Origin of the sequence: Pseudomonas brassicacearum, from assembly GCF_003732265.1 — a bacterium.
In the GTDB taxonomy this organism is placed as follows: domain Bacteria; phylum Pseudomonadota; class Gammaproteobacteria; order Pseudomonadales; family Pseudomonadaceae; genus Aquipseudomonas; species Aquipseudomonas brassicacearum_D.
Genome location: NZ_MOBK01000005.1, coordinates 171,244 through 227,592, shown reverse-complemented (window position 1 = coordinate 227,592; position 56,349 = coordinate 171,244). Strand labels below are relative to the sequence as shown.

Here is a 56,349-nt window from a genome sequence, read left to right as displayed (position 1 = left end):
TCATAGGTGTGTTGATGTTGATCGCAGGTTGCCAGACAACCCACGAAGAGTTGATCTCCAAGGGTTATCCACCGGCATTCGCCGACGGCTTCGATGACGGTTGCAGCAGTGGCCGGCAAGCCGCCGGGGCAATGAGTGGCGAATTTCGCAAAAACGTCCCGCGCTATCTCAAGGACAAGCAGTACGCCGAAGGCTGGAGCGATGGCTTTCGTCAGTGCCAGGCCATGCTTGAAAACCAGGACCGCGAGGACTATCGCAGCCACCACTGGGATGACCGGGACAAAGCCTGGCAGCAACAGAAAGACCAGGACGCCGCCCGTGCCTATCACTCGCCATGAGTCGTTTGCAGACATCCACCGAAACTAAAAGCCTGCAACCATGGCCCAAACCCTATAACGGGAGAAGACCATGAGCCGGGCATTCGTCAACGAAGATAACGCCGCCGAGCAAGCCGATCAGCCGGTTGAACGGCAGGTCAGCACGCAACCCAACTACGTCACGCCGGCGGGGCTTGCGCAGTTGCAGGTAAAAGTCGCCGAGGTGCAAAACCTGATCAATGAACAGAGCGCCAAAGGTGATCTGGCCGACAAACAGCGCCAGGCCGACCTTGAGCGTGACTGGCGGTATTTCAATCAGCGCCTGCAAAGCGCTCAGCTGGTCGTGCCGGCCTCCTCGACCCACAAGGTACAGATTGGTGCCTGGGTGACCTTTGCCGATGAACAGGGCAACGAGCAGCGTGTGCAGTTGGTGGGTGAGGATCAGGCGGATGCGGCCAGCGGGTTGATCAATTGGGGCTCGCCGTTGGGGCGGGCGTTGCTGGGTGCGCAGGTGGGGGATGAGGTGGTGTGGAAGCGGCCGGTTGGGGATTTGGTGATTGAGGTTTTGCAGATAGATATTGAGTGACCATCAGGCCGCCTTCGCGAGCAAGCCCGCTCCCACATTGGGCTTGTGAACGCCACAGATCAAATGTGGGAGCGGGCTTGCTCGCGAAAGTCGCACCACGGTGTCACTGAATGCCCATAAAAAAACGGAGCCCCGAAGGCTCCGTTTTTCATGCAACCAACCCGATATCAGGCCAGTTTCTTGTGCCGTACACGATGCGGCTGGGTAGCCGCTTCGCCGAGGCGCTTGCGGCGGTCGGCTTCGTATTCGGTGTAGTTACCTTCGAAGAACACCGCTTGCGAGTCGTCTTCGTACGCCAGGATGTGGGTCGCGACGCGGTCAAGGAACCACCGATCGTGAGAGATCACAATGGCGGCGCCCGGGAAGTCCAGCAGGGCTTCTTCCAGGGAACGCAGGGTTTCAACGTCGAGGTCGTTGGACGGTTCGTCGAGCAGCAGGACGTTGCCGCCCTCCTTCAGGGTCAGGGCCAGGTGCAAGCGACCGCGCTCACCACCGGACAGGTCCTTGACGAACTTCTGCTGATCGCCGCCCTTGAAGTTGAAGCGACCGACGTAAGTACGCGACGGGATCTCGTAGTTGCCGATGCGGATCTGGTCGGAACCGTCGGAGATTTGCTGGAACACAGTCTTGCTGCCGTCCAGGTCTTCGCGGCTCTGATCGACGCACGCCAGTTGCACGGTTTCGCCGACTTCGATGCTGCCCGAATCCGGTTGTTCCTTGCCCATCAGCATGCGGAACAGGGTCGATTTACCGGCACCGTTACCGCCGATCACGCCAACGATGGCGCCTTTAGGCATGGAGAACGACAGGTTGTCGATCAACACGCGATCGCCATAACCCTTGGAGACGTTCTTGAATTCGATGACCTTGTCGCCCAGGCGTGGACCGGCCGGGATGTAGATCTCGTTGGTTTCGCTGCGCTTCTGGAATTCCTGCGATTGCATTTCTTCGAAGCGTTGCAGACGTGCCTTGGATTTCGACTGGCGGGCCTTGGCGCCTTTGCGCACCCACTCCAGTTCTTCCTTCATGGCTTTTTCGTGAGCCGATTGCTGCTTGGATTCAGCGGCCAGACGATCGGACTTGGCTTCAAGCCAACCCGAATAGTTGCCCTCGTACGGAATACCGGCGCCGCGGTCGAGTTCCAGAATCCAGCCGGCAACGTTGTCCAGGAAGTAACGGTCGTGCGTGATCGCTACCACGGTGCCCGGGAAGTCGTGCAGGAAGTGCTCCAGCCAGGCGACGGAATCGGCGTCCAGGTGGTTGGTTGGTTCGTCGAGCAGCAGCATGTCTGGGGCCGACAGCAACAAGCGGCACAGGGCCACACGACGCTTTTCACCACCGGACAGGAATTCGACCTTGGCATCCCACGCTGGCAGGCGCAGCGCATCGGCGGCGACTTCCAGTTGGCGATCCAGGTTATGACCGTCGCTGGCTTGCAGGATGGCTTCGAGCTTGGCCTGTTCTGCCGCCAGTTTGTCGAAGTCGGCATCTTCTTCAGCGTAAGCCGCGTAGACCTCGTCCAGGCGCGCCTGGGCGTTCTTGATCACGCTGACCGCTTCCTCGACCACTTCACGCACGGTCTTGGTCGGGTCCAGGATCGGTTCCTGTGGCAGGTAGCCGATGTTCAGCTCCGGCATCGGACGGGCTTCGCCCTCGAACTCGGTGTCAACGCCGGCCATGATTTTCAGCAGCGTGGACTTACCCGAACCGTTGAGGCCGAGTACGCCGATCTTGGCGCCAGGGAAGAACGACAGAGAAATGTTTTTCAGGATTTCCCGCTTCGGCGGAACAACTTTGCCCAGCCGATGCATGGTGAAGACGTATTGAGCCATGGAGAACCTTGGGTCAGTGACAGATGAATGATTGGAGCGCAGGCGAAGCCTGGCCAGACCGTGCGCGTCGTCCAGATGATAGCTATCAATCCGTGCGCGCTGAAAAAGTCTGATTTTAGGAGCTGGAACGCTCCCGCGTAACCGGCAAAGCTACCTGAATGACGGAAGGCAGTCCAGCCGACAGGGACTGGCACTTCGCCACAACTCAAGGCATGCTAGCCGCCCTTCGGGCGTCAGGCTTATAGTGCACGTCGCGCCAGTCCAGTCAAACCGCAGGATTCCAGTTTGCCTAATGCCACTCCGCCCGTTTCCGTGAGCGCCCCCAGTCCTGCGACCGGCTCGCCCCTGCGCGGAACCTTGAAAGGCGCACTGGCCACCCTCGTCCTGTTGCTGCTCGCGCTGCTGTTCTGGCAGTTGCTCGATCAACTCGGCGAAACCCAGAAACACCAGCGCCAATACACCATCGACTACACCGCCGACCTGGCCGCGCAAGTCAGCCTGAACATGGCGCTCAACGCCCAGATCGCTCTCAACCTGCTACCGATCGTCGAACAACCGCAAAGCGCCGACGAACAACAGGCGTTGCTGCGCAAACTGCAACAGTCATTGCCCGAGCTGCGCAGCCTGGCGTTGCTCAGCCCCTCCGGAAAAATCATCAGCGACAGCGCCGCCGACAGTCAGGACGCCGACTACCTGAGTGATCTGGTGCGGCGCAGTCACGCCCAGGCGCACTATTTCAGTAATGCCGATGACGGTTCCGTGGTGCATCTTCTATTGCATCAGGCCAGCGGCAGCACCCGAGGCTATTGGGCCCTGCGCCTGGCACCGACCTTTTTCTCGGCGTTGACCAAACAAAACGAAGCCGGCATCCGCCCGCTGTGGCTGGTGGAGAACCGGGTCAATCGCCAGATCATCAGCCGCGATGACGCGTTGCCCTCCAGCACACCGGCCGTGCTGACGCCGGATGAACTGGCCAGCAGTGTGCTGACCGTTCCCTTGAGCAGCAGCGACTGGCAACTGCGCGGATTGTTCGATCGGCAACGCGTGCTCGAAGACCTGCTGCCGGCCTTTATCGGCAAATGCCTGTTGGGCCTGGCACTCTCGTTGCTGCCTTTCATTGCGCTGCTGAACATGCGCCGGCGTCAACGCCAGGTGCACGAAGGCCGTCGACGCTATCAGGACATTTTTGAAGGCACCGGTGTTGCCCTCTGCGTGCTCGACGTTTCCGGGCTCAAGGGCGTTTTCGACAAAACGCACCTGCACAGCAACGAACAGCTACAGGCCTGGCTCGAGGCCCCGGAACAACGTCGGCAATTGCTTCGGGAGTTGCGCATCACCGAAGTCAACCAGGTTGCCCTGCAACTGCTTAACGTCAATTCCTGCGATCAAGCCTGGAACCTGCTGATCGATGGCAATCCGCTGGACGGCACGGCCATCGGCTATCAAGTGCTGGAGGCGGTGCTCAACCAGCAAAACCAGCTTGAGCTGGAAATCAAATTGCAGGGCGCCAATGAGCGCGATCAGCATTTGTGGCTGGTACTGCGCCTGCCCGCCGATCAGGACGACTATAAAGCGGTGATCCTGAGCATCACCGACATCACCAGCCGCAAGCTGATCGAGCTGTCGTTGCTGGAGCGTGAAGGGTTCTGGTCCGATGTGGTGCGCACCGTGCCGGATCACCTGTACGTGCAGGACGTGATCAGCCAGCGGATGATTTTCAGTAACCACCACTTGGGCCAGACCCTGGGTTACGACCGAACAGAACTGCATCAAATGGGTGAGTATTTCTGGGAAATCCTGCTACACCCCGAAGACGCCGATTTCTACCACCGTTCGCGCCAGACCCAGCGCCAGGCCGGTTACAGCCAATTGATGCAGTGCCAGCTGCGCTTCCGTCATCGCGACGGCAAATGGCGGCGGTTCGAGATTCGCGAACAGGCCCTGGCACGGGACAAGCACAATCAGGTCACACGCATCATTGGCGTGGCCAAGGACATCACTGATCAGATCGAAGCCAGCGAATCGTTGCGCGACAGCGAGCAGCGCTACCGGATGCTCGCCGAAAGCATCAGTGACGTGATTTTCTCCACCGACAGCAAGCTGTCGCTCAACTACGTCAGTCCCTCGGTGCAAGCCGTGCTGGGTTATGACGCGGAATGGATCTTCCAGAACGGCTGGCAATCGATCGTCGCCAACCCGCAACAATTGAGCGGCATCTTCACCCTGATGGACCGTGTCAGCAAAGCGCTGGATAAACCCGAGCAACTGGCGCTGCTACGCAGCCAGGTGCAGACCCAACTGTTCCTGTTCGATTGTCTGCGGGCCGACGGCCGCAAGATTCCCATCGAGCTGCGGCTGGTGCTGGTCTGGGACGAACATGGTGCGTTCGAAGGCGTACTCGGTGTCGGTCGCGACATCAGCCAGCAGCGCCGCGCCGAGAAAGATTTGCGCATGGCGGCAACGGTATTTGAGCACTCGACCTCGGCAATTCTGATCACCGACCCTGCCGGTTATATCGTTCAGGCCAACGAAGCATTCAGTCGCGTCAGCGGTTACGCCGTGGAACAGGTGCTCGACCAGTTGCCGAGCATGCTGACCGTCGACGAGCAGCAGGAAGCGCATCTGCGCTATGTGCTCAAGCAACTTCATCAGAACAACACCTGGGAAGGTGAAGTCTGGCTCAAGCGCCGCAACGGCGAACATTACCCCGCCTGGGTCGGCATCACGGCGGTCCTCGACGACGAAGGCGACCTGGCCAGCTATGTGTGCTTCTTCAGCGACATCAGCGAACGCAAGGCCAGTGAACAGCGGATTCACCGCCTCGCCTACTACGACGCCCTGACCCACCTGCCCAACCGCACGCTGTTCCAGGATCGCCTGCACACGGCGCTGCAATCGGCGGAACGACAGAAGTCGTGGGTGGTGCTGATGTTCCTCGACCTCGACCGTTTCAAACCGATCAACGACTCCCTCGGTCACGCTGCCGGCGACCGCATGCTCAAGGAAATGGCCACGCGCCTGCTCGGCTGCGTCGACGATGACGACACCGTGGCACGCATGGGCGGCGATGAGTTCACGTTGCTGCTGCAGCCGAAGGTCAACCGTGAAGTCGCCCTGAACCGGGCGATTCACGTGGCGGAACAGATTCTCGCCAGCCTGGTGAAACCGTTTGTGCTGGAAGGTCGCGAGTTCTTCGTCACGGCCAGTATCGGCATCGCCCTGAGCCCGCAGGACGGCAACGAACTCAGTCAGTTGATGAAGAACGCCGACACGGCGATGTACCACGCCAAGGAACGCGGCAAGAACAACTTCCAGTTTTATCAGGCGGACATGAACGCCAGCGCCCTGGAACGCCTGGAACTGGAAAGCGACTTGCGCCACGCCTTGGAACAGAACGAATTCGTGCTGTATTACCAACCGCAGTTCAGCGGCGATGGCAAACGCCTGACCGGTGCCGAAGCCTTGCTGCGCTGGCGTCATCCGCGACGCGGACTGGTGCCGCCGGGGGACTTCATTCCGGTGCTCGAAGAGCTCGGCCTGGTGGTGGATGTCGGCGACTGGGTGATCGGCGAAGCGTGCCGTCAGCTCAAGACCTGGCACCAGACCAAGGTGCGCGTGCCGAAGGTGTCGGTGAACATCTCGGCGCGGCAGTTCTCCGACGGCCAGTTGGGCACGCGGATCGCCAATATCCTCAAGGAAACCGGTCTGCCGCCGGCGTGCCTGGAGCTGGAACTGACCGAAAGTATCCTGATGCGCGAAGTCAGCGAGGCGATGCAGATGCTTGCCGGGTTGAAAAACCTCGGCCTGAGCATCGCGGTCGACGACTTCGGCACCGGTTATTCATCGCTCAACTACCTCAAGCAATTTCCGATCGACGTGCTGAAAATCGACCGCACGTTTGTCGATGGCCTGCCGTCCGGTGAACAGGATGCGCAAATTGCCCGGGCGATCATCGCCATGGCTCACAGCCTGAACCTGGCGGTAATCGCTGAGGGCGTGGAAACCCACGAACAACTCGACTTCCTGCGTGAGCATGGGTGCGATGAGGTTCAGGGGTATCTGTTCGGCCGGCCGATGCCGCCTGCCCGGTTTGAGGCGCAGTTCAGCAATGATGCGCTGTTCATGTTCGACTGAGATTTTGTGGTGCGGCGACCGGCCCCTTCGCGAGCAAGCCCGCTCCCACATTTAATCGCATTCTCCAGTGAGAACTCGGTTGAATGTGGGAGCGGGCTTGCTCGCGAAGGGGCCCTGACAGGCACCGCATATCTGGTCATGAAGCCCACTTGTCTGCGACATGATCTCCTTTCATATGCCATCTAAAAGCGGTTGGGTTAGAATGCCCCCCTTTTCTGCCCCCGATCCTTGAGGACCGCCATGTTCAGCCGTGATTTGACTATTGCCAAGTACGACGCCGATCTTTTTGCCGCCATGGAGCAAGAAGCTCAGCGCCAGGAAGAACACATCGAGCTGATCGCTTCGGAAAACTACACCAGCCCAGCGGTGATGGAAGCTCAAGGCTCGGTACTGACCAACAAGTACGCCGAAGGCTACCCGGGCAAGCGCTACTACGGTGGTTGCGAGTTCGTTGACATCGTCGAGCAGCTTGCAATTGATCGAGCCAAGGAACTGTTCGGCGCCGATTACGCCAACGTTCAGCCACACGCCGGTTCCCAAGCCAACAGCGCCGTTTACCTGGCCCTGCTGTCGGCTGGCGACACCATCCTGGGCATGAGCCTGGCACACGGTGGTCACCTGACCCACGGCGCCAGCGTTTCGTCCTCCGGCAAGCTGTACAACGCCATCCAGTACGGCATCGATGCCAACGGCCTGATCGACTACGACGAAGTCGAGCGTCTGGCGGTTGAGCACAAGCCGAAAATGATCGTGGCCGGTTTCTCTGCCTACTCGCAGATTCTGGACTTCCCGCGCTTTCGCGAGATCGCTGACAAAGTCGGCGCTTATCTCTTTGTTGATATGGCTCACGTTGCGGGGCTGGTCGCCGCTGGCGTCTACCCGAACCCGGTGCCATTCGCTGACGTCGTGACCACCACCACGCACAAGACCCTGCGCGGTCCACGTGGCGGCCTGATCCTGGCTCGCGCCAACGCCGACATCGAGAAGAAGCTGAACTCCGCGGTATTCCCGGGCGCCCAAGGCGGCCCGCTGGAGCACGTGATCGCCGCTAAAGCGATCTGCTTCAAGGAAGCCCTGCAGCCTGAGTTCAAGACCTACCAGCAACAAGTGGTGAAAAACGCCAAGGCCATGGCCGGCGTATTCATCGAGCGCGGTTTTGACGTGGTTTCCGGCGGTACCGAAAACCACCTGTTCCTGCTGTCGCTGATCAAGCAGGAAATCTCCGGTAAAGACGCCGACGCCGCTCTGGGCAAAGCGTTCATCACCGTGAACAAGAACTCCGTGCCAAACGACCCACGCTCCCCGTTCGTCACCTCCGGCCTGCGCTTTGGCACTCCGGCCGTGACCACTCGCGGCTTCAAGGAAGCAGAGTGCAAGGAACTGGCCGGCTGGATCTGCGACATCCTGGCTGACCTGAACAACGAAGCGGTGATCGACGCCGTTCGTGAGAAGGTCAAGGCCATCTGCAAGAAGTTGCCGGTATACGGCGCTTAATTGCACCGCTAGACCCGCAGCATGAAAACCGGCCAGCGATGGCCGGTTTTTTTTCGCCCGTGATTTTTTTCTACGGGCAGGGAATGTCCCTTTGGCGCATTTTTTGGACAGCCTGATGCCACTGACAGCGCTGGCAATTGCGCAGGTTGATGGATGGCTGGCGGGTTGTTGCGACTGACAGGTACATCAGGGGATTTGGGGGGGCCGTGGAGCGTAGGGATGAGGTGAAGGCGGTCGCCTTGCTGAGCCAGCATCTGGATCATTTGGAAGGGGCATTGCTGAGCTTAGGACCAACGCTCAGTCAGAATCGTGTTGCCGGTCAGGCCGCCTTCGCGAGCAAGCCCGCTCCCACAAGGGAATGCATTCCAAATGTGGGAGCGAGCCTGCTCGCGAAGAGGCCCTATCAGCCACCGAAAATATCAGGCCTGCGCCGCCACCCGCGCAAACCCCTCACGAATCTTCTCTTCCGGCAAATCATCGGCAATAAACACGATCACGCTTTCCCGCGCTTCGCCCTCCGCCCATTCCGTGTCCCAGTCGAATCCGTACAACTTCAGAACCCCCTGGAACACCATGCGTCGCGGCTCGCCGGCAATGTTCAACACGCCTTTGTAGCGCAGCAACTGCTTGCCATGGTCTTCCAGCAGTTCGTTCATGAACTCGCTGAGCTTGTCGATATCCAGCGGTTGGTCGGTACGCAGCACCAGGCTGGAGATACGGTCAATGGACGGTGCTTTGCTGACCGGACGCAAACTCACGCCACCGCCGAGGTCGGCATTCAGGTTAAAGCCGCGCACGTCGAGCAATTCGGCCAGGTCGATCTGGCCGTGATCGACCACGCGGATCGGTGCACGTCGGTTGATGCGGGTCAGGCGCTCACTCAGTGCGGTAAACGTCGGCTCGTCCACCAGATCGCGCTTGCTCAGCAGCAAGCGGTCGGCGAAACCGATTTGCGCCTGGGCAATGGTTTGGGTCAGGTGAGTCTCGGCGTGCGCGGCGTCCACCAGAGTGATGATGCCGTCGAGGATGTAGCGCTCGCGCAACTCTTCATCGATGAAGAAGGTTTGCGCCACCGGCGCCGGATCGGCAAGGCCGGTGCATTCGATCACCAGACGGTCGAAGGCGATGTCGCCGCTGTCCAGGCGTTCGAGCAACAGGTACAGCGCTTTGGTCAGGTCCGTGTGGATGGTGCAGCAGACGCAGCCGTTGGACAGGGTCATGACTTGGACCGGCTCGTCGCCCAACAGCTGGGTGTCGATACCGGCATCACTGAATTCGTTTTCGATCACGGCGATTTTCAGCCCGTGCTCGGCTTTGAGCAGGTGGCGCAACAGCGTGGTTTTGCCGGCGCCGAGGAAGCCGCTGAGGATTGTTACCGGGATGGGAGAGGACAAACGGTTTCTCCTGTTTTACAGAGTTAAAAAACAACACAAAACAAATGTGGGAGCGGGCTTGCTCGCGAAAGCGGTATGTCATTCAACATTGATGTCGACTGACACGGCCTCTTCGCGAGCAAGCCCGCTCCCACAGGGATTGCATCAACCTCGCTGTCGGATCAACAGCACTTCGGCCCACCCTTGCCACCGTAACGAGCTTCCTGGCGTTCGCGGAAGAACATCTCATAGCTCATCACCGGTTTGTCCGGGTGTTTGGTTTGCATATGCTCGACGTAGTTGTCGTAGTCGGGCATGCCGACCATCAGGCGCGCGGCCTGACCGAGGTATTTACCGAGGCGACTCAGGTCATTGAACATGTTTGCAATCCTCGATTACGCGTCTGGCAGGGCCTGGAATGGCGCTTCTTTATCCGTACGCTCTTTCGTACCCCAGGAGGCAATGCCGACCTTGAGTGCGTAGAACAGGATACTGAAGACCACGAACAGGAACAGCGCCGTCAGCGTTGCGTTGGTGTAGGCATTGAAGATCACGTGCTGCATCTGCGTAATGTCCTTGGCCGGGGCGAGGAGCTGACCGTTGGCCAGCGCATCGCTGTATTTCTTCGCCAGCGACAGGAAGCCGATCGCCGGGTTGGCGTCGAACAGTTTGATGAAGCCTGCGGTCACGGTGCAGATCAGCAGCCAGACCGCCGGCAGCATGGTCACCCAGATGTAGCGCTGGCGCTTCATTTTGATCAGCACAACCGTTGCCAACATCAGCGCGATACCGGCCAGCATCTGGTTGGAGATACCGAACAGCGGCCACAAGGTATTAATGCCGCCCAGAGGATCAATCACGCCCTGGTACAGCAACCAGCCCCACATCGCCACGCAACCCGCGGTGGCGATCAGGTTGGCGGTCCAGGATTCGGTCCGCTTCAGCGCCGGCACGAAGGAGCCGAGCAAATCCTGAAGCATGAAGCGACCGGCACGGGTACCGGCATCAACCGCCGTCAGGATGAACAGTGCTTCGAACAGGATCGCGAAGTGGTACCAGAACGCCATGGTGTTTTCACCCGGCAGGACACTGTGCAGGATCTGCGCGATACCCACCGCCAGGGTCGGCGCACCGCCGGCACGGGCCAGGATAGTGGTTTCGCCGATGTCATGGGCCACCGCTTGCAGGGCTTCCGGGGTAATCGCAAAACCCCAGCTGCTGACGGTTTGCGCGACCGCCACGATGTCACCACCGACGACAGCAGCCGGGCTGTTCATCGCAAAGTACACGCCCGGCTCGATCACCGAGGCGGCAACCATGGCCATGATGGCAACGAAGGATTCCATCAACATCGCGCCGTAACCGATGTAACGGGAATTGACTTCGTTATCCAGCAACTTCGGCGTGGTGCCGGAAGAGATCAACGCGTGGAAACCCGAGACCGCGCCGCAGGCAATGGTAATGAACAGGAACGGGAACAACCCGCCCTTCCACACCGGCCCGGTGCCGTCGATGAACTGGGTCAGCGCCGGCATTTTCAGCTCGGGCATGGTCACCAGAATGCCGATTGCCAAGGCGACGATGGTGCCGATTTTCAGGAACGTCGACAGGTAGTCACGCGGCGCCAGGATCAGCCACACCGGCAATACCGCGGCTACAAAACCGTAGCCGATCAGCATCCAGGTAATTTGAATCCCGGTGAAGCTGAACGCCTTGGCCCACACCGGATCAGCCGCAATCTGCCCACCGAGCCAGATCGAACCGAGCAGCAACGCCACGCCGACCACGGAGATTTCACCAATGCGACCCGGGCGGATGTAGCGCATGTAGATGCCCATGAACATCGCAATCGGGATGGTCGCCATCACCGTGAAAATGCCCCACGGACTTTCGGCCAGGGCTTTCACCACGATCAGCGCCAGCACCGCAAGGATGATGATCATGATCAGGAAGCAGCCAAACAGCGCGATGGTGCCGGGGATGCGGCCCATTTCTTCACGGACCATGTCGCCCAGGGACCGGCCATTGCGGCGGGTCGACATGAACAACACCATGAAGTCCTGAACGGCACCGGCCAGCACTACGCCAGCAATCAGCCACAATGTGCCGGGCAGATACCCCATCTGCGCCGCCAACACCGGCCCGACCAGCGGCCCCGCGCCAGCGATGGCCGCGAAGTGGTGCCCGAAGAGGATGTGCTTGTTGGTTGGAACGTAGTCCAGACCGTCATTATTGAGTACGGCGGGAGTAGCCCGTCGCGGGTCGAGTTGCATCACATTGTTCGCGATGAACAGACTGTAGTAGCGATACGCGACCAGATAAATGGCCACGGCAGCGACCACAATCCACAAGGCGTTGATCGCCTCACCACGGCGCAATGCCACCACACCCAGGGCGCACGCACCGACGATTGCCAGCAGCAGCCAGGGTAAATGGCGTAGCAGGCTATTATTATTTTTCATTTTATGATTCCAGCCAGAGTGGACAAGAAAGACAGCCACCCCGAGTTTAGCTCTCCTGACGGCAAAGGCCATACCCCGACATTGGTCTAGACACCCGCCTGCGCTGGCAGGCTTTAATAATGCGGGTCTATAGTCAGCGTACCTTTCCGAGGATTGCGCCATGAGCGAACACGCAGCCGACCGCCGCCGCTTCAAACGTATCGCGTTCGATGCCAAGACCGAGCTGAGCCAGGGGGAGTACATCTGGCCTGTGAAGTTGATTGATCTATCGCTCAAGGGGCTGTTGGTCGAGAAGCCCGAGCCGTGGCTGGGTAATCGGGAGCATCACTTTTGCGTCGATATTCGTCTGACGCCTGAAGTCGCGATCAAGATGGATGTGCTACTGACCCACGATGATCATGGCCAACTGGGCTTTGTCTGCAAACACATCAGCCTGGAATCGATTGAACGCCTGCGGCGGTTGATCGAACTCAACCTGGGTGACCCGCAAGTGCTGGAACGTGAGCTGGGCGCCCTGATCGAAGTCTGAACCCACCACAAACCCACTGTGGGAGCGAGCCTGCTCGCGAAAGCGGTATGCCTGTCGACTTAAATGTTGAATGTCAGACCGCATTCGCGAGCAGGCTCGCTCCCACAGGGATTGTGGATTATTCGAATAAAGCGTCGAGGGCCTGTTCCAGTCGGGTGACGGCAATAATCTGCAACCCCGGCGGTGCCTCTTTCGGCGCGTTGCCCTTGGGCACGATGGCGCGCTTGAAGCCGTGCTTGGCGGCTTCTTTGAGGCGTTCCTGGCCGCTAGGCACCGGGCGCACTTCGCCTGACAGGCCGACTTCGCCAAACACCAACAGATCATGGGGCAATGGCCGGTTGCGCAAACTGGACATGACGGCCGCCATCAATGCCAGGTCAGACGCGGTCTCCAACACCTTCACGCCACCGACCACGTTGAGAAACACGTCCTGATCATGGGTCGGAATGCCGCCGTGACGGTGCAGGACCGCCAGCAACATCGCCAGGCGATTCTGATCCAGCCCCAGCGTGACCCGGCGCGGGTTGGCCAAATGGCTGTCGTCCACCAAGGCCTGGACTTCCACCAGCATCGGCCGTGTCCCTTCCCACGTCGCCATGACCACACTGCCAGGGACTTCTTCCTGAGCGCGTGTGAGAAAAATCGCCGACGGGTTGGAGACTTCCTTCAGTCCCTTGTCCGTCATGCCGAACACACCCAATTCGTTGACCGCGCCGAAACGGTTTTTGACCGCACGCAGCAAACGCAAACGCCCATCGGATTCGCCTTCGAAATACAGCACGGTATCGACCATGTGCTCCAGCACACGGGGACCAGCCAGTGCGCCTTCCTTGGTCACGTGACCGACGAGAAAAATCGCGGTGCCACTCTGCTTGGCATAACGCACCAGCAACGCCGCACTCTCGCGCACCTGAGAGACACCGCCCGGTGCCGATTGCAGTTGTTCGGTGAAGATCGTCTGGATCGAGTCGATCACCATGACCTTGGGCTTTTCCACCCGGGCCGTGGCGATGATGGTTTCGATGCAGGTTTCGGTCATCACCCGCAGTTGGTCCTGCGGCAAGCCCAGCCGGCGGGCGCGCATGGCCACTTGTTGCTGCGATTCTTCGCCGGTGACGTACAGCGCCGGCATGCTCTTGGCGAGGTTGCACAAGGTTTGCAACAAGATGGTCGACTTACCGATGCCCGGGTCACCGCCGATCAGCACCACCGAACCGTCGACCAAGCCACCGCCCAGCACCCGATCGAGTTCACTGGAGGCTGTGGAAAAACGCGGGATTTCTTCGACACTGACTTCGGCCAGGGTCTTGATCTGGGCCTGCTGGCCGGTCCAGCCGGTGCGACCGCTGGGGGCGGCGGCGCCACCGCTTTCCACCATGGTTTCGGTCAGCGTGTTCCAGGCCCCGCACTCGCCGCACTGGCCGGCCCACTTGGGGAAGGTTGAGCCACACTCGGTGCAGCCGTACATGCGCTTGGCCTTGGCCATCTGAACTCCCGGCAAAAACCGCGATGATAGCTCAGCTGACGTCAATCAGCGCGGCGCGGCGGTACGGATTTCGCCGTTGGCCAGACGCGTGGCACTGTTGCCCAACGGATCTTCGGCCTCCAGGTCCGCGCCTTTGGCCTTGAGTGCGTCGAGCAGTTCGGCACGCTTGAACAATCCGGCGTACATCGCAGCCGTTTGCCCCGCGCCGTTGCGTTGGTCGGGACTGCAATCGGTCGCCAACAAGGTTCGGGCAATCTGCACTTCCCCTTTGAAAATCGCCCCCATCAATGCCGTGTTGCCTCGCTGGTCCTGAGCACAGGCATCCGCGCCGGCGGTGAGCAAACGCTCCACTGCGGCGGTCTGGCCGTGATAGGCCGCCAGGATCAGCGCGGTGTATCCCTGACTGTCGCGAGTGTCGAGTGAGTAGCCAGCTTCAATGAACGTGTCGAGCATGGGCACATCGCCACGGCGGGCGGCGTCGAAGTAGTAATCCTGCAGTTGAGCAGACAGCGCCGCCGAGTCGTCGCGGGGGGTGGAAAAGGCACTGGTCGAGAGCAACGCCAGCCACACAAACAGATAAATACGCATCGCAAACTCCTTGGCTAGACGGGACCTCACCGGAGGTCCCGCTTTTCAGGCAAACGCGGTCAGTCAACCAGGTTGGCCGCCAGCGCTTTGACCCGGCTCAGGTCACCCTTGGCCACCTTGGTCACGCCTGTCCCGTATTCCGGATCGGCTTTGTAGAGGAACGACAGGATGATGTGCTTGCTCTCGTCATCGGTTGTCGCAAGCGAACCACCAAAACTCTCGATCAAGTCGTTCCGCTCTTTTTTACTGAAGGAGCGATACAAATCACCGGCCTGCTTGAAGTTTTGCTCGCGCTGGATCTTCGCCTGCTGGGTGCTGCCCGTCAGCGCCGATTGGCTGTAACGCGCGGTTTGCGGCTCTTCGCGGGGCATCAAACGGCTCGGCTGATAATTCACACCCGTGCTGCTGTGACCGATGTTCATCGCACCGTCCTGATTACCGTTATTCACCGCAACTTTTGGCGCATTGATCGGCAACTGCAGTGCGTTGGCACCCAGACGATAGAGTTGAGTATCGGCATAAGAGAACACTCGCCCTTGCAAAAGGCGATCTTCCGAAGGCTCGATACCGGGAACCAGATTGGCCGGAGCCATCGCCACTTGTTCGGTTTCCTGGAAGACATTCGAAGGATTACGATCCAGGATCATTTGTCCAACTTTTCGTTCAGGAATTCCAGGCCAGATCTTCGTCGCATCCAATGGATCGAAATCAAACTTGTACAAGTCCTGAGATTTTACAACCTGAACGTACAAGTCCCATTTCGGAAAGTCACCCTTGTTAATATGAGTGACCAAATCATTGGTCATGTGGCTGTAATCTTTTCCTTGGACTTTCGACACCGACTCAGGATCGAGATTATTAACTCCCTGCAAACTCTTCCAGTGAAACTTCACGTAATGCACATCGCCTTTGGCATTAACAAACTTGTACGCATGCACACCGTTTCCGTCCATCTCCCGATAACTGGCCGGTGTGCCAGCGTTGGAATACAACTCGGTCAGGGTGCGAGTGGCCTCCGGAACATGGGAGAAGAAATCAAATCGCCGCGAATCATCGTCGAGGTTGGTGCGCGGGTCTGGTTTGAACGCGTGGACCATGTCTGGAAACTTGATCGCGTCACGGATGAAGAAGGTCGGGAAATTATTTCCCACCAGGTCCCAGTTGCCGTCGGCGGTGTAGAACTTGGTGGCGAAACCACGAGGGTCGCGCAGGGTTTCCGGCGAATGGTTGCCATGAACAACAGCGGAGAAACGCACGAACACCGGTGTGCTCTGACCGCCGGCAAACACTTTCGCCTTGGTCAGGTCGCTCAGGTCATTGGTCACGGTGAAGGTGCCGTGGGCGCCAGTGCCACGAGCATGCACCACGCGTTCAGGAATGCGCTCACGGTCAAAGCGCTGCAGCTTCTGGATCAGTTGCACGTCCTGCAACAGCACCGGGCCTGTGGCACCCGCCGTTTGTGAGTTCTGGTTATCGCCCACGGCAGCACCGTTATCACGGGTCAGGTTGGCAGCATGGACGGAGAAGGACAGCAGGCTGGCGGTTAAAACGCCAAGGGTACGCCAATGGGGAAAGGCCCCCAGGCCAAGGGTAGAAGTCATATCAGGTTCCTCTGTTTTCAAGGCGCACTCCCAGTGCGCTGAACCGAGGCTAGAGGCCGAACCGGTGAAACTTAAATAGAAAAAACGCAACGTGATGATTCAGATATTTATGTCGCTAATCAGTCAGTTAGCGCGTATTTCGCGCGCGATTAGTGGCACTTTGCAAACTAATTGCCGGCAGACAGGTCGATAGTCACGAGCATTGTAATGAGGTGTTTCGAGCACGAGCCGTTTTGCTGAATTACACTGCCCCCACCAACCTCATCTGTAACAAGGAAATAACCTATGGGCGTGATAAGTGAGTTCAAGGCCTTCGCGGTCAAAGGTAATGTGATCGACATGGCCGTCGGTATCATCATCGGCGCCGCCTTCGGCAAGATCGTTACGTCGTTTGTGGGCGACGTGGTCATGCCGCCCATTGGCTTGCTGATCGGCGGGGTGGACTTCAGTGATCTGGCCATTACGCTCAAGGCTGCCGAAGGCAATGCCCCGGCGGTGGTGCTGGCCTACGGCAAATTCATCCAGAGCCTGATTGACTTCATCATTGTCGCTTTCGCGATTTTCATGGGGATCAAGGCGATCAACCAACTGAAGCGCGAAGAGGCCGTAGCCCCGACACTTCCACCGGTTCCAACCAAGGAAGAAGAGTTGTTGAGCGAGATCCGCGATCTGCTCAAGGCCCAGAACGATCGGCCCTGAAGGCTGCTTGCACACAGAAACGGCGCCCCTGAGGCGCCGTTTTTTTTTACCAGAAGTTTTCCACAGCCACTTGGCCTGGACGTCGACTGAGGCTCAGGTGCATATCGCGCTGCTTGAGCAGTTTGCGCGTGTCATCGATCATCTGCGGGTTCCCGCAAAGCATGACCCGCGAATGCTCGGGTGTCAGCGCCACGCCTGCTGCCCGCTCCAGCTCGCCATTTTCGATCAGCGTGGTGATTCTTCCATTCAGCGCACCAGGATGTTGTTCGCGAGTAACGGTGGCGATGAACTGCAATTTGTGAGCGTATTCGGCCAGATAATCGCGCTCCGCTAACCCCGCAATCAGCGCCTGATAAGCCAGTTCCCGGGCCTCGCGCACACTGTAGACGAGGATGATGCGTTCGAATTTCTCCCACACCTCAAAGTCCTGCAGGATCGACAGGAACGGGGCAATGCCGGTGCCCGTGGATAACAACCAGAGGTCACGCCCATCGACGAAGCGGTCCGGGGTCAAATAACCAAAGGCCTGGCGGTCGACCAGCAAGGTATCACCGACCTCCAGTCGACTGAGCTCGCTGGTGAACTCACCGCCCGGCACCACGATAGAGAAGAATTCGAGAAACTCGTCATAGGGCGACGACACCATCGAATAGGCACGCCAGACCGTACTGCCATCGGCCTTGGTGACACCTAGCCGGGCGAACTGACCGGCCCTGAAGCGAAAGCCCGGATCTCTTGTGGCTCGCAGCGTAAACAGGTTTGGGGTCAACGGCTGGACGTCGAGCAAGGTTTGGCGAGTGTATTTTTCGGCACTGGCGGTCATGGGACGCTCCATTGAACTGATATCACCAGTGTCGCGCAAAGCCGGCGATGTAAACACCGGTGATTTGTAGTGTCTTTGGAAATGAGATCTACTGCCTATTGTATTAGTTGTACAGTTACTTACGCATTGTAAATGGCTTTGATCAAAGTTGTACAAAACACAACAAGTAGAATGATATACGCCATGTGAAATTAACCTCATGAACCTGAACATCTAAGAACCAGATATGCACTTTCGATAATTTTCAAGAGCAAAAAAATTGCAGCGCATTTGTAGGATTGCTCCTACACTCGGGGCGTGCTGGATCTCGGATCCAATTTGCACCCCCAAGATACCCGCGTGGAGTTTCTACAATGGAAATGTGGAAGAAATCACAATTAAGACAGTTATCCGATGCCAGGGAAATCAAGTCTGCCTATGAGATCTCACTCGATCTCATCCAGAATCTCGGCTTCAATTTCTGTTCTTTTTCAATTACATCCCCGGAAGCACGGCATCTTCACGACACCCTCAACTTTAACAACTACCCATACGACTGGAATACGAAATATGAACAAGAACACTACGGTGACATAGATCCAATACTGGCTCATTGCAGACGATCAGTGCTGCCCATTCTCTGGGAGGATGAAGTCTTCTCAAAGACACCCCAGCTGAGGCTCGCGCAAAAACAACAAGGCTTGCAGCACGGCTGGTCACAATCGGTTCATGATGGCAGCGGACTTTGCAGCATGTTCAGCCTGGCCAGAAGCAGCAGCCCGATCTCGGCCTATGAGCTGTATGAAAACCTGGGCTATGCCATTTTCATCAGCCACCAGTTGCATGGACTCGTGGCTCAAAAGCTGCGACAACGCCTGCCGACGGCAAGCACACCTCATTTATCGACGCGCGAAATTGAAATCCTGACATTGTCCGCCGACGGCAAGACGGCTTACGAGTGTTCCAGAATCCTGAGCATCAGTGAACGCACCATCAATTATCATGTGCAAAGCTGCATCCACAAATTTGGGGTGAACAACAAGATTGCAGCCGTGATAAAGGCGGTGAGGGTGGGCGCTATCTGAATCCATTCAGTACGAAGAAAACCCACGGGTAATCCAGCCGAAAAAAACGTACCATTTGCGGCCCCCTGAGTGATGTCGTATATAACTTCACGACGCAGTGCACTCGGCCGGTCCCGCCTGCTACAACGCCTCCGGCCGCGGGACACCACACCCGTTGACTACCCAGAGCCCCGCCTCATGCCCCTGCTCGAAACGCCCTTTGCCCAACTCGACCTGATCCGTCAGCCAGAACAGCAGAACGAACCGCTGCAAGCGTTCGATGCTGCCGACGAATACCTGCTCAACCACCTGGCCGAACAACAGCCCTCGGCCGAGACTCGGGTACTGGTGTTGAACGACAGTTTTGGTGCATTGGCCGCCAGCCTCGCGGGCAAGGTCCGGGTGATCAGCAGTGGCGACTCGTTCCTGGCCTTTCAGGGGCTGGAAAAAAACCTGATCCGTAACGGCCAGGCGTTTGACGCCGTGCCGAGCGTGCCCGCCAGCGAAGCGTTCAGCGGCCCGTTTGACCGGGTATTGATCCGGGTGCCAAAAACCCTGGCGTTGCTGGAAGAACAACTGATTCGCCTGCAAAGCCAACTGGCGCCGGGCGCGCAGGTGATTGCGGCGGCGATGATCAAGCACTTGCCTCGTGCTGCCGGTGATCTGCTGGAGCGCTATATCGGCCCGGTACAGGCCTCCCTGGCGGTGAAAAAGGCCCGGCTATTGATCGCCACACCAGAAGCAAAAACCCCGGTCGTGTCCCCCTACCCTTCGCGCTATCAGCTGGATGAACCGGCCATTGAACTGCTGAACCACGCCAACGTGTTCTGCCGCGAAGGGCTGGATATCGGTACCCGGGCGTTTCTGCCGCACCTGCCGAAAAACCTCGGCACCGCACGAGTCGCCGACCTCGGCTGCGGTAACGGCGTGCTGGCCATTGCCAGCGCGCTGCAAAACCCTGAGGCGCACTACACGCTGGTGGATGAGTCGTTCATGGCGGTGCAATCGGCCGCCGAAAACTGGCGCGCGGCGCTGGGCGACAGAGCGGTCATTGTGCGGGCCGGCGACGGTCTGGCCGGGCAGGAATCGCAATCCCTGGACGTGGTGTTGTGCAATCCGCCGTTCCATCAACAACAAGTCGTCGGCGACTTTCTCGCCTGGCGCATGTTCCAGCAGGCCCGCGAGGCGCTGGTGGTGGGTGGTGCGCTGTACATCGTCGGCAACCGTCACCTGGGGTATCACAGCAAGCTCGCACGGCTGTTCCGCGGCGTCGAACAAGTGGCCGCCACGCCAAAATTCGTGATTCTCAAAGCCCGCAAATAAACCTGGGCAAAAAAAACCCTCCACGCAGGAGGGTTGTGAATCCGTGCCTCCAAGGCAACGGGATGGGATCGGATCTTCAGTGTGTGGTCAGGCCTGCCGCATTCATGAACATGCGCATCAGGCTGGCCACGATAAACAGGGCGCCGACGCTACCGGCCCAGATCAGGGCCAACCATCCAAGCCGCTGCAACAGCGGTTTTTTTTCGGCTTCTTCAATGTCGTGCAGGGAATGTTTACCGGTCATTGCATCGATCCTCAGGTAGATCGATGGCGCCTGTCAGGGCGCCATCGCGAGCACGCTCGCTCCCACAGTGTCAGTGATAACCGTCTTCGTGGGTGACCTTGCCGCGGAACACGTAGTAGCTCCAGAAGGTGTAACCCAGGATGAACGGGATGATGAATAACGTGCCCACCAGCATGAAGCCCTGGCTTTGCGGGGGTGCGGCGGCGTCCCAGATCGAGATCGACGGCGGCACGATGTTCGGCCACAGGCTGATGCCCAAACCGCTGTAGCCGAGGAAGATCAGCACCAGCGTCAACAGGAACGGCGTGTAGTGCGCATTGCGGGCGACGGCGCGGATCAAGCCATACATGGTCACCAGCACCAGAATCGGCACCGGCATGAACCAGAACAGATTGGGCAGCGTGAACCAGCGCGCGGCGATTTCAGCGTGGGCCAAAGGCGTCCAGATGCTGACAATACCGATCACCGCCAACACCACGAAGGCCAGGGGCCTTGCCAGGTTGTGCATTTGCTCTTGCAGCTTGCCTTCGGTCTTCATGATCAGCCAGGTGCAACCGAGCAACGCATAAGCCACCACCAGCGCCACCCCGCAAAACAGGGTGAACGGGGTCAGCCAGTCCAGCGAACCACCGGCAAACTGGCGATTGACCACCGGCAACCCATCAATGAAGGCGCCCAATGCAACGCCCTGGAAGAAGGTCGCGGTGACGGAGCCGCCAATGAAAGCCTTGTCCCAGAGGTGGCGCTTGTCGTCCTTGGCCTTGAAGCGAAACTCGAACGCCACGCCCCGGAAGATCAGCCCGATCAGCATCAGGATCAGCGGCAGGTACAACGCCGAAAGCACCACCGAATAGGCCAGCGGGAAAGCGCCAAACAACGCCGCGCCGCCCAGTACCAGCCAGGTTTCATTACCGTCCCAGACCGGGGCGACCGTGTTCATCATCACATCACGGTCGGTCTTGCCCGGGATGAACGGGAAGAGAATCCCGATCCCCAGGTCAAAACCGTCCATGACCACGTACATCATGATGCCGAAGATGATGATCACGGCCCAGATCAGCGGAAGATCAATACCCATGACTCAAATCTCCTTGGTCAGGCTGTGGTCACTGTCGGCGCCATCATCGTCAGCGGCGGACAACGGACGGGCCGGTGTGCGTTTCTGCCCAGGCCCACCGTCGTTGGTTTCCTTGCCTTCGTCGATCTTCGGCCCTTTGCGCACCAGGCGCATCATGTAGCCCAGACCCGCTCCGAACAGCGCGAAATACACCACCACGAACAGAATCAACGTGATGCTCATCTGCAGGAAACTATGGTTGGAAGAGGCGTCCGCCGTGCGCATCAGTCCGTAGACTACCCACGGCTGACGGCCGATTTCGGTGGTAAACCATCCCGCGAGGATTGCGATCAGGCCCGACGGCCCCATCCACAACGCCAGGTAAAGGAACGGTCGCGAGGTATAGAGCTTGTCGCTCTTGCGCAGCCAAAGGCTCCACAACCCGGTGAAGATCATCAGGAAGCCGAGGCCCACCATGATCCGGAACGACCAGAACACGATGGTCGAATTGGGCCGGTCTTCAGGCGGAAATTCCTTGAGCGCCGGGACTTGCTTGTCCAGCGAGTGGGTGAGAATCAGGCTGCCGAGGTACGGAATCTCGACGGCAAATTTGGTCTTCTCGGCTTTCATGTCCGGCCAGCCGAACAGGATCAACGGCGTCGGTTCATCGCCGATGTTTTCCCAGTGACCTTCGATCGCGGCAATTTTCGCCGGCTGATGCTTGAGCGTGTTGAGGCCGTGGAAGTCACCGATCACGGCTTGAATCGGCGCCACGATCAAGGCCATCCACATGGCCATCGACAGCATGGTGCGGATTGCAGGGTTGTCCTTGCCGCGCAGCAAGTGCCAGGCCGCCGAAGAGCCGACGAAGAACGCGGTGGCGACGAATGCCGCCGTCGCCATGTGCATCAGGCGGTACGGGAATGACGGGTTGAAGATCACCGCCAGCCAGTCGGTGGGAATCACCTGACCGTTAACGATTTCGAAACCCTGCGGCGTTTGCATCCAGCTGTTGGACGCCAGGATCCAGAAGGTCGAGATCAGCGTGCCGATAGCCACCATGACCGTGGCAAAGAAGTGCAGTTTGCGCCCGACCTTGTTCCAGCCAAACAGCATGACCCCAAGGAAACCGGCTTCGAGGAAGAACGCGGTCAGCACCTCGTAGGTCAGCAGTGGTCCGGTCACTGATCCGGCGAAGTCCGAAAAACGACTCCAGTTGGTGCCGAACTGATAAGCCATCACCAGTCCGGAGACCACCCCCATGCCGAAGTTGACGGCAAAGATCTTCGACCAGAAGTGATACAGGTCGCGGTAGGTGTCGTTATGGGTTTTCAGCCACAGACCTTCGAGTACCGCAAGGTAACTCGCCAGGCCAATGGTGATGGCCGGGAACAGGATGTGAAAAGAGATGGTAAACGCGAACTGCATTCGGGCGAGATCAAGTGCCTCTAAACCGAACATAAGTCTTCCTCTGTCAGGTAATACGGCTGCTGGCTGGAAGCCTGCACCCAACGGCCCCCACGGGTATGGAGTGCGGCGAATTCGAATTCGTTCTTTTTATTGAAAGCCTCACAACGCAGGGAGTCTGGCCTGGTGGCCGCCGGATCAATTCCTTGTAGGGTTTTGATCTGGATCAATCAACGTTGAAAGAGTAGTCCCATTTGCGGGGATGAACCGCGTGGTCTTTTGCCGCGTGACAAGTTGCCTCATGACCTTGGACACGCGTCGCAATACTTTCCCTGTGGGAGCGAGCCTGCTCGCGAAGCGCGTGTGCCAGGCAGTTCGGTATCGACTGATAGGCCGCCATCGCGAGCAGGCTCGCTCCCACAGGGGGAAATGGGTGTGTTTTCGAGATCGGTGTCTAGCTAACTATATTTTCGGCGACCGCAACTTCTGGTTACAGGTTGGTGATAACCTCGCCCATCCCCTCTCCCAGATTTCCCCGCAGATGCCCAGCCAAGAGCCCTTGCTGTTACGTCATCACCGTCCTTTCATCGCGTTCTGGCTGGCTCGGGTGTTTACCGCCAGTGGTTTTCAGATGCTCACCGTGGCCATTGGCTGGAACCTGTACCAGTTGACCGGCAATGTGCTCGATCTGGGCCTGGTGGGGTTGGTGGAGTTTGCCCCGCGCGTGCTGTTCATGCTGCACACCGGGCACGTCGCGGACCGCTATGACCGGCGCAAAGTCGCGGCGATCTGCCAGTCGCTGCAGGCGCTGATCGCCCTGTCGCTGGCCATCGGCAGTGCCACCGATCACGTCACCCGGGAAATGATCTTCATCCTCGCGTTCCTGCTCGGCGCCGCGCGCTCCTTCGAAATGCCCACCACCCAAGCCCTGTTGCCGAGTATCGTGCCCAGCGCGCTGTTTCCCCGCGCGGTGGCCGCCGCGCAATCGGCGCAACAATCAGCCACCATCGTCGCCCCGGCGCTCGGCGGTTTGCTCTACGCCTTCGGCAGCGTCTGGGTGTATGGCCCGACCGTGATCCTCTACATCATTGCCTGCGGGCTGATGCTCAACTTGCCGGCCCGGCAGACGCCGCTCAACAAGGGCAAGGCGACGCTGGATTCGCTGCTGGCGGGTATCCGCTTCATTCGCAGTCGCCCGGACATTCTCGGGGCGATCTCGCTGGACCTGTTTGCGGTCTTGCTCGGTGGCGCGACGGCGCTGCTGCCGGTGTTTGCCAAGGACATCCTGCTGACCGGCCCGTGGGGGCTGGGCCTGCTGCGCTCTGCGCCAGCTGTCGGCGCGCTGTTGATGTCGCTGTTCCTCGCGCGGTTTGCGGTTGAGCGCAACGTCGGACGGGTGATGTTCACCGCCGTCGGTGTGTTCGGCGTCGCCACCATCGCCTTCGGCCTGTCGACCTCGTTCTGGTTCTCGCTGGCGGTGCTGGTGGTGCTGGGCGCGGCCGACATGATTAGCATGGTGATCCGCGCCTCGTTCGTGCAACTGGAAACCCCGGACGAAATGCGCGGCCGGGTCAGCGCCGTGAACGGCCTGTTCATCGGCGCTTCGAACCAATTGGGCGAATTCGAATCCGGGCTGACCGCCCACTGGTTCGGCACCGTGCCGGCGGTAGTCATGGGCGGGATTGGCACGCTGGTGGTAACCGGGGCCTGGGTGAAACTGTTCCCGACGTTGGCCAATCGCGATCGTATGCATGTGCCGGTGGAGGAAGTGAAGGTCTGAAGCAGGTGCCTGGCACAAATTTTCCGACCAGGTGCGATACATAGATACCGCATCAGGTGTAACGTATCGCCTTACACTTGCCCCATGATCAATCCACTCAGAGGGGAGTTGGCCGAATTCTGGTCGCTGAGTGTTTCAGGGAACTGGCGAGTTGTTTTTCGGTTTATCGGTTCAGATATCGAACTGGTCGACTATCTGGACTACCACTGACAGGAGGCAGGCAATGCCCATGCACAACCCGCCACACCCTGGCGAAACACTCTTGATGGATGTGTTACCCGAACTCGGCATCAGCGTCACGGAGCTGGCCCGCCATCTGGGTTTTGCACGACCGCACCTTTCTCGGGTTCTGCATGGCCACGCCCCCATAAGCCCTGACTTGGCCGTGCGTCTGGAGCGGGCGGGGATTGGCAAGGCTCGCATGTGGTTAGGGGTTCAGACTGATTACGATCTCTGGCAAGCGGAACAGCGCGAACAACCGGCGATCAAGCCCATCGCCATGCACGCCTGACACTTCCTCACGTCAGCAACTCCCCCTCCACCGCCATGCGCGTGGCTTTGCCGCAGAGTTGCTCCACCAGCGTCAGGGCAAATGCCAAGGCGGCCCCGGAACCCTGGGCGGTCACGCAGTTGCCGTCGACCACCACCGGTTGGTCAACGAAATTGCAGCCTGACAGCTGATGACTGGCGGAGGGCAGGCACGTCATGCGCCGCTGACGCAACACGCCGAAGTGTTGCAGCGCGACCGCCGGGGCTTCGGCGATGCCGGCGAACAGACGCCCGGCGGCGGCTTGATCCTTGATCAGTTGTTGCAGGGGTTGATGGGCCGCCAGGTGTTGCGCGCCCACGGCGCCGCCCGGCAAGGCGATCAAATCGAACGGCTGGGCCAGCAAATCCACCAGCATGGCATCGGCCGTCAGCCGGGTGCCACGGGCGCAGGTGAGCATGCGCCGCCCCTCGATGCTGGCCACCACCACTTCAACGTTGGCGCGGCGCAACACATCGATGAGGGTCACTGTTTGCAGGTCGTCGATGCCCTCGGCGAGGGTAATCAAAGCTCTAAAGGTCATGGGCGCAATCCACAGGATGATCTTTAAAGCGTAGTCAGCTTTCCTGACGCTTGTTCGAGCGCAGCCGTTACTTGCTGCCGTTATTTGATGTAGAGCTGCGTCGACATCGTGTTGCCCGGCGAGTTGATCGAGGTGTTGCTGAAGGTGAAGTTGCCGCTCTGCTTGCCGTCCAGGTCCATGACGTACAGATAGCCGACGGTTTTTCTCCCGACAGTACACTCGGTCAGGTTACCGGTATCAAACGCACATACCGGCGTGCGGGTGCCGTTCACTTCAAAACCGTCCAGTGCGACATACGCCTGACGGCCATAGCCGACCTCCAGCACGTAGACCTTGATGTGCGGTCCGCTATGGTCGCAGCGCGTCTGTTCCTGCCCCTCGGCGATGTCTTCAAACCCGCAACCGGGCGATTCGACCTTGAGCACTTTCAGCTGGCTCAACGCTGGCGCCATCGCGGCCGAAGCATTTTGTGCCCCCAACAACAAGGCCATCACGACGCCAATGACGGCGATCACACGCGTTTTCATGCAATACATAACGACCCCCAAAACCAGCGCGCAGTATGGCTCACTTCGCTTGACGGCAAAACATCGACGACGATCGCAGCCATAAGCAGCCATAACCCCACGCTGCTGGTATGATGCGCGGCTTTTTCCGGCCCACAGTAATTTCCCAGGCGCGTTCAGCGGTCTGTGCTTTGCTGTTGAGGTCGATACATTCACGGCGCCGGGCGCGCCACGGGGAGCAGACATGCTGGAAAGGCTGTTTCAACTCAAGGCACACAACACCAACGTGCGGACCGAGATTCTGGCGGGCGTCACGACTTTCTTGGCCATGGCCTACATTCTGTTCGTCAACCCGAGCATCCTCGGCGAGACCGGCATGGACAAGGGCGCGGTGTTCGTCGCCACCTGTCTGGCCGCGGCGATTGGCTCCACGATCATGGGCCTGATCGCCAACTACCCGATTGCGCTCGCGCCGGGAATGGGCTTGAACGCCTTCTTCACCTACACCGTGGTCCTGCATATGGGCCACACCTGGCAAGTGGCGCTGGGTGCGGTGTTTATCTCGGCGGTGTGCTTCTTCCTGCTGTCGATCTTCCGCATCCGTGAATGGATCATCAACAGCATCCCGTTGCCGCTGCGCTCGGCGATTGCCGCCGGTATCGGCCTGTTCCTGGCGCTGATCGCCCTGCACAACGCCGGTATCGTGGTCAGCAACCCGGCGACCATGGTCGGCCTCGGTGACCTGAAACAACCGGCACCGATCCTCGCGACCCTGGGTTTTGCCCTGATCGTTGCCCTCGAAGCCCTGGCCGTGCGCGGCGCCGTGCTGATCGGCATTCTGGTGGTGACCATCGTCTCCATCGTGATGGGCTTCACCCCGTTCGGCGGCGTGATGTCGATGCCACCGTCGCTGGCCCCGACCTTCATGCAACTGGACATCAAAGGCGCACTCGACATCGGTCTGGTCAGCGTGATTTTCGCCTTCTTGTTTGTCGACTTGTTCGACAACTCCGGCACCCTGATCGGCGTCGCCAAGCGCGCCGGCCTGATGGGCAAGGACGGCCACATGCCGAAAATGGGTCGCGCCCTGATCGCCGACAGCACCGCGGCCATGGCCGGTTCGCTGCTGGGCACCTCGACCACCACCAGTTACATCGAATCCGCAGCCGGCGTCAGTGCCGGTGGCCGTACCGGTTTGACCGCTGTGGTGGTCGCGATTCTGTTCCTGCTGGCGCTGTTCTTCTCGCCATTGGCGTCCAGCATTCCGGCATTCGCTACCGCACCGGCGCTGCTGTTCGTCGCCGTACTGATGACCTCCGGCCTGGCCGAAATAGACTGGGACGACATCACCGTTGCCGCACCGGTCGTGGTCACCGCGCTGGCCATGCCGTTCACGTATTCCATCGCCAACGGCATCGCCTTCGGCTTCATCTCCTGGACCGCCATCAAGCTGATGTCCGGTCGCGGCCGTGAGCTGAACCCGGCGCTGGTGATTCTGTCGATTCTGTTCGTGATCAAGTTGGGTTGGTTCAACGCATGACTTTTGATTCCCAGGCCTACGCCGTTCAGCTCGAAGAAAAGGTCACGCGCCTGCGTGACCTGCTGGCCCCGTTCGATGCGCCAGAACCGGCGGTGTTCGACTCTGCGCTAAAGAACTTCCGCCTGCGCGCCGAATTCCGCCTGTGGCGTGAAGGTGGTGAACGGCACTACGCAATGTTTTCCCAGGAAGACAAACGCACGCCGATCCTGATCGAAGAGTTTCCGATTGCCAGCCTGCGCATCAATGAACTGATGCCACAGCTCAAGGCAGCCTGGAAAGCCAGTGCCGCCCTGAGCCACAAGCTGTTCCAGGTGGAGTTCCTGACCACCCTGGCCGGCGATGCGATGATCACCCTGTGCTATCACCGCCCGCTGGACGAGCACTGGCATACTGCGGCCACGAAACTGGCCGCCGACCTGAACGTCAGCATCATCGGTCGCTCAAAAGGCAAACGCGAAGTGATCGGTCACGATTACGTGGTCGAGCAACTCGAAGTCGGCGGTCGCACCTTCAGCTATCGCCAGCCGGAAGGCGCATTCACCCAGCCCAACGGCACCGTGAACCAGAAGATGCTCAACTGGGCTTACGACGCTTTGGGTGATCGCCCGGACGATTTGCTCGAGCTGTACTGCGGCAACGGCAACTTCACCCTGCCGCTCGCGACCCGCGTACGCAAAGTGCTGGCCACCGAAATCAGCAAGACCTCGGTCAACGCAGCGCTGAGCAACCTCAGCGAAAACGCGGTGGATAATGTCACCCTGGTGCGTCTGTCCGCCGAAGAGCTGACCGAAGCGCTGAACGAAGTACGCCCGTTCCGTCGTCTGCAGGGCATCGACCTCAAGAGCTACGAGTTCGGTAGCGTGTTCGTCGATCCGCCCCGCGCCGGCATGGACCCGGATACTTGTGAGCTGACCCGCCGCTTCGACAACATCCTCTACATTTCCTGCAACCCGGAAACACTGGCGGCGAACATCGCCCAGTTGCACGACACGCATCGCATCACTCAGTGCGCGATGTTTGACCAGTTCCCGTGGACGCATCACATGGAATCCGGGGTGTTGTTGACCCGTCGCTAATTGCAGTTGCCCTTACAAATCAGCCGTCATGCCGACGGCTTTTTTGTGGGTGAATCAAAGCGTCGTGTCGATCTTGCGCGGACGACCGCCCTTTTTGCCATTGGCCCGCGCAGCCTCGGCCTTGGCGACACTGCTTTGGCGACCATTGCGCGAGGCAATGACTGAAGACGCCATGTCCATCAGCGGCTTGCTCGCTGAAATCAGTCCTGCGATGGACACCTGTAAATCACTGCCCTCATGGCAGAGCGCGGTTCCCGCAAAGCCTACCTTCAAGCCCGCGAAGTCCTCATCGTCAAAGCCATCGAACTCCGGGTAATTCTTCGCCGGCAGGAGCACGCCGCTGCCGTCTTCGAAGCTGATGACCAGGCTATGTCCGGTCCAGGTCACGGCTCTCGCATTCAAACCGCTGCGACGGCTCAACTCGCCTCGCGCAATGGCCTGTTCCAGCGTTTCTTCGGTGACGGGGCGATCCGCCTGAATGCTCGCCTGTATTGTTTTCATAATTCGATTTCCACTCCTTCCGCAGCCCCTGCCAGGGACAGCAGCGTTTTGTTCGCTTCGGGCTCGTAACTGGCCGAGACAATCAGGTAAGTCGTGCTGGCGATTCGTTTCATCACGACCACTTCATCGCCCTCCCAATCCCACAACTGATTATCGAGGCAGGCGGTGCGCAATTTGCTCCACCAGAGGCTACGCGCTCGCCGTAAATGCGCCGGATGCCGTAACGCCAGACGCAATTCCTCCAGCAACGCTGAAGGTGGGCGCTGTGAATGAGGAACGACATCCCAGAGCTCCACGCCGTTGTGCCAGAAACTGAATTTGAAACGTGCGCTCCACGCCTGTGCATCGACGTGGACATGCGGCGGGCAATGTTCATCACGCAACATGATGACCAACGAAAAGCCCTTGTAGCGACATACGTTCATGCTAACCCATCCGTTAGGTTATGGAGTGCCAGATTCTCCATTCCTTGAAGAACCCGATAATTGGCGGTTGATCCGTTTGATGATCGACCCAGTTTTGAGCCTAGCGCTTGAACGTTTTTTGACTCGCCGATGACGACGCCAAAATAGTAAGCAATCCTTTCACTGTGCCCACGAAAAAGCCGCCACGAGGGCGGCTGTCTTAATCTGTAATCCATCAATCTGCGGACTTCAGGTGCTCGGTAACGGTCAGGCCCGCATGCCCCCAGTTATCCTTGTCCACTTCCTCGATCACGATGTGGGTCAGCTCTGGAGGCTTGCCGAGGACGCGCTGCAACGTCTCGGTGATTTCAGCGATGACCTGGGCTTTCTGCTCTCGGGTAACACCGTCACGGGTAATACGCACGCTGACGAAAGGCATGATGCTGCTCCTGTCCGGTTATCAAAAAAGACGCCGCGCCAGTAAAGCACTGCCACGGTAATTTCATCTACAGTGACGCGATTCAACCCTTCATTTGATCCCCGGTGTAATCAATCATGCAGCGTGTCTTCGATGATCTTCAGCTGGGCAGCATCGAGCTGTTTTGCCTCGCCGCCGAGGCCGGCAGCTTTACGGCTGCCGCACTGGTGGCCGGCGTGACGCCGGCCGCCGTCAGCCGTTCGGTATCGCGCATGGAAGAACGCTTGGGCGTGCGGCTGTTTGCGCGCACCACCCGCAGCGTGAAGTTGACCGACAGTGGTCGTCGTTACTACGAAGAATGTCGTCAGGCACTGGCGCAACTGGTCGAGGCTCAGCGCGAGGTCATGGGCCAGCAGCAGCAACCGTCCGGCACCTTGCGCATCAGCATTCCCACGACTTATGCACACCACCGGATCTTGCCGTTGCTGCCGGCGTTTCGGGCGCGCTTTCCCGACGTAAAGGTCGAGTCGCACATCAGCAATCGCAACATCGATTTCGTCGGCGAAGGTTATGACATGGCGATACGCGTACGGGCCATTCCGGACTCCGGCCTGATCGCCCGACATCTGGAAGACGCCGCGCTGGTGATGATTGCCAGCCCCGACTACCTCAAGCGCGCAGGCACTCCACAAACACTCGACGATCTCGCACAACACGAATGCATCCAGTACGAACTGCCCAGCAGCGGCCGGCGGATCGCCTGGCTGTTCAATGAAAACGGCACACCGCGGGAGATTCTCGCCGAGGGCAGTCTCAGTTGCTCCGACGATGTGCTCGGTGGCGTGACCCTGGCCAAACACGGGGCGGGGCTGTTTCAGACCTACCGGTTTATCGTCGAAAACGAACTGGCCAATGGCTCGCTGGTGGAAGTATTGAAGCCTTACAGCGGCCGCTCGCGACCGTTCACGTTGCTGTATCCGCAAAGCCGCCATGTGCCCCTGAGGTTGCGCGCCTTTATCGATTTCCTGGTGGAGCATTTGCCGCGATAAACAGCGCGATTGTCCGATCACCGCACACAAATCCCCGTCGAGACGTCTCTTCAATTGACCGAATTAACCAGCTAGTACAATTTATCTCCACAGGCTGAAACCTACAGCCGATTCCAAAAATAATAAGTGGAGAGACCCTCGATGCCCCCTATCGTTCTGGTGCTCAACGGCCCGAACCTGAACCTGCTCGGCACCCGTGAACCGGCAACTTATGGCCACGAAACCCTGGCAGACATTTCGGCGCTGTGCGCACGTGCCGCTGAAGAATTCGGCCTGGCCGTGGAGTTTCGCCAGACCAACCACGAAGGTGAATTGCTCGACTGGATTCACGCCGCTCGCGGCCGTTGCGCCGGGATTGTCATCAATCCGGCCGCGTGGACCCACACCTCGGTGGCGATTCGCGACGCCCTCGTCGCCAGCGAACTGCCCGTGATCGAAGTCCACCTGTCGAACGTCCACGCTCGCGAGCCATTCCGGCATCACTCGTTTGTCTCGGCCATCGCCACCGGGGTGATGGCCGGTTTCGGCAGCCACGGCTATCGCCTGGCGCTGGAACATTTCAGTCTGAAATTGAAGGGGTGAATGCGATGACTCAGCACCACAGCGTATTGGCCGGGCTGATCGGCGCCGGAATCCAAGCCTCCCGCACACCGGCGCTGCACGAGCATGAAGGCGAAGCGCAGGGCATGCGCTACCTCTATCGCCTGATCGACCTGGATCAGCTGAAGCTCGACAGCAACGCCCTGCCCGACTTGCTGATGGCCGCCGAACGGATGAACTTTACCGGGCTGAACATCACCTTCCCGTGCAAGCAGGCGATTATCCCGTTGCTCGATGAACTGTCGCCGGAAGCTCGCGGCATCGGCGCGGTGAACACAGTGGTATTGAAGGACGGCAAACGCATCGGCCATAACACCGACTGCCTGGGTTTTGCCGAAGGATTTCGTCGCGGCCTGAAGGACGCTGCCCGTGAGCGCGTCGTACAAATGGGCGCTGGTGGCGCAGGTGCGGCAGTGGCCCACGCGCTGTTGAGCGAAGGCGTACAACTGCTGAGCATTTTTGACGTCGAGCCAAGCCGTGCGCAGGCATTGGCGGACAATCTCAATCAACACTTCGGGGCTGGCCGTGCAGTGGCCGGGTACGATTTGCCGAGCACCTTGGGCCTGGCTGATGGCTTGGTGAACACCACGCCCATGGGCATGAAAAAACTGCCGGGCATGCCGGTGCCGGTCGAGTTGCTTCGCACAGCATTGTGGGTGGCGGAGATCGTGTACTTCCCGCTGGAAACCGAACTGCTGCGCAACGCCCGCGCACTCGGTTGCCGCACGCTGGATGGCGGCAACATGGCGGTGTTTCAGGCGGTGAAGGCGTTTGAATTGTTCAGCGGCGTGGTGCCGGATGCGCAGCGAATGCTCGCGCACTTTCAGAGCATGAACGACTGAGGGGATGCGGTGAGGGCCCCCCCCCTCACCTCAGGCTTGCAGGTAACGCAAAACCGACTCGCAAATCATCGCCCGGTGACGCTGCTTGATGGCTTCGTCCGGCAAGTCGATCTGGAAGATCTCACCGAAGGTATGACGGTTCGACACGCGATAGAAGCAGAACGAACTGATCAGCAGATGCACATCCAGCGGCACAAGCCCTGCGCGGAACAGCCCCTCCTCGGCACCGCGACGCAGAATCTCGCCCAGTGCATCGAGGATCGTATTGTTCATGGCCTTGATCGCATCGGAGCGCTTCACGTATTCAGCATTGTGAATGTTCTCGATGCTGACGATGCGCACGAAATCGACGTTGTGATCATGGTGATCGAAGGTGAACTCCACCAGGCGCCGAATCGCGTCAACCGGTGCCAGCTCGGTCAGGTGCAAGCGGTTTTCAGTGTTGCGAATGTCGCCGTAGAGCTTTTCCAGCACCTCGACGTAGAGCTGTTCCTTACTGCCGAAGTAGTAATAGATCATGCGTTTGGAGGTGTGGATACGCTCGGCGATGGCATCGACGCGAGCACCGGAAAGCCCCTGTTGGACGAACTCGACAATCGCCTCTTGAAGGATGTTCTCGCGGGTCTTTTCCGGGTTGTTCTTGCGGCTCTTGCGGGGCTCGGCGATCGGTTCGACGGGCACTGCGGAGCGTTCTGAAGTCATTGTCATTGCGGGCTCACGGCCATCACTGCACAGGCTGGCGATTATGGGCCGCTGCGCACAGTGAAGGAAGCCGCGTGGCAGCGGTTTGTCCCGGTGTTTACGATTTTCCTACAACTTGGCCTGACGAATGGCACCGCTGCGGGATTTGGCCATTGCCGCCAGTCGAACCGCGACGTTGGCCGCGCCGTAACCGGCATAACCGTTCTTGCGCTGAATGATTTCAAAGAAAAACCGCCCTTCGAACGGCTCGGTGTACACATGAAACAGTTCGCCGCCTTGCGCATCGCGGTCGTACAGCACGTTGAAATACGCAAGCTCGCTGAGAAACTCGTCATCGAAGTCAAACCGCGCGGCGAGGTCATCGTAATAATTGAGCGGGATGTCCAGCAACGGCACGCCCGCCTCTTTCGCACGGCTGACTTGCGCAAAGATGTCATCGCAATCAAACGCGATGTGATGCACACCGGAGCCGCGATAACTCGACAGCGCGTGTGAGATCGCGGTGTTGCGGTTCTCGGAAATGTTCAACGGCAAGCGAATCGAACTGTCGCGGCTGCGCAGCGCGCGGCTTTTTACCAGGCCATACGGGTCGGGCAGGACCACTTCGTCGTCGGCTTCGAAATCCAGCAGGCTCTTGTAGAACAACACCCAACTGTCGAGGCTGTCGGCGGGCAATGCCATGGCCATGTGGTCGATACGCTTGAGGCCACCGCTGGCCACGGTGGTCGGGTACAGATTGAAGTCGGTGCCGTAGACGTCGGCCTCCTGATCCACCAGATAGATCAGGCTGCCGTCCGGTGCGCGCACCGCCGCCAATTCCAGTTCATTGGGGCCGACCAGTCCACGATACGGCTGGCCTTTGTAAGCCACGGCCCGGGCCAGCGCACTGGTGCTGTCCTTGACCCGCACGGCGGTGGCGCACAGCGAGGGGCCATGCGCTTCGAAAAAGCTGTGGGCAAACGAATACGGTTCGGAGTTGAGGATCAGGTTGATATCGCCCTGACGCAGCAAGCTCACACTCTTGGAGCGATGCTGCCCGGCCTTGACGAAACCCAGTCGCTCCAGCCAATGGGAGAGCTTGGCGCCGAGGCTTTCATCCACCGCAAATTCGAGAAACTCGATGCCGTTGTATTCGCTGGCCGTGGGTGTCTCGAACAGGATGTCGAGGTTGGGTGCCGGTTGAGTTTCCTGCGCCAGGCGTTGGCGGGTTTTCTCTTCGAGGTACAGCAAGGAGCGCAAACCGTCGGCGGCGTTGGCCCGTGGCGGCGCGGCGCGAAAACCGTCGTTGAAGATTTCCAGCGACAGCGGGCCGGTGTAGCCACTCTTGATGATCGGCGCGAGGAAACCCGCTAGATCAAATTCGCCCTGGCCGGGGAAGCAGCGGAAATGCCGGCTCCATTCCAGCACGTCCATGGCGAGGATCGGTGCGTCGGCCATTTGCACGAAGAAGATCTTGTCGCCAGGAATCTCGGCGATGGCGCTCGGGTCTCCCTTGAGCGACAGCGTGTGAAAGCTGTCGAGCAACACGCCGAGGCTCGGATGATCGGCTTGGCGGACGATGTTCCACACCTGTTGATAAGTGTTCACATGCCGGCCCCAGGCCAGCGCTTCGTAACCGATTCGCAGACCGCGCGCGCCGGCGTGTTCGGCCAGCAGGCGCAGGTCATCGACGAGGATTTGTTCATCACCGATGGAGTCGGCAGATGCATTGCTGCACACCAGCACCAGGTCGGTGCCGAGTTCCTGCATCAAGTCGAACTTGCGCTCGGCGCGTTCCAGATTGCGCGGCAGTCGGTCACGGCGGCAGCCTTCGAAGTCGCGGAACGGTTGAAACAGCGTGATCGCGATCCCGAGATCGGCGCACATCTGTTTGATTTCCCGTGGGCTACCGTCGTAGTAGAGAAGGTCGTTCTCGAAAATCTCCACCCCGTCAAAACCGGCGGCGGCAATGGCTTCGAGTTTTTCCGGCAGGGTACCGCTCAAGGACACGGTGGCAATGGAACGCTGCATGTTTCGACTCCCGGTGGTGGAGACAGTCTTGTTATCGATATCGCACGTTTTATGTCTGCGTTTAGCTTGGAAGGAATTATTGGCTGGACGAACTCACACAGCAATTTAAAGTGTACTACCCGGTTAGTTTTGTGTTCGATTATCGAACACAATGGCCGTTGGTGAATTGACGATTTTTTGTCCACTGCGCAACATCGACTGCACATTGAGACCGGTCACGCACCGTCGGGCTCGGTTACCAAAGACCCAGAACACCACATAAAAATAATCGGTGGACTACATGACTCCTTCTCAAAGTTCTCCCGTGGAGCACGCCTCCATGACGCCTGCCAGCAGCGGTATCGGCGACAAGATCCGCGGCGCCATGGCCGTCGGCAAAACCCGTTGGGGCATGCTGGCGCTGGTGTTTTTCGCGACAACCCTGAACTACATCGACCGCGCCGCCCTCGGCGTCATGCAGCCTATCCTCGCCAAGGAAATGAGCTGGACGGCGATGGACTACGCCAACATCAACTTCTGGTTCCAGGTCGGCTACGCAATCGGTTTCGTGCTGCAAGGCCGGTTGATCGACCGGGTCGGCGTCAAGCGCGTGTTCTTCTGCGCGGTGCTGCTCTGGAGCATTGCCACCGGCGCTCACGGCCTCGCGACTTCGGCGGTGGGCTTCATGGTTTGCCGATTCATCCTTGGCTTGACCGAAGCCGCCAACTACCCGGCCTGCGTGAAGACCACGCGACTGTGGTTCCCGGCCGGCGAACGCGCCGTGGCCACCGGCATCTTCAATGCCGGGACCAACGTCGGTGCGATGTTCACCCCCATGTTGCTGCCGCTGATCCTGCACGTGTGGGGCTGGCAAGCCGCGTTCCTGTGCATGTCGGCACTGGGCGGGATCTGGTTGCTGTTCTGGGGTCTGAAATACTTCAACCCGGAAGATCATCCGAGCGTCAAACAATCGGAACTGGACTACATCCAGAACGAAGTCGAACCGGAACAAGCCCGCGTGCCGTTCTCGAAAATCCTGCGCATGCGTGGCACCTGGGCGTTCGCCCTGGCTTATTCGATGACCGCGCCGGTGTTCTGGTTCTACCTGTACTGGTTGCCGCCGTTCCTAAATCAGCAATACAACCTGGGGATCAACGTGACCCAGATGGGGATTCCGCTGATCATCATCTACCTGACCGCCGACTTCGGCAGCGTCGGTGGCGGGATCCTCTCCTCGTTCCTGATCGGTCGCGGGATGAATCCGATCAAGGCGCGGTTGATGTCGATGTTCCTGTTTGCCTGCTGCATCGTCGGCGTGATCATGGCGGCGGGGTCGAGCAGCCTGTGGGTCGCGGTGTTTGCCATCTCCCTGGCCATCGGCGCGCACCAGGCCTGGACCGCGAACATCTGGAGCCTGGTGATGGACTACACGCCTAAACACATGATGAGTACGGTGTTCGGTTTTGGCGGCATGTGCGCGGCCATCGGCGGGATGTTCATGACGCAGTTGGTCGGCCACATCCTGACCGTCACCAACAACAACTACACCGTGCTGTTCACCCTGATTCCGGCGATGTATTTCATTGCCCTGACCTGGATGTACTTCATGGCACCGCGCAAGATTCCGACCGCCACCGAGTAATCGTCCGTCCCCCGGCAGGCCTGATTTCAGGCCTGCTTTTTGTTTCTCCTACCGGCGACTCTGTTGCCACGCCGCCGCCAACCCACTGCAGCAAATCACCGCGATCCCGACCACGGTGGTCAGGGTCGGCGTGTGGGCGAACAGCAGCCAGCCCAGCAGACCGGCAAACACAATCTGGCAATAACCGAACGGCGCCAGCAACGCCGGCGCGGCGTAGCGAAACGCCTGGGTCAGAAACAAGTGAGCCGTCATCCCGCACGCGCCCAGCGCCACCATCATCAGCCCATGCCCAAGGCTCGGCACTTGCCAGAAGAACGGCACCAGCGCGCTCATCACCAGGGTGTTGCACAGGCCGGCGAAGAAGTTGCTGGTGGTCGGGCTGTCAATGTTGCTGAGCTTGCGGGTGAGCAATTGATAGAAGCAGAAAAACAGCGCCGAGCAGAGCGGCAGCAGTACTGCAGGTGTGAACAGATCGCCGCCGGGGTGGACGATGATCAACACGCCGGCGAATCCGCAAATCACCGCGATCCATTGGCCGCGGGTGACGTGTTCCTTCAGCAACGGCACCGACAGCGCGGTGACCAGCACCGGCGCAAGAAAGTTGACCGCCGTGGCTTCGGCCAGCGGGATGTATTGCAAACCGGTGGTGAAAAACAGACTGGTGCCCAACAGGCACAACGCCCGCATCGTTTGTAGCCCTGGCCGTTTGGTTCGCAGCACACCCACCCCGGATTGCGGCAGGAAAATCCCGGCCATCAACAAGGTGTGAACCACATAGCGCGCCCAGACCACCATGACGATCGGATAGAAACCGGAGAGGTATTTGGACAGGGCGTCGTGACTGGAGAAAAGGAAGGTGGCGACGACGATCAGCAAAATCCCTTTGAAGGGCTGGTTTACGCCGGAGAGCGGAGTGCTGACGGTCATGGGGTTCCCTTGTGCCTGGCGAATTCCAATAATTTAGAACCTGGTTCCAGATTCCAATACAAGCATAGGCCGAAAGTGTTCGAACATCGCACGGCTTTACAGTCGACAACGATCAAACTGTGGGCGCGGCGGTGCGACGATTCGACTTGCTCGCGAAAGCGGTGTGCCTGGCAACATTTACTTCACAGATACACCGTTTTCGCGAGCAAGCCCGCTCCCACATTAGAGTGATGGTGCCTCCCAAATCAGCTGAACAACTCTGAAGCAAGGCTCGCCGCCGACAACTCCTCGGTATACCTCAACAACAGCGGCGCCAACTCATGCAACCGCGCACCCGGCATCCGTGCGCTCGGCCCGGCGATGCTCAGCACCCCCATGACCCGCCCCTCGCTCGGGTGCCGAACCACGGCAGCAATCGCCGAGGTGCCCACCGCCGAACTCTCTTCCACCCAGGCATAACCCTGCTCTCGCGCCAGACGCAGGCGCTCCAGCAGTTCAATGTTGGAACGCGGCGCATTCGGCCCCAGGTCTTTGGGCCGCTCCCCGCCCTGGCGTTCGACCAGCGACAACGCCTCGGCATCGCTCATGCACGCCAGCCACGCGTGGCCCGACGCGGTGTAGAACAATGGCGCATCACGGCCCATGTCCGGGTCGTAACGCAGGCCGGACCGGGCACCTTGGGACTTGGCGATCCAGATCTGCCGCTCGCCTTCAATGACGCCCAGGCGCACCAGTTCACCGGTTTCCTGCGCGAGGCGATCCAGCACCGGCTGCACGATATCGGCGCCGCTGCCCGAGAGATAACGAAACCCCATCGCCACCAGTTTGGTGGTCAGGTGATAGCGCAGGTTCTCTTGATTCTGTCGCACATAGCCCAGCCGAATCAGCTCGGCGAGCAAGCGATGGGTCGCGCTTTTCGGGATCTCCAGTTGTTCCGCCAGCGTCTGCATCGGCAGACCACGCGGGTCACTGGTCAGGCTTTCCAGCACACTGAAAACACGTTCGATCTGACTGCCGGCCATGGGAGGTTCCACACACAATTTGCCTGATTCTAGAAGATGTACCCGGCAATGCGAAATCTGGAACTCGAGGATAGACCGACTCATTCGATAAAAACCCGGCGCCTGACGGAATTCGATGGTGAGTCCACGTTCATACAAGTCTGGAATACTGCCCGGAATAAGTGAAACCCGGACGATCGGACTGGCGCCGCTCCGCCACACCAGCAACACTCATCCCCACGGACAATCAGAGGATTCCCACATGCTATGGAAAAAAGGCCGACGCAGCGACAACGTGGTGGACGCCCGTGGTGATGATGTCGGCGGCGGTGGTGGCGGGATGCGCTTTGGTGGCGGCAAGGGCCTGAGCCTGACCGCGATCATCCTGATTGTCGGGATTGGCTGGATCACCGGCCAGGATCCGATGCAGATCCTCGGACAACTCACCGGCCAAATGAGCGAGCAGTCAGCGCCAGCCACCAATCAAACACGCAAGGCGCCGCCGGCCAACGATCAAGGCGCCGAATTCGTGCGCTCGATCCTTGGCGATACCGAAGACACCTGGGGACAGATTTTCCAGCAGGCCGGTAAGCAATATAAGAACCCGACCCTGGTGCTGTTCAGCAATCGCGTCAATTCCGCCTGCGGCCTGGCAACCTCGGCGACCGGTCCGTTCTATTGCCCAGCCGACCAGAAGGTCTACCTGGACATGGCGTTCTTCCAGGAAATGTCGCAACGTTTCTCCGCCGCCGGTGACTTCGCCCAGGCCTACGTGATCGCTCACGAAGTCGGACATCACGTTCAGACCTTGCTCGGTGTTTCCGCGAAAATTCAGACCGCCCGCGCCCAAGGCCGGCAAATGGAAGGCGACGGCGGGTTACTCGTGCGTCAGGAGCTACAGGCCGATTGCCTGGCCGGCGTCTGGGCCAACAATGCACAAAAGCGTCTGAACTGGCTGGAGCCGGGCGATATCGAAGAAGCCCTGAACGCCGCCAACGCCATCGGCGACGACCGCTTGCAACAGCAAGGACAGGGCCGCGTGGTGCCGGACTCGTTTACCCATGGTACGTCAGCGCAAAGGGTGCGCTGGTTTAAAACCGGATTTGCACAAGGCCAGGTGGGCCAGTGCGACACCTTTGCGGCGAAAAACCTGTAAATGAATAAGTGGCTGTTAGCTGTACTGTTTACCTGCGCAAGCACCCAAGCCGCCGAGCACGCGGTCAAAGAGCTCAGCCCCGGCCGGCTGTTGCTCAAAGAAGGCGAGATGGCGGTGAGCCTCGGCGCCGCGCCAGCGAAAATCGAACGTGTGCTGATCATTATCCACGGCCGCCTGCGCAACGCCGGAACCTACCGCCAGAGCGCCGAGCAGGCGGCTGAACTGGCTGGACAAAGCCAGACCACGCTGGTCATCGCCCCACAATTTCTCAATGAAACCGATGTCGCCCAGCATCCCGTGGCGGACTCCGTACTGCGCTGGCAGGGCAACGACTGGATGGCCGGCGGTTTATCCACAGCGCCGTTTGCACTGAGCTCCTTTGGGGCACTGGATCAGATCATCGCGAGGGTCAGCGACCGCCAACAGTTTCCGGACGTGAAACAGATCGTCGTCGCTGGTCATTCGGGTGGTGCTCAGGTGGTTCAGCGGTATGCCTTGCTGGCTCATGATCAACCAACAGGTGTGAAAGTCCGTTATGTGGTCGCCAACCCTTCCTCGTATGCGTATTTCGATGAGCGACGGCCCGTGGCGTTCGATCACGCGAAATGCCCCGGTTTCAACCGCTGGAAGTATGGCCTGACGGATTTACCCCTCTATGCCAGTGGGCAAACGGCGCCACAGATTGAAGGCAATTACGTCAAGCGTGACGTGACGTATCTGCTCGGCCAGCAAGACACTGACCCGCAGCAAGCGGCGCTGGACAAGGGGTGCGAGGCTGAAGCCCAGGGCACCAATCGGCTGGCTCGCGGGCATTTTTACTTTGATTATTTGCTGCGTCGTAATCCGCGTGGGGTGAACCAGCGGCTGGTGGAAGTGCCGGGGGTTGGGCATAACGGGGATGGGATGTTGACGTCGTCTGAGGGGCAGAAGGTTGTGTTTGGGCAGTGAGATTTGTGGTGCCTGAAAGTGCCCTTTCGCGAGCAGGCCCTCAAGCCAACAACATTTCTCGCAACGCCACGCAATCCGCCGCATGCCAATCCGTCAGCTCAGGCCACGGGTTATCCGGCAAATTCACCAACACCGTCCGTGCCCCGGCCGCCCGCCCGCAATCCAGATCGAACCGGTAATCACCGACCATCACCATCTCGCTCGCCGGCACGTTCCAGGCCTCGGCCAGTTTCAGCAAACCACCGGGATGCGGCTTGGGAGGTGCTTCATCACGCCCCAGCACATCCTCCACCGCGAAACAGTCGGCCAGGCCGATGGCCTCCAGCGTCACGTGCGCCAGCTCCCGGGCATTGCGCGTGAGAATGCCCAGGCGATAACCGCGCCCGGCCAACTCACGCACCAGCTCTACCGCACCTGGTGCCGGTTTCGACCCCAGCGCCAGATCACGTTCGTGCTCCAGCAGCCACGCATGTTTAGCCGCCGCTTCATCGGCCGGTAACGCGGCGAGGTGGGTCAGGATGTCGTCTTCGGCCGGGATCGCCAATGCCACGCGAATCGCCGCGAAGTCATGCACAGCCACCGTCAGGGTGCCGTCCATGTCGAACACCCAATGACGCACCTCGACCAGGCTCATGCCCAATCCTTGCGGTGACGAATCAGGCCTTCCTGCGTGACCGAGGCCACCAGTTGTCCGGCGCGATTGAACACGCTGCCACGGGAGAAACCGCGCGAATTACCGGCCCACGGACTGTCCATCGCATAGAGCAACCAGTCATCGGCGCGCAGATCCTGATGGAACCACAGCGCGTGATCGAGGCTCGCGACCTGCATGTCTTTCTGCCAGACCGACTTGCCATGGGGCTGCATCGAGGTCACCAACAGACCGAAGTCCGAGGCATAGGCCAGCAAGTATTTGTGCAGCGCCGGCGAGTCGGCCAGGGCACCGTCGGCGCGAAACCAGACGTACTTGATCGGGTCAGACGGCTGCGGGTTGTAGGGGTCTTTCTCAGTCACAGGACGAAATTCGATCGGCTTCGGGCACAGCAGCTTTTCGCGCATTTTTTCCGGAATCAGGTGCGCGCGCTGTTGAGTCAGCTCCAGTTCCGACGGCAGGTTTTCCGGGCCGACCACGACCGGCATTTCGGTCTGGTGCTGGAAGCCTTCTTCGTCGTACTGGAACGAGGCGCTGCAGGTGAAAATCGGATGGCCTTTCTGGATCGCCGTCACCCGACGCGTACTGAAACTGCCACCATCGCGTACCCGGTCTACCTGATACACCACCGGCAACCCGGCATCGCCCGGACGCAGGAAATAGCCGTGCATCGAATGCACGTGGCGCGCTTCTTCTACCGTCTGACTGGCCGCAGACAGCGACTGGCCGAGCACCTGACCACCGAACAACTGACGAAATCCCAGATCCTGGCTGCGGCCACGGAACAGGTTTTCTTCGATCGGTTCCAGGGTCAACAGGTCGACCAGATCATCCAACACTTGGCTCATTCAGGCTCTCCTCACGCAAAACATTGCCGCGCAGTCTTGGCTGCGACGGTCGATTCAGTTTCTGGCCAGGGCCAATAAGATGGGGGCCATTGTAAACGTCCGCGGCGGCTTATCCATGCAAGGTTTGCAGCCATTGTTCACGGGTGATGCGGTACAGCACATGGTGACGCAGGGGATGGCCGGCTGCGAGCTTCGGATGCTCGAAGTCATCGGCTGAATCATGGTGCATGCCGATCGCCTGCATGACTTTCTCGGAAGGCGTGTTGGATTGCGTGGTAAAGGACACGACTTCGGTCAGCCCCAACCGGTCAAACCCGCAACGCAGAGCGGTCCACGCGGCTTCACTGGCATACCCCAGGCCCCAATGCTCGCGGGCCAGGCGCCAGCCGATTTCGGTTGCGGGGGTAAATGGCGCGTCGAAGCCCACCACGCCCAGCCCGGTAAACCCGATGAACTGACCGGTGTCCTTGCGTTGCAGCGCCCAGAGGCCGAAACCATGCTCGGCAAAATGCCCGCGAACGCGCCCGATCAGCGAGGCGCTTTCCAGACGACTCAACGGCGCCGGAAAATAACGCATCACCTGCGGGTCGGCGCACATCGCCGCAAATTCCGGCAAATCCTCATCGCGCCACTGCCGCAACAGCAGTCGCGCACTTTCGAGTTCCAGTATTGGCTCCATTGCGTTCCCCCGTTTCCATGCCGCAAGTCTACATCGCTGGTAGGATCCTTCTCTCATTCCTACATGAAATCATCATGCCGCTGCCGCTGATTTATCACGAAGACTACAGCCCCGAGTTTCCGGCGGATCACCGCTTCCCCATGGACAAGTTTCGCCTGTTGCGCGATCACCTGGTGGACAGCGGCCTGACCCGGGACGCCGATCTGCTGCGCCCGGAGCTCTGTCCCCCGGAGATTCTCGCCCTCGCCCATGACGCTGCCTATATCGAACGTTATATGAGCGGCGAGTTGTCCCGTGAAGACCAGCGGCGCCTCGGCCTGCCCTGGAGCGAAGCCCTGGCCCGGCGCACGGTGCGCGCGGTCGGCGGATCGTTGCTGGCAGCGGAACAGGCGCTGGAACACGGTTTGGCCTGTCACTTGGCCGGCGGCACGCATCACGCGCATTACGACTATCCGGCCGGGTTCTGCATCTTCAATGACCTGGCCGTGATCAGCCATTACCTGCTGGAAAGTGGCCGGGTGAATCGGGTGCTGATCTTCGATTGCGACGTGCATCAGGGCGACGGGACTGCACGGATCCTGCACAACACCCCGGACGCGGTGACCGTTTCCCTGCATTGCGAAAAGAATTTTCCTGCACGCAAAGCCGAAAGTGACTGGGACATTCCGCTGCCCAAGGGCATGGGTGATGCCGACTACCTGAAAGTGGTCGACGATGCGCTCAATTATTTGCTGCCGCTCTATCAACCGGACCTGGTGTTGTATGACGCCGGAGTCGATGTACACAAGGACGATGCCCTGGGTTACTTGAAGCTGACGGACGAAGGCGTAGCGGCGCGTGATGAAAGCGTGATGCGCCATTGCCTGGGCCGGGATATTCCGGTGGTCGGGGTGATTGGCGGCGGTTACAGCAAGGACCGCAAGGCCTTGGCGCGGCGGCACGGGATTCTGCATCACAGCGCGCAACGGGTGTGGGCGTCATCAGGTTGTCATTGAACCGTGAGTGTTTACCCACAATGCCTGTGGAACTGCCTGTGGATAACCTGAGTGAAAGGGCCTACAGCCCTTACCGCGTATAGCCTACACGGCGATGGTTGTTTTTTAACCAGATCTTGCCCCCCCCACAAATCCCCTGTGGGAGCGGCGGTGCGACGATTCGACTTGCTCGCGAAGGCGTTAGCACAGTCGACATCAATGTTGAATGTACCGCCGCCTTCGCGAGCAAGCCCGCTCCCACATAGACCTGTGCTGGTAGAATGCGCGCCTTATTCCGCCAAACCGCAGTGCACTTAATGACCCAGCCCTCGACCTCCTCCCCCCCTCACGTCGCCATCATCGGCGGTGGCCCTGCCGGCCTGATGGCGGCTGAAGTGTTGAGCCAGGCCGGGATCAAGGTCGACCTGTACGACGGCATGCCCTCGGTGGGACGCAAATTCCTCCTGGCCGGGGTTGGTGGCATGAACATCACTCACTCCGAAGCCTACCCGGCGTTTCTCTCGCGCTACGCCGAACGCGCGCCACAGATTGCGCCGCTGCTGCGCTCATTTGGAGCCGACGCGCTGTGCCAGTGGATTCATGACCTGGGCATCGAAACCTTTGTCGGCAGTTCCGGCCGGGTGTTTCCGACCGACATGAAAGCCGCGCCCTTGCTGCGCGCCTGGCTCAAACGCTTGCGCGACGCTGGCGTAGTTATCCACACCCGCCACCGCTGGCTCGGCTGGGATGACAGCGGTGATTTGCTGATCACCAGCCCCGAGGGCGAAAAAACTGTAAAGGCTGACGCCACCCTGCTGGCCCTCGGCGGCGGCAGTTGGTCGCGTCTCGGTTCGGACGGCGCGTGGATGCTGCCGCTGGAACAACGCGGCGTAGGACTTGCGCCGTTGCAACCGAGCAATTGCGGCTTCGAAGTGCAGGCCTGGAGCGAATTGATGGTCAGTAAATTCGCCGGCGCGCCGCTGAAAAACATCGCCATCGGTCTCAATGACGACGTGCCACGGCTCGGGGAATGTGTGATCACCGCGACCGGGATTGAAGGCAGTCTGATTTACGCCTTGTCGGCTCCGATCCGTGAAGCGATCAACCTCAACGGTTCCGCGACCATTCATCTGGACCTGCTGCCGGGCAAGCCTGTGGATAAAGTGCAGGCCGCGCTGAGCAAACCACGCGGTTCACGTTCGATGTCCAAACACCTGCACAGTCAGCTGGGCCTTGATGGCGTGAAAGCCGCGTTGCTGCGCGAACTGACGCCAGCCGATTGCTTTAGCGACCCGGCGTTGTTGGCCAAAGCGATCAAGGCACTGCCGCTGACGCTGGTGAAAACCCGCCCACTGGACGAAGCCATCAGCAGCGCCGGTGGTGTGACATTCGAGACGATGGATGAACGCTTGATGCTCAAGCAATTGCCTGGCGTGTTCTGCGCGGGGGAGATGCTGGATTGGGAAGCGCCGACGGGCGGCTATCTGCTGACCGCGTGTTTCGCCAGTGGGCGTGCGGCGGGGATGGGGATGGCGGGGTGGTTGAAGCGCAAGGCTTGAGACCGAGTTGCCCCCTTCGCGAGCAAGCCCGCTCCCACATTCGACCGCATTCTTCTGGGAGAACTCGGTTAAATGTGGGAGCGGGCTTGCTCGCGAAGGCGTCCTTTCAGACGCCGAGTGTTTTCAAGGCTTCTTCTTACGCGGCCCAGTGTTGAACACCGGCACTTTACGCACAGGTTTGATCGAAGGCTCCGGTGCCGAAGCATCCCCGCTCTCAACCCATTTGCCCAGGTTGCGCTTGCCGCCACTGGACGTCTTCGGTTTCTTCGGCTTTTTCGCCTTCTTCACCACCTGACCGCTGGCATCGGTGTCCGGCACGCGATGCTCGGGCTCGAAGTCATGCTCCATCTGCCGAGGCAAGGTCTGACGGGTCAACGTCTCGATGGCCGACAGCAGGTTCACTTCATCGGCGCAGACCAGCGAAATCGCCTGCCCGGTATTACCCGCACGGCCGGTACGCCCGATGCGGTGGATGTAATCCTCAGCCACGATCGGCAGGTCGAAGTTGACCACCAGCGGCAAATCTTCGATGTCCAGCCCACGGGCCGCGACGTCAGTAGCCACCAGGATCTGTACTTCACTGGCCTTGAAGCGGTCCAGTGCGCGCTGACGCGTCGCCTGAGGTTTGTCGCCGTGGATGCCGTCGGCATTGATGCCCAGGCCCTGGAGTTTTTCCACCAGTGCGTCCACACCGTTGCGGGTCTTGGCAAACACCAGCACCTGTTTCCATTTGCTTTTACGCAGCAAGTGAACGAACAGTTCCGGTTTGCGCTTCTTGTCGACCGTCACCACCCACTGTTTAACCGTGTTGGCCGCGACGTTACGCGGGCTGACTTCGATGCTCAGCGGATCGTTGAGCATCTGCCCGGCCAGGGTGCGGATCGCGTCGGAGAACGTCGCCGAGAACAACAGCGTCTGACGCTTCTTCGGCAGCGCCTTGTAAATGTTGCCCAGCTCCTCGGAAAAGCCCAGATCGAGCATGCGATCGGCTTCGTCCAGCACCAGGGTTTGCAGCTGATTGAACTTCAGCGCGTTCTGGCGGAACAGGTCGAGCAAACGGCCCGGTGTGGCCACCAGCAGGTCGACGCCTTTGCGCAGCTTCATCATTTGCGGGTTGATGCTGACGCCGCCGTACACCGCGTAAGTGCTCAACGGCAGGTTCTCGGCGTACTGACGCACGGCTTCGTGAACCTGTTCCGCCAGTTCGCGGGTCGGCACCAGAATCAGTGCGCGCACCGAGTTGGCGGTGACTTTCGGCCCTTCCATGGCCAGCAATTGCAGGAGCGGCAACGCAAAACCGGCCGTCTTGCCAGTGCCGGTCTGGGCCGCAGCCATCAGGTCGCGACCGGCCAGCACCGCCGGAATGGCTTGCGCCTGAACCGGCGTCGGGGTCTGGTAGCCGAGCGTCTCAAGAGAGCGCAGCAAGGGTTCGATCAGGCCAAGGGTGGCGAAAGTCATGGGATTACCGTAGGAAAATTCAGCGCGGGTTTTTCAAAAAAAGTGTGCAAAACAAGATGCAATGGCGCGCAGTTTACCCTAATTCACACGGGATTCTGTCGGCGCGACTACAGCCGGCTGCACAGGCGCCCGACGCCACTGCGGCAAACCGATCAACACCACGGCGCTGATGATCACCAGCATCGCCAGCCCTTCTTCGATTCCGATGGTCTCGCCCACAAACACGATCCCCAACAACACCGCCACGGCCGGGTTGACGTAGGCATAACTGGTCGCCGCCGCCGGACGCACGTTTTTCAACAGATACATGTACGCGTTGAACGCGATGATCGAGCCGAAGAACGTCAGATAAGCCAGGGCCGCCCAGCCTTCAATCGGCGGCATGGCTTGTAGTTGCTCGCCGCTCACGGCACTGCCGATCAGCAGCGCCACGCCACCGACCAGCATTTCCACGGCACTGGCCATCGCCCCCGACGGCAACGGCACGTGTTTGCTCCAGACCGACCCGAACGCCCAGGACGCCGCCGCGAACACCAGCAACAGCGCGCCCGACGGGCTCGATTGCAGGTTCGAACCGAGATTCAACATGGCAATGCCGATCAGCCCGAGCGCAATCCCGGCCCACTCGAGACGGGTATTTCGCGCGCCCCAGAAATAGCCGAACAACAAGGTAAACAAGGGCACCGTCGCGACCGCCAATGCTGCCACGCCGGAGGCCACCCCCATGTGTTCGGCGACACTGACGCCGCCGTTACCGCAGGCGAGCAGCAATATCCCGATCATCCCGGCCGCTTTCCACTGCGCCCACGTTGGTGCCGGCGCCCCGCGCCAGCGCAGGAAGGCGTACATCAGCGTCCCGGCGATCACGAAACGGATACCGGCGAGCAGCAACGGCGGCCAGTACTCCACGCCAATGCGGATCACCAGATAGGTCGAGCCCCAAATCACGTACAGCGCGAAAAAGGCAGCGATCAACGGTAAGGGAAAACGACGTAATCCAGGCATGGACAGCTCGATGACAGAACAATGTGAACAGCTATTCTAGAAAGGCCAAGCGCTAAAAATAAGTTACAAAACCTGTTTATAGCGCCGGTACACTTTTCAAAACACGGAGATCAGCGCTATAAACCGTGCTTTCGAAAGTCAGTCCTTTTCAAGGTATACGCCGATGGATAAATACGACCGCATGCTCCTCAGCGCCCTGCTGGAAAACGGTCGTGCGTCCTACGCCGACCTCGCGCGCAAGGTCAACCTGTCCGCCCCGGCCGTGGCCGAACGCGTGGCCAAACTGGAAGCCAATGGCGTGATCACCGGTTACCAGGCGAAAGTCGACATGGCCAAGCTCGGCTTGCCGATCCAGTGCGTGATCGAACTGCGCCTGAACCAGCACGGCAATCAAAAGGCCTACGACGATCTGATAAAAATCCCGCAACTGACCGAATGCCACCGGGTGACCGGCGACCCGTGCGTGATCATGCAAGCGGCAGTGGGCTCGATGCCGGAGCTGGAGGAGTTGATCAACCGGATTGCCAAGTTCGGGTTCAGCAAGACGTCGATTGTGTTGTCGAGCGCGATAGAAAAGCGCGTGCCGTTGGGGCAGCTGGAAGGGAATGGAAAACTCTGATACCACACGTACCTTGTGGGAGCGGGCTTGCTCGCGAAAGCGGTGTATCAGTCGACATCAATGTTGAATGATAAATCGCTTTCGCGAGCAAGCCCGCTCCCACACTCGACCTGTGGTGGTTTCAAAACCCGCGATGGCGCTTGAGGTGTTCGTTGATCTTCGCCGCCGGTACTTTCTGCAAGCCGCACAGCAAATCATGGGACAACTCGCGCAACCCATGCTTGCGCTGCAACTCGCCCATCAAGTGCGTTGTCAGGTTGGCGGCCATCTCGGCGTCAGCCATCGCCCGGTGAGCCTTGCCGGTGTCGGGCAAGTTGGCGAACGTGGTGAGGGTGCCCAGCTTGTGATTCGGTGCGGCTGGCATCAGCCGACGGGCCAACAGCAGCGAGCAGGCAAAGTTCTGCAAGCGCGTGCGTTTGATCCGCCCCAGCTCAAAGTCCCAGAACTTCTGGTCGAACGCCGCATTGTGCGCGAGCAACGGAGTGCAGCCGACGAACTCGTTAACCTCGTTCATCACCTGCTCGGCCGACGGCGCGGTGCGCAGCATGGCGTTGCTGATGCCGGTCAGTTGCTCAATGAAGGCCGGCACGCGTACGCCAGCATTCATCAGGCTTTGGTAACGCTCGACGATGCGCCCCTGTTCAAGGATCACCACGGCAATTTCCGTGGCCCGGCAGCTGCTGCTCGGGGAGATCCCGGTGGTTTCAAAGTCGATGACTGCTATGCGTTCCAAACCTGTTTCAACTCCGTAAAAATCAATTCTTGAGCAACAACGCGCCTTCGATCGGCACATAACGGCTGGCGGCGCGGATCAGCGAGTTGGCCGTCAGGCCCGGCACGCCATAGGCCACCGCTTGCACCCCGTGCTTGCTGATGATGCGTTCCAGCAGCATGTCGAAATCACCGTCACCGGAGGCCAGCACAATTTCGTCGACGTGATCGGCGGCGTCCATGATGTCGAGGGTAATGCCCACGTCCCAGTCGCCCTTGGCCGAACCGTCGCTACGCTGGATGTAGGGTTTGAGCTTCACGGTAAAGCCGAGGTTGCGCAGGATCTGCTGAAACTGCTGTTGTTTGCTGTCGCCACGATCGATCGCGTAGGCATAAGCCTCGACGATCTCGCCCTGTTTGCTGATGTCAGCCCACAACGCGGCGTAGTTGAAGTGGCAACCATAGGCCTGACGCACGGTGTAATAGAGGTTCTGAACATCGGCGAACACTGCGATTTTTTTCACCGCGGGTTTCCTCTTGGCGCACAGGCGCGCAGGCGAGATCAGGCACCTGGCCCGAAAAGTCGCCCAGTATGCCAGCCCGAAGGATTGTTCCGCGAATAATCGGCTATGTGGCGAAGGAGCTTGCTCCCTCGCCACAGGGTGTCAGACGAAGGAATCGTCGTCATCGCCGCCGAAGAATGACGAGCTGTCATCGCTGTAATCAGTGTCGGCAAAACCGCCCTGATCGCTGGAGTTGTCAGCCATGCGCTGGTCATCGCCCCAGCCGCCGTTGGTCTGGTCATTGACCTGAGCCGGCTCTTCCTTGATCACTTCAACCACTTCCGGCTGCTGATTGTGATGGAACAGGCTGCTGATGCCTTGTGCCAGCATCACGCCACCCGCCACACCGGCCGCGGTCTTCAGCGCACCGCCGAGAAAACTGCTGCCCGCCGCCGGAGCTTGCTGTTGCGGGGCGTAGTTTTGTTGTGGCGGCGCGGCACCAAAGTTCTGCTGCGGCGACTGTGAATTGAACGATGGCCGTGCCGGCTCACGCCAGCCGCCCGTGGACGGTGGGGCGCTCTGGGTCGGTGCGGGCTGTGGATCGCGGGCACTGCCACCGAAGATGCTCGACAAAAAGCCACCACCGCTCGGCGCGGGTGCGGCTGTCTGGGCCTTGGCCGCTTGCAGTTCAGTCTGCAATTGCTGCACTTGCCGGGTCAGTTGCTTGTTCTGTTCGTCGAGGCTCTTGATGGCAGCTTCCTGAACCAGGATCGCCTGGGTCATGAAATAGCCGGCCGCAGGCTGGCGAGTCAGGTGTTCCTTGATCCGCGCCTCAGCCAGGGCATCGCGCGGGGCTGAGTCCGTTTCGGCCTGTTGCAGCCGGGAAAACAGTCCATCGATCAGGGTTTGTTCTTCGCTGTTCATGGCGACCTCGTAGATTGCCGGGGAAAATCGTTGTCCTTTTCCAAAGAGGATAAGGTGCTCGACCTTAATGGAGGCTGAAACAAGTTGTTTCAATGAGCTTTACCTAACGTTTACGTTTGCGTTTCCAAGGGTTTCATCGGTTAAAGTGGGCCACTGCTTCCAACCTGCGATACCGACTGATGAATCCGTTCGATGTACTGCGTGACTCCTTGTATTTCTTCAAGCGCAATCTGGGGCAGATCGTGCAGCTGTGCCTGCCGCTGGTGATCTTCGAGGCGCTGCTGCAACAGATTGTCGACCACTCCACCGAGCCGGACAGTTTTCCCGGCGTCAGTGTGATCGTCGGCTTGCTGGTTTATCCGCTGTACACCGCCGCCCTGATCCTGTTCCTCGACGCCCGCAGCCGCGGTGAGTCGCCGCGCAACCGTGATCTGCTGACCCGCTCGGCGTACCTGTGGCCACGCTTCGCCTTGCTCACGGCGCTTAACACCCTGTTGATCCTTCTCGGTCTGTCGCTGTACTTCCTGCCCGGTATCTATCTGATGGTGACCCTGGCCTTCGGCGAATACCTGCTGGTGCTGCGCGGCATGGCGCCGCTGGCGGCCATGAAAGCAAGCCTGCGCCTGACCCGCGGCCATTTCATGCGCATTCTGGTGTGCATCCTGTGCGTGATGGGTCCGCTGTGGGTGCTCAAGGGCGCCACGCTCGCGGTGTACCCGGACCCGCAGAACCCGGTGATTTCCCTGCTGATCGACAGCGCCCACAGCTTCCTGCAACTGTTCACCAGCGTGGTGTTGTTCCGCTTGTTCATGCTGATTGGCGATACGCCCGAGAAGATTGAGGGGCCGCTCTGACCGTGGGCTTCGGCCCCGGTCTCGGTTATGCTCGGGGCCAACTTTTGTAACGCTATAAGCCGAGCCATGACCCGTCTACTGCGCTACACCCTGCTGAGTCTGTTGATCGTGACCGGCGTGATCGCATTGCTGATCTACAACCTGACCTGGCGCCCCGACTCCAAGGAAGTGTTGCCGGTCAGTTGCACGGCTCAAGCGCCCACCCTGGTGCCCGGTCAGGCATTGAAAGTGATGACCTGGAACGTTCAGTACCTGGCGGGTAAACGCTATGTGTTCTGGAACGACCTCGCGCAGGGCACCGATGAAAACCCTACCCCCGAAGACATGGCCTTCAGCCTCGACGAAGTGGCACGGGTGATTCGCGACGAAAACCCCGACATCGTGTTGTTGCAGGAACTCGATGACAACGCCAAGACCAGCGATTACCAGCACCAGTTCAAACTGCTGCAAGAGCGGGTCGCCGACCTGTATCCGTGCAGCGCTTACGCCTTCGACTGGAAGGCCGACTTTGTGCCGGATCCGCACATCTTCGGCAGTGTCGGCCGGCAACTGGCAACGCTCAGCCGCTACCAGATAGAACACGCCGAACGCCTGCAACTACCGGTCGCATCGGCCAACCTGATCAGCCGCCAGTTCAAACCGAAAAACGCCTTGCTGGTGTCTTATCTACCGCTGAACGACGGCGGTCAGATGGCGGTGCTCAACACTCATCTGGACCGCGTCACCCAGCCCGACGAAACGCTGCAAGCCCAAGTGACGGCTGTTGCCAAGGTCCTGGACAAATTCGAAGGCCGTGGCACGCCGTGGTTGATCGGTGGTGATTTCAACCTGTTGCCGCTCGGGCAGTTTCGCCGACTGCCCGAGGAACAACGTACGCCCTACTCGGCCGACAGTGCGCTGCATGTGCTGTGGGACAAGTACCCGATGATCCCGACCAACAACGAAGCCAGCGGCGCCGATCGAGCCCAGTGGCTGACGCATTACCCGAATGATCCGGGCTTGAACGGCCCGGACCGCACGGTTGACTACCTGTTCTACAGCCCGCACATCAAACGGGTCGAGGCGATGGTGAGGCAGGACGATACGTTGCGCATCTCCGACCACTTGCCGGTGATTGCACGGTTCCTGCTACCCGCCAACTGACAAACGCACAACTTGTAGGAGTGAGCCTGCTCGCGATGGCGTAGTGTCAGTCGACATCAATGTAGCTGGAACACCGCAATCGCGAGCAGGCTCACTCCTACAGGGATGGGTGCAGGGCTGGCATCAATGCACCTCTTCCAGATCGTCATGCAATAACCCGAAGATCTTGCGCTTCATATCGATAAACGAGCGCTCCATGACCATGTCCAGCGTCCGTGGGCGTTCGATCGGCACGTCCAGAATCTGCTTGATCCGCCCAGGCCGGGCGCCCATCACGTAGACCCGATCGCCGAGCAAAACCGCCTCGTCGATATCGTGGGTCACGAACAACACGGTCTTCTTGCTGTTGCCCCAGACCCGCAACAACAGCTGCTGCATTTGCAGACGCGTCTGGCTGTCGAGCGCGCCGAAAGGTTCGTCCATCAGCAGGATCTGCGGATCATTGGCCAGCGCGCGGGCAATCGCCACACGCTGCATCATGCCGCCGGACAGCTGCTTGGCGTAGTTGTCGGCAAACCCGCTCAGGCCGACTTCATTGACGTAATAGTCGACGATCTCCTTGCGCTGGGCAGCCGCCATGCCACGACGCTTGAGCCCGAACTCGACGTTCTGGCGCACAGTCAGCCACGGGAACAGCGTGTAGCTCTGGAACACCATGCCGCGGTCCGCACCCGGCCCCTGCACTTGCTGGCCACCGACGTAGATCTCGCCCTCGGTGGGTTCGTTGAGGCCGGCCGTCAGGTACAGCAAACTCGACTTGCCGCACCCCGAGGGCCCGACCAGCACGGCGAATTGTTGGTCCGGCACTTCGAACGACACCTGCTCCAGCGCAGTGAACATGCCGCCGTCAGGTTTCTGATAGCGCAGGCTGACCTTGTCCACTTGCAGCCTTGGAGCGGCTTGCACCGGGGCAGCCGAGGGTGTGACGAAGCGAGGGTTGACGGCGCTTACTGAGCCCATGCGGCGATCCTCAGACGTAGGAAACGGAACAGTTGATCGGTGACCAGGCCCAACAGGCCGATGATCGCGATTGCCAGGAAAATCACATCCACTTGAAAACCACGCATGGCTTTAAGGCTCAAGTAACCGAGGCCACTGGAAGCGGCGACCAGTTCGGCAACCACCAGGTAGGTCCAGGCCCAGCCCATGGTCACGCGCAAGGTGTCGAGCACACCCGGCAACGAGGCCGGGGCGATCACATGCAGCACGGCATCGCGACGGGTCGAGCCCAAGGTGTAGGACGCGTTGATCAAATCCTTGGAGATGCCTTTTGACACGTCCGCGATCATCACCAGTTGCTGGAAGAACACGCCGAAGATGATTACCGAGACCCGTTGTTCCAGGCCGATGCCGATCCACAGAATGAACAGCGGCACGAACGAGGTCACCGGCAGGTAGCGGATGAAATTGACCATCGGCTCAAGGAACGCCTGGACGATTCGGAAGCTGCCCATCAGCAGCCCCAGCGGCACCGCCACCAGCGACGAGACAATGAAACCGACCATCACCACTTCGAGGCTGGCCCACACATGCAGGCCAAGGGTCCCGTCGCGGCCCAGGCGCACGGCGGCTTCGGCCACCGCACCTGGTGTCGGCAGGAACATGCCCGGCACCACGCCGCCATAGGACAATCCCGCCCACAGGCCAATCAACAACACCCAGGCCAGACCGCTCGCGCTCCAGATCACCTGCACCGGCAGGCCGGTCTTGGGCGTGATGCAGCGGCTCAGCCATGAATTGCGCTTGAACATGCAAACCTCCTACAGCGGGGTGACGAAACGGTTGTCGATCAAATCGTCATTGCTGACGTTGTAGGGTTTGCCCTGCAATTCACTGGCGGTTTCATTGGCCAGTTTGATCAGCGGTTCGCTGTCGCCCGGCTTGCCCGGCGAGCCGAGGAGTTTTTCGCTCATGGCCTGATCGTAGAAGCGCACGCCTTGTGCGGCGGCGGCCAGTTCCTTCGGATCGGCGAGGTAACCGCCAACGCCTTTGGCCATGATTTTGTAGGCTTCTTCTGGATGGTCCTTGGTGTACTGGACCGCTTTGTACAGACCGGCGACCAAGGCCTTGACGTCTTCCGGCTGCTTTTCGATGACGGTGCAGTTGAGCGCGACCACATCGACAATCACGCCCGGCGTGCTGCTGCTGTCGATCAGCACCTTGCCCTGTTTCTTGTCACGCACCATCGACAGGTGCGGCTCCCACGTCACGGCGGCCGGCACGCGACCGGCGATGAACGCCGTGGCAGCGTCGTCAGCTGTCATGTTCTGCACGGTGATGTCGCTCATGGTCATGCCGTGTTTCTTCAGCAAATACGACAACCAGAACTGCGAGGTCGACCCTTCGTTCACTGCCACCGCTTTGCCTTTGAGCTCCTGCAGACTCTTGACGTCCTTGCCCACCAGCACGCCGTCGCCGCCATGGCTGTCATCCAGCGCGGCCACAGCCTTGAAGCAGAATTGCGGACGGTATTTCAGCACTTCGTCGATGGTCGACGCCGAGCCTGACAACTCGCCCGAGGCCTGGGCGGCCATGTACATCGACGCCTCTTCGACGACGGGCAATTCGACGGTCAAGCCGTTTTCCTTGAAGTAGCCCAGGTCCTGAGCCAGGTAGAGGGTGCCGTAGCCGACCCAGGTGGTGTGACCGATAGAGAGGGTGCCGGCCTGGGCGCTGGTGGCGACCGTGGCGGCGATGGCGGTGATCGCCAATGGATGAGCGACGCGGGTTAGCAAGGACTTGATCATGGAGCACTCCCAAAGCTGTTGATTTAGTTTTGATGGGCAGTACGGCCAGCGGCCCTGAAATCGGCTGTCACCTCAGATCTCTGATGGACCTTGCGGCGGGCAGCATCGGGCTGACTGGCGAAGTCGATGTTGGCCCAGTGCGGGGAGAAGGAAAATTAGGAAATATGTCGAGGCGAATGATGAAAAAGCTGTGTAGCGCGCACTGGAAAAGGGCGGTGTGGGCGGAGGTGCCCGAGGTGGGTGCAAAAGGTGAGAGGTACGGTGAATCGACTACCGCATTCGCGAGCAAGCCCGCTCCCACATTAGATCGGTGTCGTACACAAACTCTGTGACCGACAGAGATCAAATGTGGGAGCGGGCTTGCTCGCGAAGAGGCCCGCAAGTGCGCTACAAGATTAGAGCCGGCCGTATTCCTGCGCCGTACGATCGACCGCTTTCAGGGTCTTGCCCACCAGCTCATCAATCTCTTCACGACTGGCAATCAACGCCGGCGCCATGATCATCCGCCCCAGCGTCGAGCGAAT

55 protein-coding genes and 1 pseudogene (2 of these 56 cut by a window edge) are annotated in these 56,349 nt (G+C 59.7%); 24 read left to right on the top strand and 32 right to left on the bottom strand.

Annotated features, from left to right (window positions below; translation table 11 throughout):
* Positions 1–338: the 3' portion of a hypothetical protein gene (locus tag BK660_RS12165; protein ID WP_123433502.1), read on the top strand. It extends 19 nt beyond the left edge of the window; only the last 338 of its 357 coding nucleotides appear in the window; its start codon lies off the left edge, out of view; the stop codon is at positions 336–338.
* A gap of 70 nt (positions 339–408) precedes the next feature.
* A complete protein-coding gene (locus tag BK660_RS12160) occupies positions 409–903 on the top strand; it encodes a GreA/GreB family elongation factor (protein WP_123433501.1) in 495 nt (164 codons plus the stop codon).
* Between the two features lie 167 nt (positions 904–1,070).
* Here the strand turns inward: BK660_RS12160 and ettA are convergent, their stop codons facing one another.
* The gene (gene ettA, locus BK660_RS12155; protein ID WP_123433500.1) at positions 1,071–2,735 is read right to left on the bottom strand and encodes an energy-dependent translational throttle protein EttA; all 1,665 of its coding nucleotides are present in this window, start codon (positions 2,733–2,735) and stop codon (positions 1,071–1,073) included.
* A gap of 285 nt (positions 2,736–3,020) precedes the next feature.
* On the opposite strand from ettA, the gene BK660_RS12150 reads away from it, so the two are divergent.
* Positions 3,021–6,869 (top strand): bifunctional diguanylate cyclase/phosphodiesterase, encoded by a 3,849-nt coding sequence (locus BK660_RS12150; RefSeq protein ID WP_123433499.1) that lies wholly within the window; start codon positions 3,021–3,023, stop codon positions 6,867–6,869.
* Between the two features lie 240 nt (positions 6,870–7,109).
* Positions 7,110–8,363, top strand: a complete 1,254-nt coding sequence (gene glyA, locus BK660_RS12140) for a serine hydroxymethyltransferase (RefSeq protein ID WP_123433497.1) — start codon at positions 7,110–7,112, stop codon at positions 8,361–8,363.
* Between the two features lie 419 nt (positions 8,364–8,782).
* Here glyA and yjiA read toward each other — a convergent pair whose 3' ends face one another.
* The 3 genes from yjiA to BK660_RS12125 form a co-directional block, all read right to left on the bottom strand.
* Positions 8,783–9,757 (bottom strand): GTPase, encoded by a 975-nt coding sequence (gene yjiA / locus BK660_RS12135; RefSeq protein WP_123433496.1) that lies wholly within the window; start codon positions 9,755–9,757, stop codon positions 8,783–8,785.
* Between the two features lie 161 nt (positions 9,758–9,918).
* Positions 9,919–10,116, bottom strand: a complete 198-nt coding sequence (locus BK660_RS12130) for a YbdD/YjiX family protein (RefSeq protein WP_007895266.1) — start codon at positions 10,114–10,116, stop codon at positions 9,919–9,921.
* Positions 10,117–10,131: 15 nt separating this feature from the next.
* Entirely contained in the window at positions 10,132–12,198 is a 2,067-nt protein-coding gene (locus tag BK660_RS12125) for a carbon starvation CstA family protein (RefSeq protein WP_123433495.1), read from the bottom strand.
* Between the two features lie 160 nt (positions 12,199–12,358).
* Between BK660_RS12125 and BK660_RS12120 the strand changes: the two genes are divergently transcribed.
* On the top strand, positions 12,359–12,727 hold the full coding sequence (locus tag BK660_RS12120; RefSeq protein WP_123433494.1) for a PilZ domain-containing protein: 369 nt from the start codon (positions 12,359–12,361) through the stop codon (positions 12,725–12,727).
* Positions 12,728–12,845: 118 nt separating this feature from the next.
* Here the strand turns inward: BK660_RS12120 and radA are convergent, their stop codons facing one another.
* The 3 genes from radA to BK660_RS12105 are packed head-to-tail and all read right to left on the bottom strand — an operon-like array spanning position 12,846 to position 16,402.
* Complete coding sequence (radA, locus tag BK660_RS12115) at positions 12,846–14,213, bottom strand: DNA repair protein RadA (protein WP_008040321.1); 1,368 nt, start codon at positions 14,211–14,213, stop codon at positions 12,846–12,848.
* Between the two features lie 45 nt (positions 14,214–14,258).
* Positions 14,259–14,801 carry an ankyrin repeat domain-containing protein gene (locus BK660_RS12110; RefSeq protein WP_123433493.1) on the bottom strand — a complete coding sequence of 181 codons (543 nt, stop codon included), beginning with the start codon at positions 14,799–14,801 and terminating at the stop codon, positions 14,259–14,261.
* 59 nt (positions 14,802–14,860) lie between these two features.
* Positions 14,861–16,402 carry a catalase gene (locus tag BK660_RS12105; RefSeq protein WP_123433492.1) on the bottom strand — a complete coding sequence of 514 codons (1,542 nt, stop codon included), beginning with the start codon at positions 16,400–16,402 and terminating at the stop codon, positions 14,861–14,863.
* Positions 16,403–16,687: 285 nt separating this feature from the next.
* Between BK660_RS12105 and mscL the strand changes: the two genes are divergently transcribed.
* Positions 16,688–17,101, top strand: coding sequence for a large-conductance mechanosensitive channel protein MscL (gene mscL, locus BK660_RS12100; protein ID WP_123433491.1), 414 nt, complete (start codon positions 16,688–16,690; stop codon positions 17,099–17,101).
* 46 nt (positions 17,102–17,147) lie between these two features.
* Here mscL and BK660_RS12095 read toward each other — a convergent pair whose 3' ends face one another.
* Positions 17,148–17,924 carry a ferredoxin--NADP reductase gene (locus BK660_RS12095; protein ID WP_123433490.1) on the bottom strand — a complete coding sequence of 259 codons (777 nt, stop codon included), beginning with the start codon at positions 17,922–17,924 and terminating at the stop codon, positions 17,148–17,150.
* A gap of 353 nt (positions 17,925–18,277) precedes the next feature.
* Between BK660_RS12095 and BK660_RS12090 the strand changes: the two genes are divergently transcribed.
* Both BK660_RS12090 and BK660_RS12085 read left to right on the top strand, forming a co-directional pair.
* Positions 18,278–18,988, top strand: a complete 711-nt coding sequence (locus BK660_RS12090; protein ID WP_123433489.1) for a helix-turn-helix transcriptional regulator — start codon at positions 18,278–18,280, stop codon at positions 18,986–18,988.
* A gap of 177 nt (positions 18,989–19,165) precedes the next feature.
* On the top strand, positions 19,166–20,290 hold the full coding sequence (locus tag BK660_RS12085) for a methyltransferase (protein WP_123433488.1): 1,125 nt from the start codon (positions 19,166–19,168) through the stop codon (positions 20,288–20,290).
* A gap of 76 nt (positions 20,291–20,366) precedes the next feature.
* Here BK660_RS12085 and BK660_RS12080 read toward each other — a convergent pair whose 3' ends face one another.
* The 3 genes from BK660_RS12080 to BK660_RS12070 all read right to left on the bottom strand — a co-directional run bounded on the left by BK660_RS12080 (position 20,367) and on the right by BK660_RS12070 (position 23,052).
* A complete protein-coding gene (locus tag BK660_RS12080; RefSeq protein ID WP_123433487.1) occupies positions 20,367–20,534 on the bottom strand; it encodes a DUF2474 domain-containing protein in 168 nt (55 codons plus the stop codon).
* A gap of 70 nt (positions 20,535–20,604) precedes the next feature.
* Positions 20,605–21,612 carry a cytochrome d ubiquinol oxidase subunit II gene (cydB, locus tag BK660_RS12075; RefSeq protein ID WP_123433486.1) on the bottom strand — a complete coding sequence of 336 codons (1,008 nt, stop codon included), beginning with the start codon at positions 21,610–21,612 and terminating at the stop codon, positions 20,605–20,607.
* A 3-nt stretch (positions 21,613–21,615) separates the two neighbouring features.
* A complete protein-coding gene (locus BK660_RS12070; RefSeq protein WP_123433485.1) occupies positions 21,616–23,052 on the bottom strand; it encodes a cytochrome ubiquinol oxidase subunit I in 1,437 nt (478 codons plus the stop codon).
* 487 nt (positions 23,053–23,539) lie between these two features.
* Between BK660_RS12070 and BK660_RS12065 the strand changes: the two genes are divergently transcribed.
* The 3 genes and pseudogenes from BK660_RS12065 to BK660_RS12055 all read left to right on the top strand — a co-directional run bounded on the left by BK660_RS12065 (position 23,540) and on the right by BK660_RS12055 (position 25,289).
* Positions 23,540–24,778: an MFS transporter gene (locus BK660_RS12065; protein ID WP_123433484.1), complete on the top strand. Its 1,239-nt coding sequence runs from the start codon at positions 23,540–23,542 to the stop codon at positions 24,776–24,778.
* 87 nt (positions 24,779–24,865) lie between these two features.
* Positions 24,866–24,988 (top strand): annotated as a pseudogene (locus tag BK660_RS12060) (type II toxin-antitoxin system RelE/ParE family toxin); the annotation flags it as partial.
* Positions 24,989–25,001: 13 nt separating this feature from the next.
* Complete coding sequence (locus tag BK660_RS12055) at positions 25,002–25,289, top strand: HigA family addiction module antitoxin (protein WP_123433482.1); 288 nt, start codon at positions 25,002–25,004, stop codon at positions 25,287–25,289.
* Positions 25,290–25,296: 7 nt separating this feature from the next.
* Here BK660_RS12055 and BK660_RS12050 read toward each other — a convergent pair whose 3' ends face one another.
* Complete coding sequence (locus tag BK660_RS12050) at positions 25,297–25,848, bottom strand: DJ-1 family glyoxalase III (RefSeq protein ID WP_123433481.1); 552 nt, start codon at positions 25,846–25,848, stop codon at positions 25,297–25,299.
* A gap of 80 nt (positions 25,849–25,928) precedes the next feature.
* Positions 25,929–26,384, bottom strand: a complete 456-nt coding sequence (locus BK660_RS12045) for a DUF4879 domain-containing protein (RefSeq protein WP_404942942.1) — start codon at positions 26,382–26,384, stop codon at positions 25,929–25,931.
* Positions 26,385–26,598: 214 nt separating this feature from the next.
* On the opposite strand from BK660_RS12045, the gene BK660_RS12040 reads away from it, so the two are divergent.
* The gene (locus tag BK660_RS12040; protein ID WP_123433480.1) at positions 26,599–27,894 is read left to right on the top strand and encodes an NCS2 family permease; all 1,296 of its coding nucleotides are present in this window, start codon (positions 26,599–26,601) and stop codon (positions 27,892–27,894) included.
* The gene (trmA, locus tag BK660_RS12035; RefSeq protein WP_123433479.1) at positions 27,891–28,970 is read left to right on the top strand and encodes a tRNA (uridine(54)-C5)-methyltransferase TrmA; all 1,080 of its coding nucleotides are present in this window, start codon (positions 27,891–27,893) and stop codon (positions 28,968–28,970) included. Before BK660_RS12040 ends, trmA begins: the two co-directional genes overlap by 4 nt.
* A gap of 54 nt (positions 28,971–29,024) precedes the next feature.
* Here the strand turns inward: trmA and BK660_RS12030 are convergent, their stop codons facing one another.
* The 3 genes from BK660_RS12030 to BK660_RS12020 all read right to left on the bottom strand — a co-directional run bounded on the left by BK660_RS12030 (position 29,025) and on the right by BK660_RS12020 (position 30,314).
* The gene (locus BK660_RS12030; protein ID WP_123433478.1) at positions 29,025–29,471 is read right to left on the bottom strand and encodes a DUF2442 domain-containing protein; all 447 of its coding nucleotides are present in this window, start codon (positions 29,469–29,471) and stop codon (positions 29,025–29,027) included.
* Positions 29,468–29,896 (bottom strand): DUF4160 domain-containing protein, encoded by a 429-nt coding sequence (locus tag BK660_RS12025; protein WP_123433477.1) that lies wholly within the window; start codon positions 29,894–29,896, stop codon positions 29,468–29,470. Before BK660_RS12025 ends, BK660_RS12030 begins: the two co-directional genes overlap by 4 nt.
* A gap of 214 nt (positions 29,897–30,110) precedes the next feature.
* Positions 30,111–30,314 (bottom strand): tautomerase family protein, encoded by a 204-nt coding sequence (locus BK660_RS12020; protein WP_123433476.1) that lies wholly within the window; start codon positions 30,312–30,314, stop codon positions 30,111–30,113.
* A 116-nt stretch (positions 30,315–30,430) separates the two neighbouring features.
* Here BK660_RS12020 and BK660_RS12015 point away from each other — a divergent pair, with 116 nt between their 5' ends.
* The 3 genes from BK660_RS12015 to BK660_RS12005 all read left to right on the top strand — a co-directional run bounded on the left by BK660_RS12015 (position 30,431) and on the right by BK660_RS12005 (position 32,784).
* The gene (locus BK660_RS12015) at positions 30,431–31,342 is read left to right on the top strand and encodes a LysR family transcriptional regulator (RefSeq protein ID WP_123433475.1); all 912 of its coding nucleotides are present in this window, start codon (positions 30,431–30,433) and stop codon (positions 31,340–31,342) included.
* Between the two features lie 141 nt (positions 31,343–31,483).
* Positions 31,484–31,924: a type II 3-dehydroquinate dehydratase gene (aroQ, locus tag BK660_RS12010; protein WP_123433474.1), complete on the top strand. Its 441-nt coding sequence runs from the start codon at positions 31,484–31,486 to the stop codon at positions 31,922–31,924.
* A gap of 5 nt (positions 31,925–31,929) precedes the next feature.
* Positions 31,930–32,784 carry a shikimate dehydrogenase gene (locus BK660_RS12005; protein ID WP_123433473.1) on the top strand — a complete coding sequence of 285 codons (855 nt, stop codon included), beginning with the start codon at positions 31,930–31,932 and terminating at the stop codon, positions 32,782–32,784.
* 30 nt (positions 32,785–32,814) lie between these two features.
* Here BK660_RS12005 and BK660_RS12000 read toward each other — a convergent pair whose 3' ends face one another.
* A complete protein-coding gene (locus BK660_RS12000; protein WP_123433472.1) occupies positions 32,815–33,492 on the bottom strand; it encodes a TetR/AcrR family transcriptional regulator in 678 nt (225 codons plus the stop codon).
* Positions 33,493–33,594: 102 nt separating this feature from the next.
* Complete coding sequence (gene quiC, locus BK660_RS11995; protein WP_123433471.1) at positions 33,595–35,496, bottom strand: 3-dehydroshikimate dehydratase QuiC; 1,902 nt, start codon at positions 35,494–35,496, stop codon at positions 33,595–33,597.
* Positions 35,497–35,815: 319 nt separating this feature from the next.
* Here quiC and BK660_RS11990 point away from each other — a divergent pair, with 319 nt between their 5' ends.
* Positions 35,816–37,117 (top strand): MFS transporter, encoded by a 1,302-nt coding sequence (locus BK660_RS11990; RefSeq protein WP_259698500.1) that lies wholly within the window; start codon positions 35,816–35,818, stop codon positions 37,115–37,117.
* Between the two features lie 48 nt (positions 37,118–37,165).
* Here BK660_RS11990 and BK660_RS11985 read toward each other — a convergent pair whose 3' ends face one another.
* Together BK660_RS11985 and BK660_RS11980 are read right to left on the bottom strand one after the other, a co-directional pair.
* Positions 37,166–38,044 (bottom strand): DMT family transporter, encoded by an 879-nt coding sequence (locus tag BK660_RS11985; RefSeq protein WP_123433469.1) that lies wholly within the window; start codon positions 38,042–38,044, stop codon positions 37,166–37,168.
* A 245-nt stretch (positions 38,045–38,289) separates the two neighbouring features.
* Entirely contained in the window at positions 38,290–39,066 is a 777-nt protein-coding gene (locus BK660_RS11980; protein WP_123433468.1) for an IclR family transcriptional regulator, read from the bottom strand.
* A gap of 241 nt (positions 39,067–39,307) precedes the next feature.
* Here BK660_RS11980 and ypfJ point away from each other — a divergent pair, with 241 nt between their 5' ends.
* Complete coding sequence (gene ypfJ, locus BK660_RS11975; protein WP_123433467.1) at positions 39,308–40,201, top strand: KPN_02809 family neutral zinc metallopeptidase; 894 nt, start codon at positions 39,308–39,310, stop codon at positions 40,199–40,201.
* Positions 40,202–41,149 (top strand): alpha/beta hydrolase, encoded by a 948-nt coding sequence (locus BK660_RS11970; RefSeq protein ID WP_123433466.1) that lies wholly within the window; start codon positions 40,202–40,204, stop codon positions 41,147–41,149.
* 40 nt (positions 41,150–41,189) lie between these two features.
* Here the strand turns inward: BK660_RS11970 and BK660_RS11965 are convergent, their stop codons facing one another.
* From BK660_RS11965 to BK660_RS11955, 3 genes are all read right to left on the bottom strand, one after another.
* Positions 41,190–41,783 (bottom strand): HAD family hydrolase, encoded by a 594-nt coding sequence (locus BK660_RS11965; protein ID WP_123433465.1) that lies wholly within the window; start codon positions 41,781–41,783, stop codon positions 41,190–41,192.
* Positions 41,780–42,649, bottom strand: coding sequence for an acyl-CoA thioesterase II (tesB, locus tag BK660_RS11960; RefSeq protein WP_123433464.1), 870 nt, complete (start codon positions 42,647–42,649; stop codon positions 41,780–41,782). Before tesB ends, BK660_RS11965 begins: the two co-directional genes overlap by 4 nt.
* Before the next feature lie 109 nt (positions 42,650–42,758).
* Positions 42,759–43,328 (bottom strand): GNAT family N-acetyltransferase, encoded by a 570-nt coding sequence (locus BK660_RS11955; protein WP_123433463.1) that lies wholly within the window; start codon positions 43,326–43,328, stop codon positions 42,759–42,761.
* 74 nt (positions 43,329–43,402) lie between these two features.
* On the opposite strand from BK660_RS11955, the gene BK660_RS11950 reads away from it, so the two are divergent.
* Positions 43,403–44,323, top strand: coding sequence for a histone deacetylase family protein (locus tag BK660_RS11950; protein WP_123433462.1), 921 nt, complete (start codon positions 43,403–43,405; stop codon positions 44,321–44,323).
* 296 nt (positions 44,324–44,619) lie between these two features.
* A complete protein-coding gene (locus tag BK660_RS11945; protein WP_185045069.1) occupies positions 44,620–45,861 on the top strand; it encodes a TIGR03862 family flavoprotein in 1,242 nt (413 codons plus the stop codon).
* Between the two features lie 123 nt (positions 45,862–45,984).
* Here BK660_RS11945 and BK660_RS11940 read toward each other — a convergent pair whose 3' ends face one another.
* A complete protein-coding gene (locus tag BK660_RS11940) occupies positions 45,985–47,319 on the bottom strand; it encodes an RNA helicase RhlE1 (RefSeq protein WP_123433460.1) in 1,335 nt (444 codons plus the stop codon).
* A gap of 78 nt (positions 47,320–47,397) precedes the next feature.
* Positions 47,398–48,324: a drug/metabolite exporter YedA gene (gene yedA, locus BK660_RS11935; protein WP_123433459.1), complete on the bottom strand. Its 927-nt coding sequence runs from the start codon at positions 48,322–48,324 to the stop codon at positions 47,398–47,400.
* Positions 48,325–48,487: 163 nt separating this feature from the next.
* On the opposite strand from yedA, the gene BK660_RS11930 reads away from it, so the two are divergent.
* Entirely contained in the window at positions 48,488–48,943 is a 456-nt protein-coding gene (locus BK660_RS11930) for an Lrp/AsnC family transcriptional regulator (RefSeq protein WP_123433458.1), read from the top strand.
* Positions 48,944–49,064: 121 nt separating this feature from the next.
* Here BK660_RS11930 and BK660_RS11920 read toward each other — a convergent pair whose 3' ends face one another.
* From BK660_RS11920 to BK660_RS11910, 3 genes are all read right to left on the bottom strand, one after another.
* Positions 49,065–49,676, bottom strand: a complete 612-nt coding sequence (locus BK660_RS11920) for a 3'-5' exonuclease (RefSeq protein ID WP_123433457.1) — start codon at positions 49,674–49,676, stop codon at positions 49,065–49,067.
* Between the two features lie 22 nt (positions 49,677–49,698).
* Positions 49,699–50,178 carry a LabA-like NYN domain-containing protein gene (locus BK660_RS11915; RefSeq protein WP_007990686.1) on the bottom strand — a complete coding sequence of 160 codons (480 nt, stop codon included), beginning with the start codon at positions 50,176–50,178 and terminating at the stop codon, positions 49,699–49,701.
* Positions 50,179–50,319: 141 nt separating this feature from the next.
* Positions 50,320–51,081, bottom strand: a complete 762-nt coding sequence (locus tag BK660_RS11910; RefSeq protein WP_123433456.1) for a DUF2076 domain-containing protein — start codon at positions 51,079–51,081, stop codon at positions 50,320–50,322.
* A 179-nt stretch (positions 51,082–51,260) separates the two neighbouring features.
* Here BK660_RS11910 and BK660_RS11905 point away from each other — a divergent pair, with 179 nt between their 5' ends.
* Both BK660_RS11905 and BK660_RS11900 read left to right on the top strand, forming a co-directional pair.
* On the top strand, positions 51,261–51,935 hold the full coding sequence (locus tag BK660_RS11905; protein ID WP_123433455.1) for a YciC family protein: 675 nt from the start codon (positions 51,261–51,263) through the stop codon (positions 51,933–51,935).
* A gap of 66 nt (positions 51,936–52,001) precedes the next feature.
* Positions 52,002–53,078 (top strand): endonuclease/exonuclease/phosphatase family protein, encoded by a 1,077-nt coding sequence (locus BK660_RS11900; protein ID WP_123433454.1) that lies wholly within the window; start codon positions 52,002–52,004, stop codon positions 53,076–53,078.
* A 123-nt stretch (positions 53,079–53,201) separates the two neighbouring features.
* Here BK660_RS11900 and BK660_RS11895 read toward each other — a convergent pair whose 3' ends face one another.
* The 4 genes from BK660_RS11895 to BK660_RS11875 form a co-directional block, all read right to left on the bottom strand.
* A complete protein-coding gene (locus BK660_RS11895) occupies positions 53,202–54,038 on the bottom strand; it encodes an ABC transporter ATP-binding protein (RefSeq protein ID WP_027924261.1) in 837 nt (278 codons plus the stop codon).
* On the bottom strand, positions 54,026–54,829 hold the full coding sequence (locus BK660_RS11890) for an ABC transporter permease (RefSeq protein WP_027924262.1): 804 nt from the start codon (positions 54,827–54,829) through the stop codon (positions 54,026–54,028). Before BK660_RS11890 ends, BK660_RS11895 begins: the two co-directional genes overlap by 13 nt.
* 9 nt (positions 54,830–54,838) lie before the next feature.
* Positions 54,839–55,825, bottom strand: a complete 987-nt coding sequence (locus BK660_RS11885; protein WP_123433453.1) for an ABC transporter substrate-binding protein — start codon at positions 55,823–55,825, stop codon at positions 54,839–54,841.
* Between the two features lie 395 nt (positions 55,826–56,220).
* Positions 56,221–56,349: the 3' portion of an aspartate aminotransferase family protein gene (locus BK660_RS11875; protein WP_123433451.1), read on the bottom strand. It continues 1,242 nt past the right edge of the window; only the last 129 of its 1,371 coding nucleotides appear in the window; its start codon lies beyond the right edge, outside the window; it ends in the stop codon at positions 56,221–56,223.

Excerpts from the sequence above, each read along its gene's own strand:
- BK660_RS12040 (WP_123433480.1), top strand. The coding sequence starts at position 26,599 with ATGCTGGAAAGGCTGTTTCAACTCAAGGCACACAACACCAACGTGCGG.
- BK660_RS12090 (WP_123433489.1), top strand. The coding sequence starts at position 18,278 with ATGGAAATGTGGAAGAAATCACAATTAAGACAGTTATCCGATGCCAGG.
- BK660_RS12095 (WP_123433490.1), bottom strand. The coding sequence starts at position 17,924 with ATGACCGCCAGTGCCGAAAAATACACTCGCCAAACCTTGCTCGACGTC.
- BK660_RS11905 (WP_123433455.1), top strand. The coding sequence starts at position 51,261 with ATGAATCCGTTCGATGTACTGCGTGACTCCTTGTATTTCTTCAAGCGC.
- BK660_RS11930 (WP_123433458.1), top strand. The coding sequence starts at position 48,488 with ATGGATAAATACGACCGCATGCTCCTCAGCGCCCTGCTGGAAAACGGT.
- BK660_RS11990 (WP_259698500.1), top strand. The coding sequence starts at position 35,816 with ATGACGCCTGCCAGCAGCGGTATCGGCGACAAGATCCGCGGCGCCATG.
- BK660_RS11885 (WP_123433453.1), bottom strand. The coding sequence starts at position 55,825 with ATGATCAAGTCCTTGCTAACCCGCGTCGCTCATCCATTGGCGATCACC.
- BK660_RS11910 (WP_123433456.1), bottom strand. The coding sequence starts at position 51,081 with ATGAACAGCGAAGAACAAACCCTGATCGATGGACTGTTTTCCCGGCTG.
- BK660_RS11955 (WP_123433463.1), bottom strand. The coding sequence starts at position 43,328 with ATGGAGCCAATACTGGAACTCGAAAGTGCGCGACTGCTGTTGCGGCAG.
- BK660_RS11945 (WP_185045069.1), top strand. The coding sequence starts at position 44,620 with ATGACCCAGCCCTCGACCTCCTCCCCCCCTCACGTCGCCATCATCGGC.
- BK660_RS12030 (WP_123433478.1), bottom strand. The coding sequence starts at position 29,471 with ATGAAAACAATACAGGCGAGCATTCAGGCGGATCGCCCCGTCACCGAA.
- BK660_RS11895 (WP_027924261.1), bottom strand. The coding sequence starts at position 54,038 with ATGGGCTCAGTAAGCGCCGTCAACCCTCGCTTCGTCACACCCTCGGCT.
- BK660_RS11890 (WP_027924262.1), bottom strand. The coding sequence starts at position 54,829 with ATGTTCAAGCGCAATTCATGGCTGAGCCGCTGCATCACGCCCAAGACC.
- trmA (WP_123433479.1), top strand. The coding sequence starts at position 27,891 with ATGACTTTTGATTCCCAGGCCTACGCCGTTCAGCTCGAAGAAAAGGTC.
- BK660_RS12070 (WP_123433485.1), bottom strand. The coding sequence starts at position 23,052 with ATGTTCGGTTTAGAGGCACTTGATCTCGCCCGAATGCAGTTCGCGTTT.
- BK660_RS12105 (WP_123433492.1), bottom strand. The coding sequence starts at position 16,402 with ATGACTTCTACCCTTGGCCTGGGGGCCTTTCCCCATTGGCGTACCCTT.
- radA (WP_008040321.1), bottom strand. The coding sequence starts at position 14,213 with ATGGCCAAGGCCAAGCGCATGTACGGCTGCACCGAGTGTGGCTCAACC.
- BK660_RS11970 (WP_123433466.1), top strand. The coding sequence starts at position 40,202 with ATGAATAAGTGGCTGTTAGCTGTACTGTTTACCTGCGCAAGCACCCAA.
- BK660_RS12110 (WP_123433493.1), bottom strand. The coding sequence starts at position 14,801 with ATGCGTATTTATCTGTTTGTGTGGCTGGCGTTGCTCTCGACCAGTGCC.
- BK660_RS11900 (WP_123433454.1), top strand. The coding sequence starts at position 52,002 with ATGACCCGTCTACTGCGCTACACCCTGCTGAGTCTGTTGATCGTGACC.
- BK660_RS12065 (WP_123433484.1), top strand. The coding sequence starts at position 23,540 with ATGCCCAGCCAAGAGCCCTTGCTGTTACGTCATCACCGTCCTTTCATC.
- BK660_RS12005 (WP_123433473.1), top strand. The coding sequence starts at position 31,930 with ATGACTCAGCACCACAGCGTATTGGCCGGGCTGATCGGCGCCGGAATC.
- BK660_RS12130 (WP_007895266.1), bottom strand. The coding sequence starts at position 10,116 with ATGTTCAATGACCTGAGTCGCCTCGGTAAATACCTCGGTCAGGCCGCG.
- BK660_RS12050 (WP_123433481.1), bottom strand. The coding sequence starts at position 25,848 with ATGACCTTTAGAGCTTTGATTACCCTCGCCGAGGGCATCGACGACCTG.
- BK660_RS12055 (WP_123433482.1), top strand. The coding sequence starts at position 25,002 with ATGCCCATGCACAACCCGCCACACCCTGGCGAAACACTCTTGATGGAT.
- cydB (WP_123433486.1), bottom strand. The coding sequence starts at position 21,612 with ATGGGTATTGATCTTCCGCTGATCTGGGCCGTGATCATCATCTTCGGC.
- mscL (WP_123433491.1), top strand. The coding sequence starts at position 16,688 with ATGGGCGTGATAAGTGAGTTCAAGGCCTTCGCGGTCAAAGGTAATGTG.
- quiC (WP_123433471.1), bottom strand. The coding sequence starts at position 35,496 with ATGCAGCGTTCCATTGCCACCGTGTCCTTGAGCGGTACCCTGCCGGAA.
- ettA (WP_123433500.1), bottom strand. The coding sequence starts at position 2,735 with ATGGCTCAATACGTCTTCACCATGCATCGGCTGGGCAAAGTTGTTCCG.
- BK660_RS12160 (WP_123433501.1), top strand. The coding sequence starts at position 409 with ATGAGCCGGGCATTCGTCAACGAAGATAACGCCGCCGAGCAAGCCGAT.
- BK660_RS12120 (WP_123433494.1), top strand. The coding sequence starts at position 12,359 with ATGAGCGAACACGCAGCCGACCGCCGCCGCTTCAAACGTATCGCGTTC.
- glyA (WP_123433497.1), top strand. The coding sequence starts at position 7,110 with ATGTTCAGCCGTGATTTGACTATTGCCAAGTACGACGCCGATCTTTTT.
- BK660_RS12000 (WP_123433472.1), bottom strand. The coding sequence starts at position 33,492 with ATGACAATGACTTCAGAACGCTCCGCAGTGCCCGTCGAACCGATCGCC.
- yedA (WP_123433459.1), bottom strand. The coding sequence starts at position 48,324 with ATGCCTGGATTACGTCGTTTTCCCTTACCGTTGATCGCTGCCTTTTTC.
- BK660_RS12025 (WP_123433477.1), bottom strand. The coding sequence starts at position 29,896 with ATGAACGTATGTCGCTACAAGGGCTTTTCGTTGGTCATCATGTTGCGT.
- BK660_RS11965 (WP_123433465.1), bottom strand. The coding sequence starts at position 41,783 with ATGAGCCTGGTCGAGGTGCGTCATTGGGTGTTCGACATGGACGGCACC.
- BK660_RS12045 (WP_404942942.1), bottom strand. The coding sequence starts at position 26,384 with ATGTATTGCATGAAAACGCGTGTGATCGCCGTCATTGGCGTCGTGATG.
- BK660_RS11950 (WP_123433462.1), top strand. The coding sequence starts at position 43,403 with ATGCCGCTGCCGCTGATTTATCACGAAGACTACAGCCCCGAGTTTCCG.
- BK660_RS12015 (WP_123433475.1), top strand. The coding sequence starts at position 30,431 with ATGCAGCGTGTCTTCGATGATCTTCAGCTGGGCAGCATCGAGCTGTTT.
- BK660_RS11940 (WP_123433460.1), bottom strand. The coding sequence starts at position 47,319 with ATGACTTTCGCCACCCTTGGCCTGATCGAACCCTTGCTGCGCTCTCTT.
- BK660_RS12020 (WP_123433476.1), bottom strand. The coding sequence starts at position 30,314 with ATGCCTTTCGTCAGCGTGCGTATTACCCGTGACGGTGTTACCCGAGAG.
- tesB (WP_123433464.1), bottom strand. The coding sequence starts at position 42,649 with ATGAGCCAAGTGTTGGATGATCTGGTCGACCTGTTGACCCTGGAACCG.
- BK660_RS11980 (WP_123433468.1), bottom strand. The coding sequence starts at position 39,066 with ATGGCCGGCAGTCAGATCGAACGTGTTTTCAGTGTGCTGGAAAGCCTG.
- BK660_RS12085 (WP_123433488.1), top strand. The coding sequence starts at position 19,166 with ATGCCCCTGCTCGAAACGCCCTTTGCCCAACTCGACCTGATCCGTCAG.
- ypfJ (WP_123433467.1), top strand. The coding sequence starts at position 39,308 with ATGCTATGGAAAAAAGGCCGACGCAGCGACAACGTGGTGGACGCCCGT.
- aroQ (WP_123433474.1), top strand. The coding sequence starts at position 31,484 with ATGCCCCCTATCGTTCTGGTGCTCAACGGCCCGAACCTGAACCTGCTC.
- BK660_RS12125 (WP_123433495.1), bottom strand. The coding sequence starts at position 12,198 with ATGAAAAATAATAATAGCCTGCTACGCCATTTACCCTGGCTGCTGCTG.
- BK660_RS11985 (WP_123433469.1), bottom strand. The coding sequence starts at position 38,044 with ATGACCGTCAGCACTCCGCTCTCCGGCGTAAACCAGCCCTTCAAAGGG.
- BK660_RS12080 (WP_123433487.1), bottom strand. The coding sequence starts at position 20,534 with ATGACCGGTAAACATTCCCTGCACGACATTGAAGAAGCCGAAAAAAAA.